Genomic DNA, 57,671 nt, shown 5'->3' on the forward strand with positions numbered 1-57,671 from the left:
TAACTTTATATATTTTTTGAAAGCTACTCAATATTTTGTACTTGTTCACGAATTTTTTCAAGGTTATTTTTCATTTCTACAACATATTTTGAAATTGTTAAGTCATTTGCCTTAGAACCAATCGTATTAATTTCTCTATGCATCTCTTGCACGATGAAATCCATTTTCCTTCCAACAGGCTCTTCAATCTGCAATGTTTCACGAAATTGCTCTAAATGACTTTGCAAACGAACTAACTCTTCATGAATATCACAACGCTCTGCAAAGATTGCGACTTCTGTTAGCAATCTTTGTTCATCTAGATCTTGATTATGTAATTCTTTTAAGCGATTTTCTAATCGTTCACGATATTTTTGTGTAACAATTGGTGCATGTGGAATAATCGCATTTACACAATTGCTAATCTCTTGTAAACGATACGCTATATCTTTATGTAATCGTTCTCCTTCGCCATCTCTCATCGTTTTCAACATATGAGCAGCTTGACGAACAGCCTCATATAAACTGTTCTCAAAATGTTCATTTACATTTTCTATTTCTTCAATTGCTGTTACTTCTGGCATTGCCATTAATTGCTGAAGTGTAATAGAATCTTGTAATTGAAATTTCCCTTTTATATCTTCCATCATCGATTGGTACTGCTCAAGAAGTGACCAATTCACACTTAATTTTCTTTCAACAAGTCCTTCACCTGCTATACTAATAGACACTTCGATGCGCCCACGTCGAACTTGCTGTGCAATTATTTTACGAATTTTGTCCTCAAATACCATCATTTGCTTAGGAAGTCGAATACTCATCTCTAAAAAACGGTGGTTCACCGATTTCATTTCTACTGTAATTTGAAAAGTATCACTTTCTACTTTCGATCTTCCAAACCCTGTCATACTAGAAATCATTTTTATCACATCCAAGCCATAAAATAACTCAATGAAAAAGGTAATAGAGACAAGGCTCTACTACCTTCTGTAAATTATATCACATTTTCATAACATTGACTATTTCAAGTTTAATCCCTTCTTATATAACATCGGCTTTTTCTTCTTAGCCTTTTTCCCTGTTAATAAAGAACCTACTAGTAAGAAAGTCGGAATTGATGACAAACCTCCAATTAATAACCAATCTCTTGCTTGTATCGGCATTGTGCTAAAGATCGGTTGTAACGGTGGATAATATATAACCACTAGCATAAGTAGTAACGAAATAATAACCGCCCCTACTAAATACACGTTCCCAAATGGATTACGGTGAAAGACAGAATGCTCACTACGACAATCAAATACATGAATAAGCTGTGCAAGTACCAACGTCGCGAACGCTACAGTTTGTGCATATTTCAGTTCATTTGGATGTTGGTTATACGCAATAATAAACGCCACTAACGTCACTGCTCCAATTAAAAACCCTCGACTTATTATTTTCCACGCAAGCCCTCTAGCGAATACCCCTTCTTTCGGGTGACGCGGTGTTCTCTTCATCACATCTCCTTCAGCCTTATCCAAACCTAATGCCATCGCTGGTAAACCATCAGTAACTAAGTTCACCCATAAAATTTGAATAGGAACCATCGGCAGTGGTAATGCAAGTAACATCGCAAATAACATAACTAAAATTTCTCCAACATTTGACGCCAATAAGTAGCGAATGAACTTACGTATGTTCTCGTATATATTTCTTCCTTCTTTAATCGCTGACTTAATTGTAGCAAAATTATCATCTAGTAAAACAAGTGAAGAGGCTTCTTTTGCAACATCTGTCCCTGTAATCCCCATCGCTATCCCAATATCCGCTGTTTTTATAGCTGGAGCATCGTTCACTCCATCACCTGTCATCGCTACTATATGTCCTTGATTTTGCAATGCTTTAACAATTTTCAATTTATGCTCAGGTGATACACGAGCGAATACATACGTATCTTCTACAACATTTTCTAATTCCTCCACATCCATATTCGCGAGTTCTACTCCTTCAACAACGCGTCCATCTGGTGGTAAAACTCCTAATTGTTCAGCAATCGCCATTGCTGTCACTTTATGATCACCTGTAATCATTACTGTTCGAATACCAGCTTCTTTACACTCTTTTACCGCCTGCGCGACTTCTGGCCTTGGCGGGTCAATCATACCTTGTATCCCAACCAACATAAAATCTTTTTCAACGTCTCTTTCATGTTCAATAGAATCCGTGACTTTTAAAGGTTTAAACGCAACTGCAATTGTTCGAAGCGCTTGACTACCTAAGCTATGAATAGCCGCTTGTACTTCTTTTCTATATAGCTCACTTAACGGCTGCTGCTTATCCCCCCATAAGATTGTTTGACTCATTTGCAAAAGAACATCCGGTGCTCCTTTCGTAACAATAAACTTTTTCCCCTCTCGATCTCGTACAATAACACTCATCATTTTTCGAGTTGAATCAAATGGAAATTCACGAATAATTTCAAATTTCCCTTTCAATGCCTCACGTGTTATCCCAGCTTTCATTGCTGCAGCTACAAGCGCTCCCTCTGTTGGATCCCCATCTAATACGTACGCCTTTTTCTTTTGAATAATATTTGCATTGTTACATAGTGAACCAAATGTAAGTAGCTGATAAAGTGATTTTGTCTTAGCTGGATTCACTTCTTTTTCACCTTTCATAAAAGAGCCATTAGGTTCATATCCTTGCCCTGTCACTTTCCACAATTCTCCGCCTGACCACATATGTGTTACCATCATTTTGTTTTGTGTCATTGTTCCCGTTTTATCAGAGCATATAACAGAAGCGCAGCCTAACGTTTCTACGGCCGGTAACTTCCTTACAATTGCTCTCTTTTTTATCATACGCTGTACACCAAGTGATAAAGCTACTGTAACAATTGCTGGCAATCCTTCTGGAATAGCCGCAACAGCTAGCGATACGCCAGCTAAAAACATATGATATACTTCATTCCCTTGATACACACCAGCCAATACAACGAGCGCTGTCAAAATAAGAGCTACAATAATTAATATTTTTCCGAGCTGTTCTAACCTTCTTTGCAGTGGCGTTTCCATTTGCTCTGCATTTTGCAACATATTTGCAATTTGCCCCATCGCTGTATTCATACCAGTTGCTACAACGACTCCTGTACCAGATCCTCGCGTAATCATTGTCCCCATAAAAGCCATATTTTTTTGATCCCCAATTGCAACATCTTGCCCTTGCAGTGCTTCTACCTTCTTTTGTACAGGTACGGACTCCCCTGTCAAAGCTGACTCTTCAATATATAAACTTGATGCCTCAACAAGACGCACATCAGCCCCAATACGATCACCACTGGAAAACTTAATAATATCACCTAAAACAAGTGCTTTAGATGGTGCTTTTACCCACTTTCCATTCCGCATTACAGTAACTTGCGGGGCAGCTAGTTCCTTTAAAGCTTCCAATGATTTTTCAGCTTTTCTTTCTTGAAAAAAGCCGAGAATACCATTGATAATAACAATGGCAACAATAGCAATAGAATCAATGTATTCACCTAAAAACGCAGAAACAATTGTTGCTCCAAACAAAACGAGTACCATGAAATCTTTAAACTGTGCTAAAAATACCATTAGTGCAGAAGGCCTTTTTGCTTCTTCTAATTCATTAGTACCAAATTTCTTTACTCGCCCTTCTGCTTCTTTCTCTGTAAGTCCAACCTTTACATTCGTATTCGTTCTTTCTTCCACTTCATGTGCTCGCATTCCATACCAGTTCATCCTGCTATCGACCTCCTGATTCCAGACATACTCTATTGAAAGCTTATTCAGCCTCGTCCAAAAAAATGCTATAATTAACATTTAGTTAGAAAGGAGTGTTCATTTATGGCATTCGATGGATTATTTACAAGAGCGATTACACATGAAATTGAAAATTCTCTTTACACAGGAAGAATTTCCAAAATATATCAACCTTCAAAATACGAGATTTTATTACATATTCGAGCGAATGGAAAGAACCAAAAACTAATTCTTTCATCTCATCCTACATATGCGCGTATGCACTTAACGAATCAAAACTACGATTCGCCAGCAATACCGCCGATGTTCTGTATGCTTCTTCGCAAACATTTAGAAGGTGGATTTATTGAAAAAATTGAACAAATCGACTTAGAACGCATTATTCAAATTACAGTTCGCAGTCGTAATGAAATCGGAGACGAATCATTAAAAACATTAGTAATTGAAATAATGGGACGACATAGTAACATTATCTTATTAGATACGAAAACAAACGTGATTTTAGATAGCTTAAAACACGTTTCATTAGCCGTAAACCGTCACCGAACTGTATATGCTGGTGCTGAGTACGTCGCGCCACCAGCCCAACATAAAATCAATCCTCTGCAAATTGAAACCGCAGATGATTTTATTAGACCGCTAGACTTTCTATCTGGAAATATGGATAAACAACTCGTCGGTGCTTTCATGGGAATATCCCCATTATTTGCAAAAGAAGTAGTAAAGAAAGCCGGTATGGTAAACGAGAAAGCATTATCAGAAGCATTTTTCTCTATACAAACACCATTACTATCTCATGCATATACACCTACAATGATTACTGCAAATGGAAAAGAATTCTTTTATCTTTTCCCTCTTACACACTTGCAAGGAGAAGAAAAAACATTCTCATCAGTGAGCGAATTGTTAGATCGTTTCTTCTTTGGCAAAGCAGAACGTGATCGTGTAAAACAACAAGCTCATGATTTAGAACGCTTTATGCAAAACGAAAAAAATAAAAACGAGAAAAAACTCATTAAACTCGAAAAAACACTGCAAGATGCTGGAAAAGCAGATAAATATCAACTATTTGGAGAGCTACTTACAGCCAATATGTACGCTTTAAAAAAGGGCGATAAAGATATTGAGGTCGTTAATTATTACGATGAGGATGGTGGAACTGTAAAAATCACATTAGATCCTTTAAAAACACCATCTGAAAATGCACAACGCTATTTCCAAAAGTATCAAAAAGCAAAAAATTCGGTTGCTGTTGTAGAAGAACAAATCGAAAAAACAAATGAAGAAATTCTTTATTTTGATAGCTTACTTCAACAAATGGAAGCTGCTTCTTCAAAAGACATTGAAGAAATTCGTGAGGAATTAGCTGAAGAAGGTTATGTGCGCAATCGCAAAACGAAAAACGCAAAGAAAAAGCATACTAAACCAGTATTAGATAAATATGTAGCAAGTGATGGCACAGAGATTTTCGTTGGTAAAAACAATAAACAAAATGATTATTTAACAACGAAGTTTGCCCGCCGTGATGAAATTTGGTTACATACGAAAGATATACCTGGCTCTCACGTTGTCATTCGTTCTTTAGAGCCTGCTGAAGAAACTTTACTAGAAGCCGCCAAAATTGCTGCCTATTACAGTAAAGCGAAAGAGTCTAGCTCTGTACCTGTTGATTTCACCAAAATACGCCATGTCAAAAAACCGAGTGGTGCAAAACTTGGTTTTGTTACGTACGATAATCAGCAAACCGTATATGTAACACCAGATGCTGATATTGTAATGAAATTAAAAGCATAAATAAAAAAATGCGTTGCTTGTATGCAGCGCATTTTTTATATGTTTTCAATTTCGTTGCTATATCCATTCAATATTGTCAAAAAAATTGACAGTATCATTTCACATTTGTATAAAATTTTTTACAGCATGTAAATAAAGTACAAGTGTAACTCCAATCATTTTTCCCCATCCCCCTGCTATTCATTGAAGCAATCTAGATTTTATGAACAAACCGTCTCCCACAAATTACGGGCTATTTTTTTATCTCCCCTAAAATATATGTTGTCCCTACTATCCTTTCTTCAAATATACATTTTGGCACGCTATTTGCTTTATTCAATACTATGAATAGGAGGAATTAACATGACTTTAAAAATTAATAAAATCCAAAATCAACTACAAAACTATGAAATTGAGGGGTTACTTATTACAAAAAAAGAAAACCGCCAATATGCAACAGGCTTTACAGGTAGTGCTGGCGTCGTCTTACTCTCTGCCGATCAAGCTGTTTTCATCACTGATTTCCGCTATGTAGATCAAGCGAAATCACAAATAAAAGATGCTGAAATTATTATGCATAAAGGAAATTTAGAAAAAGAAATTGCACATCAAGTATCGAAATTAAACATTCAAAAACTCGGAATTGAAGAAAACAACATGACATTGCAACAATATAAAAACTTGCAAAAATACGTACAGGCGGAAATGATTCAAGTGTGCGAAATTATCGAAAATATTCGTATCATTAAAGACACGCCTGAAATAGAAACAATGAAAATTGCAGCTAATATCGCGGACGAAGCATTTCATCACATTCTTACGTTTCTAAAACCAGGAATAAGTGAAAATGCTGTACGAGATGAATTAGAATTTTTCATGCGAAAAAAAGGTGCTACATCTTCATCATTTCAAATTATTGTAGCTTCTGGTGTTCGTTCTTCTCTTCCACATGGAGTTGCATCAAATAAAATAATTGAACGAGGCGACATCGTTACATTAGACTTTGGTGCACTTTACGACGGATATTGTTCCGATATAACACGTACCGTAGCAATAGGGGAACCATCGGAAGAATTCAAAAAAATATACAATGTTGTACGAGAAGCGTTAAAACGTGGGACTGAAGCGATTAAGCCTGGAGAAACTGCGAAAAGTATCGATGATGTAACAAGAAACTACATTACAGATTGTGGATATGGTCAATATTTTGGTCATTCTACTGGTCATGGTCTTGGCTTAGAAATACATGAACCTCTTCGCTTATCCCAAGAAAGTAAAGCTACATTAAAAGAAGGTATGGTTGTTACAGTTGAACCGGGCATTTACATACCGAACTGGGGCGGTTGTAGAATTGAAGATGATATCGTCATTACAAAAGACGGATATGAAGTTATTACAAAATCAAATAGAGAACTAATTGTAATCCCTTGTTAAAATCATGGCCTTTTTAAAAGGAGTTTTTTTCTACACATAGAATTCCTTCTCTGGAGTGTCCATTTAAAGAGGGGGAATTTAAATTGAATTTTGTAATTGATAAAATAGATGGTTTACAAGTTGAGTTTTCAAAACTTGTTTCCATGATGAATTACGCTCGTTATACAACAATGCAAGCAGTGGAAAGTTTAACAATTGAAGAACTTGATTATTTATATGATAAAGAAGCCAATTCAATTGGCATGCTGTTATATCACATGGCTGCTATTGAATTTTACTACCAAATCCATACCTTTGAGGATCGTGAACCGACGGAAGCTGAATTAGAACATTGGTTGCCAGCTATTGAGTTAGGGAATCTTGGACGAGAAAAAATAAAAGGAAACTCTTTAGAATTTTACATTAATACATTACAAGAAGTACGCTCTAAAACAATTGAAACATTTCAATCTTTATCTGATGAATGGCTATTTAAAACGACAGACTTTTGGTATGACAAACCAGCTAACAACTACTTTAAATGGTTTCACGTATTTGAAGATGAAATCAATCATCGCGGACAAATTCGCTTAATTAGGAAGATGCAAAAAGCTCATGCAGTAAAATAAGAAAGTGCCACCAGATAAGGTGGCACTTTCTTTTATTCATTTTTTAGGATTAACTGTATTGTAACATCCATTTATCGTTCTCATCATTACAGTACATGAAATTTTACTTTTTTCTTTTTCCTATACTCACATACTTTCACTGCTTTCATACAATAAACTACACGAATGCCTAAAGGATGTGAATGTTATGGGAGTTGAATTAACGCTATTACACGCTCTCTACATTATTTGTTTACTCACTATTATTACCTTTTTTATTCTCCGGAAAGATACGACTATCATTTGTATCGTTTTTATCTTTTTATTAGCATTAACTGCAACAAGTTCTATCCCTCTTGCCATTAGCGGGATTTTTCAAAGTTTCATTTACGCCATTACTGAGCTATTACCAACTATATTAATCATCTCCATTATCGTATCAATGAGCAATTTACTCGTTCATACTGGCATAAATGATACGATGATTTCACCATTTACAAAAATGATTCGTACACCTACACTCGCCTACTGGATTATCGGCCTTTTAATGATGACCATTTCTTTCTTCTTTTGGCCTTCTCCAGCTGTCGCCTTAATGGGAGCTATTTTATTACCGGTTGCTGTACGTGTCGGCCTTCCTCCAATTGGGGTTGCAATTGCTATGAACTTATTCGGTCATGGGATTGCTTTATCCGGCGACTTCGTTATACAAGGCGCACCAAAATTAACCGCAGACGCTGCTGGTCTCCCTGTTTCCAGCGTCGTATCTGCAAGTGTTCCACTCGTTATCGTTATGGGCGTTGTGACAACTTCCGTCGCTTTTTTCTTCTTACGAAAAGAGTTTCATACAGGCTTAGCTATACAAGAATCTATTCTATCAACTGAGTCTTCTAAAACGCTCACTTCATTATCTCCTCGCACAAAGAAATGGCTCGCTATTTGTATCCCTATCGTATATATCATTAATATCCTTTGCATGATTCAATTTAAACTACAAGGAAGCGACGCAACTGCACTTATCGGCGGAACAACTGTTATTATGATTATCATCATTTCTCTCATCGCCTACAAAGGTAATGGACTGAATAAAACAACCGATTATTTCATAGAAGGGCTCCAATTTGGCTTTAAAATTTTCGGACCAGTTATTCCTATCGCTGCACTCTTTTATTTAGGAGATAGTGGCTTTGTGAAAATTATCGGAGACTATTTACCGAAAGGTTCACACGGAATCATTAACGACTTAGGCATCGCTTTATCTCAAACTGTTCCTTTAAATCAATATGTATCGGCAGGGACATTAACCATCGTGGGTGTCATTACCGGCTTAGATGGATCAGGTTTTTCAGGTATATCACTTGCTGGTTCCATTGCCAATCTTTTTGGAACAGCACTTGGCCATGGAACAGCTACATTAACAGCACTCGGGCAAATTGCAGCTATATGGACCGGGGGCGGGACGTTAATTCCTTGGGCACTTATTCCTGCTGCTGCGATTTGTAAAGTCGATCCATTTGAACTTGCACGCCGAAACTTTTTACCGGTTGTTATCGGTTTAATTGTCACCACGATCGTTGCGATGTTTATCCTATAACGTAAGCAAGTGTTCTCTTGCTTACGTTTTTTGCTTGTAAAATTCATCATGAATTATCAGTTTTCAAGAGGGATTCGTTATTACTCAGCGAAATTATATTAGGAGAGTAATTATTTCAAAACGTTTACGAGAAACAGATTACTGCAATTAGAAAAGGGGACATACCTATGAATGAATTGATTTTCGTCTTATTAATTTGTCCATTATTTATCTTTATCGTATCTGTTATTGGAACACGCAAAACGAAAACGTATTACGTAATGCCGATTGTAACGTTTGCTAGTTTTTTAATAATAGGTGTTATCGCCTTTACTCCAAAATTTTTCTTTTGGGTCGGCATGTATAGCATTTTCTCATTTATTGTTTCTTATCTGACTCTATTGTTTGTAAAAGGATATAAGCTTGCAGAAAGCACTAAGTAGTTAAGGAGATTGTAATATGATTTTCTTTGATATTGATGGAACTTTACTTGAATTTTTAACAATAATATAAAAAAACGACCGCGTTCCCCCGCAGTCGTTTTTTTCGTGTTACGCTGTGATCCAAGCTTCGTTTGCTGGATTTTTACGCCACTCTTGTAATTTTTTCGTTTCAGCTTGTCCAATCATACCTTTTTCTGCTGCAACTTCAGTTAATGCACTGTAATCACTTAAAGAATATGATGCTACGTTAGCTGCTTCTAGTTTTTCTTTTCCTGCTTCTAACTCATATGTGAAGATTGATACGATTCCTAATACTTCACATCCAGCTTCGCGAAGTGCTTCTACACATGTAATTGCACTACCGCCAGTTGAAATTAAGTCTTCTACTACTACGACTTTTTGACCTTTTTCAGCTTTTCCTTCGATTTGGTTCCCTTTACCGTGACCTTTTGCTTTACTACGTACGTAGCACATTGGTAAATCCATACGATCGCTTACCCATGCAGCGTGCGCAATACCAGCAGTTGCTGTTCCTGCAATAATTTCTACAGTTGGGAAGTGCTCTTTAATTAACTCTTCTAATCCAGCTGCAATCGCTTGACGTACTTTTGGATAAGATAAAGTTAAACGGTTATCACAATAAATTGGTGATTTCATACCTGAAGACCAAGTGAATGGATCATTCGGTTGTAAAAATACTGCTCCAATTTCTAATAAATGCGATGCGATTTCTTTTTTCATACTGTTACACCTTCCCACTGTTGTTTTACTGTTTTATACGCTTCAAGCGGATTTTCTGCTTTTGTAATACTACGTCCAACTACGATGTAGCTTGAGCCAAGTTCCCTCGCACGTTTCGGTGTTGCTACGCGCACTTGGTCATTTACATCATCGCTTGCAAGACGAATCCCCGGTGTTACTGTTACAAATTCATTTCCGCATACTTCACGTAATTTTGGAACTTCAAGTGTTGAACAAACAACGCCATCAAGTCCACTTTCTTTCGTTAATTTTGCATAATGAGCAACCGCTTCTTCTAACGTTTTCTCAATGCCGATCTCTTTTTTCATCATAGCTTCCGAAGTGCTTGTTAGTTGTGTAACTGCAATACAAATCGGTCTCTCTTTTCCTTCTTGCTTACCTTCCTCTAATCCCTCAATCGCAGCTTTCATCATGCTGCTTCCCCCAGCAGCATGAACATTTACCATATCAACATCTAGACTAGCTAGGCTACGCATAGTGCTTTTTACTGTATTCGGAATATCATGAAGTTTTAAATCTAAGAAGATCTTATGTCCCTTTTCTTTTAAGTACGTAATAATCGCAGGGCCTTCTTTGTAAAATAACTCCATACCTACTTTGACAAATAACTCTTCCCCTTCAAAGTGGTGTAAGAATTGTTCTACTTCTTGTTTCCCTGGAAAATCTAGTGCAACGATTAACGACTGTGACATGTTTGCTTCCAGCTCCTTCCTTGACATTCCGAAATGTGATCAAATCCTAATTCATCTAATAATGCTGGTAACTCTTCAATAATTGTCGGACATACGAACGGATCGATAAAGTTCGCTGTACCTACTGCAACTGCGCTTGCGCCAGCATAGAAGAATTCAATTACATCTTCAGCTGTTTCAATACCACCCATTCCGATAATTGGAATGTTAACCGCTTGGCTTACTTCATGTACCATGCGAATTGCTACTGGCTTAATCGCAGGACCTGATAATCCGCCTGTACGGTTTGCTAAAATTGGTTTAGCTGTTTTTAAATCTAGACGCATACCAAGCAATGTATTAATCATCGTTAAACCATCTGCACCTGCATTTTCAATCGCTTTTGCAATTTCTACTATGTTTGCCACGTTCGGTGACAATTTCACGTATACAGGTACTTCAGAAACCTCTTTTACTCGCTTCGTTAAATCAGCAGCAATTTCAGGATTTGTACCAAAGGCGATACCACCTGTTTTTACGTTCGGACAAGAAATGTTTAATTCTAGTGCATGGACATTAGGCGCTTTAGAAATTTCCTTCGCAACCGCTACGTAATCCTCAGCTTGTGAGCCTGCAACGTTTGCAATAATTGGAAGGTCAAATTGTTCTAACCATGGTAATTCCGAATTCATTACTTTGTCTAATCCCGGGTTTTGAAGTCCGATTGCATTTAGCATGCCCCCTGGTGTTTCAGCAACACGAGGCGTTGGATTTCCATAACGTGGTTGTTCTGTCGTCGCTTTAATCATGATTGATCCTAGTACACTTAAATCGTAAAACTGTGCATATTCACGACCAAACCCAAAGCATCCAGATGCCGGTATAATTGGATTTTTTAATGATAATCCTGGTAATTCAACTTGCAATCTGTTCATAGTACAACCTCCCCGATTGGAAATACTGGTCCGTCGCTACACACCTTCTTGTAAGAATGTCCACTTGGATCTTCTTGTAAGTGGCATACACATGCGAAACAAGCTCCAATACCACAGCCCATACGTTCTTCTAATGAAATATAGGCTTTTTTCTCTTTGTAACGTCCTTCTAGTGCACGAAGCATCGCTAGCGGACCACATGAATAAAGAATATCAAAGTCAATTCCGTAATTATCAATTACATCTGTGACAAATCCTTTTGTACCGTGTGTACCGTCTACTGTCGCAACGTACGTATCACCAAGTTCTGCAAATTTTTCTTCATAGAAAACTACATCTTTCGTTTGAAAGCCTAAGATGTGAATAACACGTACACCTTTTGCAACGAGGCGCTGTGATAATTCATAAAGTGGTGGTACACCAATTCCCCCACCTACTAGTAAAGCTGTTTGACCAGCTTCTGCTTCTTCTACAGGAAAACCGTGTCCTAATGGTCCTAGTACATCTACCATTTCACCTTGTTTTCTAGTTGCTAATGTTTTTGTCCCTTGTCCTTCGGCACGATATAGCATTGTAAATTCGTTCTTCTCTTGATCTACATTACAAATACTAATTGGGCGGCGCAGAAGGGGCGCAATGCCCTCTGCTACCTTAATGTGTACAAACTGCCCTGGTTCGTTCATTTGCTGTACTAACGTTCCTTGAAGCACTAATTCGTAAATATTTTTTGCGATTTCTTTTTGGTTAACGACGATCATATTTTGCTTTTGCATCATGCATGTACCACCTCGTGACGCTTTGTTTGCGTAATTTCTTTCATTGAATGAGCTGAGAATGTCATAGATTCTAATACTCGTAAGATTGCTCTTGTTGTATCAAGTGATGTTAAGCAAGCCACACCATTTTCTACTGATTCACGGCGAATGCGGAAACCATCACGCGCTGGTTGTTTACCTTTTGTTAATGTGTTAATTACAAACTGTGCTTTTCCTTGACGGATAATATCTAGTAAGTTGTAGTCTTCAGAATCAATTTTGTTTACAACTTGTACTGGGATATTTTGCTCTTCTAATGATTGTGCTGTTCCAGCTGTTGCTAATAAGTTATAGCCGATTTCGTGGAAACGTTTTGCAATTTCCATCGCCTCTTCTTTATCTTTATCCGCTACAGTAATGATTACTGAGCCGTGCGTTGGGATGTTAATTCCAGAAGCAACTAATCCTTTATATAATGCTTTTTCAAGCGTTAAGTCTTTACCCATTACTTCCCCTGTTGATTTCATTTCAGGTCCTAATGTTGTATCAACTGAGCGTAGTTTCGCGAATGAGAATACCGGAGCTTTTACATATACTTCTTTCTCTTCTGGGTGATAGCCAGTTCCGTATCCTTGCTCTACTAGGTCTTGCCCTAAAATAACTTTCGTTGCAACATTCGCCATCGGTACGCCTGTAATTTTACTTAAGAACGGTACTGTACGGCTTGCACGTGGATTTACTTCAATTACGTACACTTGATCTTTGAATACTACAAACTGGATATTTAGTAATCCAACAATGTTTAATCCTTTTCCAAGTGCAATTGTATGTTCAATGATTTGTTCTTTTAGTTTTTCAGATAAACTTTGTGGTGGATATACTCCAATTGAGTCACCAGAGTGAACTCCAGCGCGTTCAATATGTTCCATAATACCTGGAATGAATACATTCTCACCATCAGAAATTGCATCTACTTCAATTTCTTTACCAACCATGTAACGGTCGATTAATACTGGGTGATCTGCATGAACTTTAACTGCATTTTTCATGTAGTGCAGTAGTTCTTCTTGACGATATACGATTTCCATCGCACGTCCACCTAGTACGTAAGATGGTCTTACTAATACTGGGTAACCAATTTCTTCTGCGATTGCTACCGCTTGTTCTACAGTCGTTGCTGTTTTACCAACTGGTTGCGGGATGCCAAGTTTTGTTAAAGCAGCTTCGAATTTATCACGATCTTCTGCACGGTCTAAGTCTTCAAGTGATGTTCCTAAAATTTTCACACCGTGTTCTTCTAGTTTCGCTGCTAAGTTAATTGCCGTTTGTCCACCGAACTGAACGATAACACCTTCTGGTTTTTCTAAATCGATAATATGCATTACATCTTCAATCGTTAATGGTTCAAAGTATAATTTGTCAGAAATACTGAAGTCTGTTGAAACTGTTTCTGGGTTGTTGTTAATGATAATTGCTTCATATCCAGCTTCTTTAATTGCCCATACTGAGTGAACTGTTGCGTAATCAAACTCAACACCTTGACCAATACGGATCGGACCAGATCCTAGAACTACTACACTCTTACGATCTGTTACAATCGATTCATTTTCGTCCGCATATGTGCTGTAGTAATATGGCGTTGCAGATTCAAACTCTGCCGCACAAGTATCTACCATTTTGAATACTGGCATCATATTATTTTCTTTACGCATATCGTAAATTTCGCGCTCCGTTTTGTTCCAAGCTGCTGCAATGTAGTGATCGCTGAAGCCCATTTCTTTTGCAGTTTGTAGTACTTCCATATTTCCTACATTCGCTTTTACTTCACGTTCCATATTTACGATGTTTTCAACTTTTTGTAAGAAGAAGAAGTCCATTTCACACCATTCATTGATTTCTTCTTTCGTTACACCTTGGCGAATTGCTTCTGCTACAATAAACAGTCGTTCATCATCCGCTTTAATGATACGTTTTTTCATCGTTTCTTTATCAAGTTCTTTTAAGTGGTCTAATTCTAAGTGATAAATGCCAAGCTCTAAAGAACGAACTGCTTTTAGTAATGATTCTTCTAAGTTACGTCCGATTGACATAACTTCACCAGTTGCTTTCATTTGTGTTCCAAGCGTTCTGTTCGCTGATTCAAACTTATCAAACGGCCAACGTGGAATTTTTGAAACAACATAGTCTAACGCTGGCTCGAAGCAAGCGTAAGTTTTTTGTGTTACTGGGTTTACGATTTCATCTAACGTTAAGCCGACTGCAATTTTTGCTGCTAATTTCGCAATTGGATATCCAGTTGCTTTAGATGCTAGTGCAGATGAACGACTTACACGTGGATTTACTTCGATTACATAGTATTGGAAGCTATATGGATCTAGTGCAAGCTGAACGTTACATCCACCTTCAATTCCTAGTGCACGAATAATTCGTAATGACGTGTTACGTAACATTTGGTATTCACGGTCGCTTAGCGTTTGGCTCGGTGCTACAACGATTGAATCACCTGTATGAACACCAACTGGATCGATATTTTCCATGTTACACACTACAATCGCGTTATCATTTGAATCACGCATTACTTCGTATTCAATTTCTTTACAGCCAGCAATACTTTTCTCTAATAAACATTGTGTTACTGGGCTATGTTTTAAACCACTTGTTACGATTTCAATTAGCTCTTCTTCGTTATGACAAATTCCGCCGCCCGTTCCTCCTAATGTGAACGCTGGTCGAACGATTACTGGGTAACCAATTTCGTTTACAAATCCATATGCTTCATCAAGGTTATGAATAATTTCACTTGGTGGTGTTGGTTCATTTAAATCTTGCATTAATGTACGGAATAAATCACGATCTTCCGCTTGCTCGATTGCTGATAATTTTGTTCCTAAAATTTCAACTCCGCACTCGTCAAGTACGCCTGATTTTGCAAGTTCAACAGCCATGTTTAAACCTGTTTGACCACCTAATGTTGGTAGGATTGCATCAGGACGTTCTTTACGAATAATACGGCTTACGAATTCTAATGTTAATGGCTCGATGTATACTTTATCTGCTGTTGCAGTATCCGTCATAATTGTTGCTGGGTTAGAGTTAACAAGGATTACTTTGTAACCTTCCTCTTTAAGAGATTGACAAGCTTGTGTACCAGAGTAGTCAAACTCCGCTGCTTGCCCAATTACAATTGGTCCTGATCCGATTACTAAAATTGTGTTAATGTCTAGGCGTTTTGGCATAACTCTTCCCCTTCTTTCTTGAAGTTTTCAATCATTGTTAAGAAATCTTCGAATAAATCATTTGCATCTTCTGGTCCCGCTGAAGCTTCTGGATGGTATTGTACTGTAAATGCCGGGAACTTCTTATGACGAAGACCTTCTACCGTTCCATCGTTTAAAGCAACATGTGTAATTTCAAGATCTGTATTTTCAACTGATTCTTCTTCTACTGCGTATCCGTGGTTTTGAGATGTAATTGCTACTTTTCCAGTTGCAAGATTTTTTACTGGATGGTTTAAACCACGGTGACCAAATTTCAACTTACTTGTATTTGCACCTGATGCTAGAGCGAACAATTGATGTCCTAGGCAAATTCCGAATAAAGGAACTTTACCGATAATGTCTTTTAACATTTCAATTGCTTCTGGTACATCTTTCGGATCTCCAGGTCCATTACTTAACATAATTCCATCTGGGCTAAGGCGTAAAATTTCTTCCGCTGTTGTGTTGTAAGGAACTACAATTACATCACAGTCACGCTTATTTAATTCTCGTAAAATACCATGTTTCATACCGAAGTCTACTAGTACAACTCGGTGACCACGACCTGGGCTTGGGTATGGATCTTTCGTTGATACGCGTTTTACATGATCTGTAAATACTGTCGCTTTTAATTGGCTTACAATGTACTCTACATCTGCATCCATGTTACAAAGGCGTCCACGTAATGTACCGTATTGACGAATTTTTCTCGTTAATTTTCTCGTATCAATCCCTGCTAATCCTGGGATATTTCTTTCTTTCAAGTAATCATTTAACGAAATTTCATTACGGAAGTTTGATGGGTGATCACAAATTTCGTTTACGATTAAACCATTTACAGATGGGTGAATGGATTCAAAATCGTCACGGTTAATGCCGTAGTTTCCGATTAATGGGTACGTGAATGTTACGATTTGACCGCAATATGATGGATCAGATAATGTTTCTTGATATCCAGTCATTCCTGTTGTAAATACAACCTCACCTGACTTTTCGATTTCGCCTCCGAAACCTGTTCCAATTAATACTGTTCCATCTTCTAAGATAAGTTGTCTTTTCATACTAATGCACTCTCCTTTTGCCATGCGATCTTACCACCAACGATTGTCATTACCGGCCATCCTTGGCATTTCCAACCTGCGAATGGTGTATTTTTTCCTTTTGATAAGAATGTTGTTGGGTCAATCTCTTCTTCTTGTTCTAAATCAATGATTGTAATATCAGCTTCTCTACCTTCTTTTAGGCGACCTGCTTCTAAGCCGAATGTATCAGCTGGCTTTTCTGTTAAGAATTGAATTAACTGTTCTAGCGTAATAACTCCCTTTTTCACAAGGTTTGTGTATAGAAGCGGGAATGCTGTTTCAAAACCAGTAATTCCAAACGGTGCTCTTTCAATTCCTTGTGCTTTCTCTTCCGCTGTATGCGGTGCATGGTCAGTTGCGATCATATCGATCGTTCCATCTAATAAACCTTCAATTAATGCTGCATGGTCTTCTTTTCCACGAAGCGGTGGGTTCATTTTAAAGTTAGGATCAGCTGATGGGATATCATCTTCACATAACACTAGGTGATGCGGTGTTACTTCTGCTGTTACTTTAATTCCAGCGCGTTTCGCATCACGGATTACACGTACAGAACCTTTCGTACTTACATGACATACGTGATAGTGGCAATCTGCTGCTTCAGCAAGCAGTATATCCCTTGCAATATGTACAGATTCACATACTGATGGGATACCGTTTAATCCGTGTTTCTCAGAAAACTTCCCTTCATGTACACAACCTTTATTAATAAGCGTATTCTCTTCACAGTGCGCAACTACTGCCATATCTAATTTTGCTGCACGTTTCATAGCCGCTAACATCATGCTCGCATCTTGTACGCCTACGCCGTCATCTGTGAAAGCAAATGCTCCAAGTTCTTTTAATGTTTCGAAATCTGTCATTTCAGAACCAGCTTGACGTACTGTAATTGCTCCGTATGGTAGTACGTTAACATGAGCTTTTTCTTCAATACGTTTTTGCAAGTCTTCCATATGTTCTCTGCAATCTGGTACCGGGCGTGTATTTGGCATTGCGCAAATTGTAGTGAATCCACCTTTTGCCGCTGCTAGTGTACCTGTTTCAATTGTTTCTTTATGTTCACCACCTGGTTCACGAAGATGTACGTGTACATCTACTAATCCAGGTGCGATTAACTTTCCGTTCACATCGATTACTTCAGCATTATCTGCCGTAATATTTTCTGCTACCTTAGCGATTTTACCGTCTTGTACGAGAAGATCCGTTGCTACGATTTTTCCTTCTTCATTCATATAACGACCATTTTTAAACAAATAATTCATGTTTCATTCCTCCTAATACATTTGGTAAGGCGCGTTTTAGTACAGCCATTCTTACGTAAACTCCATTTTCCATTTGTTTAAATATACGTGAACGCTCACACTCAACAAGTTCACTTGCAATTTCAACATCACGGTTTACAGGAGCTGGATGCATAATAATGCTTCCTTCTTTCATACGCTTTTCTCTTTCTACTGTTAATCCGTGTTTCTCATGATATTCTTTCATAATGTCTGTTTCATAATGATCATGACGCTCATGTTGTACACGGAGTAACATCATTACATCAACTTCTGGAACAAGTTCATCTAATGGTTTGTATGTTCCAAATGTGTTGTCTTCATCTTTCCACTCTTCTGGACTTGCAAAATAAATTGTTGCACCAAGCTTCGTTAATGCTTCTGCATTAGAACGTGCTACTCGGCTATGACGAACATCTCCTACTATTGCAATCTTCAAACCTTCAAATCTTCCAAACTCTTGTTTAATTGTAAGAAGGTCCAGTAGGCACTGTGTTGGGTGGTTTCCGCATCCATCTCCAGCATTTAAGATTGGAATATTCACCTGATCTTTTAGTTCATCGAAGTAGCGATCTTGCTCGTGGCGGATGACCACTGCTTTTGTTCCGATTGATTCTAGTGTTCTTATCGTATCGTATAGAGTTTCTCCTTTTTGTACGCTAGATGCATCAGCTGAAAAGTTTAAAACATCAAGTCCTAATCTCTTCTCAGCAACTTCAAAGCTAAATCTCGTTCTCGTACTATTCTCAAAGAACAAGTTCGCAACAAAAGTTTGCTCTGTCGTTTTGCTCTCTTTTCCATTCGCAAAATCTTCTGCATCTTTTAGGATTTCTGAAATTTCTACTTCCGATAATTCACTCATCGTTAACAAATGGCTCATCGTCATCCCTCATCTTTCTGATTTTTATGTTACCACTTTTGAATTTTTATAACAACCTTTGCATAAAAATACCCTAATCGTGTGAGACTAGGGTGCAAGAAAGAAGCCACCCTTTCCGGTCTCACAGGACTGAATTAAAAGGTTATTATTATGAAGCAATCTGCTTAGATTGTTTTATTTGTTTCGTTTCCGGTAGTAGTAGATTTAACAGTACACCTACAATTGCTGCTAGTGCCATTCCTTCTACTTGGAATGATTCTCCTACGTGAAGTACCGCTCCACCAATACCGATTACTAATATTACTGATGCAATCATTAAGTTTCGTTTGTCACTTAAATCTGTTTTATCATCTACCATCATGCGTAATCCGCTTGATGCGATTACACCGAATAGTAAGATTGATACACCACCCATAACTGGTGTTGGGATCGAATGAATCAGTGCAGAAATCTTACCGATAAATCCGAACATGATTGCGAATACTGCTGAACCGATGAATAAGTATACACTGTATGCTCTCGTAATTGCTAGCACACCGATGTTTTCACCATACGTTGTATTCGGTGGCCCACCGATTAGTGACGCGATTAATGTTGCTACTCCGTCACCGAAGATTGAACGGTGTAAACCTGGTTTTTCAATTAAATCTCTTTTAATAACATTTCCAAGAACAATTTGATGTCCGATATGTTCTGATATTGTTACTAGTGCAACTGGTACCATCAAGAGTACAATCTTCCATGAAAACTCTGGTGTGTATGTTACAAATGGTACTGTGAAATCTGGTACAACAAACCATTTTGCCTCAGCTACCGGCTTTAAGTCTACTAGCCCTTGGAAGTAAGCGAAGATATATCCGCCGATAATGCCAAGTAACACTGGTATGATACTGAAAAATCCTCTTCCAAATATCGAGCATATAATTGTAATTGCTAATGTTACTAACGCTACTGAAAAGTGTGTAAAGCTATATTTGCCATCCGCACCGTTCATCGCCATGTTAACTGCTGTATGTGCTAAAGCTAGACCGATTACCATTACTACTGGACCAACTACGATTGGTGGTAGTAATTTCATAATCCACTCTGATCCTGATTTCTTAATTCCGAGTGAGATTAAGATGTACACAAGTCCTGCTAGCAAACCACCAAGCATTGCCGCTCCCGGTCCACCTGCCGTTTTCGCTGTTATAATCGGTGCGATAAAGGCGAATGATGATCCTAGATAAGCAGGTACTTGACCTTTCGTTATAAGAAGGAATGCTAACGTTCCTAATCCACTTGATATTAATGCTACTGATGGATTCAATCCTGTTAAAAAAGGAACAAGCACTGTTGATCCAAACATCGCGAACAAATGTTGTATACTTAAAAATAACCATTTTCCCGGTTTCGGTACTTCATTAACGTCTAACACTGGCTTTTGTTCCATTGTTACATCCTCCTTCAGTTTAAATCTTTGCAATAAAAAAACTCTTTGTGCCTGTGCACAAAGAGTCCTACACTTTCGTATGCCAAATTTGACATATGAAAGCCAAGACCCTTTGGCAGCCTCACAGGACTACATTTAAAAGGGCTTTACTTATCGTATATGCTTACTCGATCTTGTTGATCTGTCTCTTGCAAATCAACTTCGATACGCTCTTCACTTGATGTTGGAATATTCTTCCCTACATAATCAGCGCGAATTGGTAATTCGCGATGACCTCTATCAACAAGAACCGCCAATTGGATTTGAGATGGTCTACCTAAATCCATAAGAGCATCCATTGCTGCTCGAACTGTTCTTCCTGTATATAATACGTCATCCACAAGGATAACTTTTTTCTTCGTAATATCTACAGGGATATCAGAACCTTTTACAAGTGGTTCTTTATTTTTCGATTGTAGTGTTAAATCATCACGATATAACGTAATGTCTAACTCTCCAACTTCCATTTCTTTTCCTTCAATTTGACCAATTCGTTCTGCCAAACGTTGTGCAATAAAAATTCCACGAGTTTTAATTCCGACAAGAACACAATTATCGACACCTTTATTTCGTTCCACGATTTCATGACTAATTCGTGTTAAAGCGCGGCGAATCATTTGGTCATCTAAAACGACAGCTTTCTCTTGCATGCTCTACACCTCCAAGCTTTTTTCTTGCGTGAGAGTAATGGTATAAAAAAAGTCCTCTCAGCGTGTGCGAGAGGACTTTTGAAAAAAGGGTACAACATACCCTAAGTATTTCAAACCGTTACCTTCTCAACCTCACGGGGCTGTGTTAAAGGATCATTATTTAACTGTTGTCAGTATCTCAGTTTTCTTATGATTTGTCAATACTATTTTCGTAAAATATTTAATGCGTCTTCAAACACTTCTGGAATCGGTGCCTCAAACTGAATATATTCACCCGTACGAGGATGATCAAAGCCTAAAATACCCGCATGAAGTGCTTGTCCATTCATATCTAACGTTTTCTTCGGACCATACTTCGGATCTCCTGCAAGTGGATAGCCAATATATTTCATATGAACACGAATTTGGTGCGTACGTCCCGTTTCTAAGCGACATTCTACAAGTGTAAAGTCTTTAAAGCGTTCTAACACTTGGAAGTGCGTAACAGCGTTCTTACCATTTTCATCAACTGTCATACTTTGACGCTCTTTCTTATCACGAGCAATCGGAGCATCAATCGTTCCCTTATCATGCGGAATCACACCGTGTACAATCGCTTTGTAACGTCTCGTTACTGTTTTTGCTACAAGCTGATTCACAAGCGATTCATGTGCCATATCATTTTTAGCAACCATTAATAGTCCAGATGTATCTTTATCAATACGATGCACGATACCTGGACGCATTACACCGTTAATGCCTGATAAGTCTGTACAATGATGCATAAGGCCATTTACAAGTGTACCACTTGTATGCCCTGGTGCTGGATGTACAACCATACCACGTGGCTTATTTACAACAAGCACATCTGCATCTTCATAATAAATTTCTAAATTTAAATCCTCTGGTTGAATATCTAACTCTTCTGGTTCAGGAATTGTTACTGTAATTTCATCATCTTCTTTTACTTTATAATTCCCTTTTACCGCTTTCCCGTTTACTGTCACAACGTCATCTTTAATCCATTGCTGCACTTGCGTACGTGACCATTCGTTATTTATCCCTGCAACGAATTTATCAATTCGCTCGTTTTTTTGCTCTGCTGCAACTGTTACTTGTACTACTTCACTCATTCAATTACTCCTTCGCTTTCTTGCCTTCTAATAATGTTTGAATAATAATTAATACAACACCAATACATAATGCTGAATCAGCTATATTGAATACTGGATAGTTGTACGAGAAAATATACACGTGAATGAAATCCACTACTTCTTGTCTAAATACACGATCAATAAAGTTACCAATTGCCCCGCCCAAAATTAGGCCTAACGAAATACCTAGAAGCCTGTCTGTTTTCGCATACTTTTTCATATAAAATACAATAAACACTACAAAAACAACTGTAATAATGTAGAAGAACCACATTTTATTTTCTAAAATACCCCAAGCAGCGCCTCTATTTCGATGTGATGTTATGTATAATACATTGTCGATAATCGGAATACTCGTACCCAATTCCATGTTCTTTACAATTAACCACTTCGATATTTGATCGATAGCAATGACGAATAACGCTATTACATAATATATCATTTTCATTTCCCCCACAAAGACAGTGTACCTCAAAATTTTAGCATAGCTGCTACCTTTTCACAATGAACCTTTATAGAAGAATAAAATAAATTAAAAAAAGGTAATATAATATCGTTGTGCGTATTCATACATTTACCTTTTCATAAAAGAATTCATGAATCGTACGGGCAGTCGGCATTGTCTTCATTTGCTTTGTCGAAATTAATCTCCCCGTCTCTTCACAAATACCATACATGTCTATTTCCATTTTAAATAATGCGCGTTCTACATCCTTTAAATCCTCTTTTATATCATGTAATAGCAATTTTTTCTTTATCTCTTCCTTAATTTCATATCCAAGCTCTTGGCTGAACTCGACATCATATTTGTGCATTACTTCTTTAGCTAGTCTCTCTTGCAACTCTTTTCTCATCAATTGCAATTCTTCTTTTATTTCCATGTAAATTTCATTCACGTGTACATTCCTCCTAGCTGTAATGTACAGTTAGTGTGTCCGAAATTTATTTGCTTACCTCACACACATTTTTCCTTCACAGGAAAGAGTCTGAAAGTGATTTTGATATGCCATAAACAAAAAAACTGACTGCATCAATAGCAGTCAGCTTTTTTTATTATTTTACATAGTTTTCTTTAACAACTGTTGCACAACGCTCACATAATGTTTCATGTTCAGCATCTTTACCAATTGTTTCTGAAACTACCCAACAACGTTCACATGTTTCACCAGTTGCTTGAGCAACAACAACCGCTGTATGTTCATACTTCGGTGCATCTGCTGGCGCTTCATCCATCATACCACCAAGTTTATACTCAGAAACGATGAATAATTGCTTTAAGTCTTCGCTAATAGACTCTAACATAGCTTTCATTTCTGCAGTTGGATATAGCGTAATGCTTGCATTTAATGACTTACCGATTACTTTTTCATTACGAGCTACTTCTAGTGCTTTTAACACGTCATCACGTAATGTCATAAATGCATCCCATTTTGTTTTTAACGCTTCCGCGTCATCTAATTGTACAGCTTCTGGCATATCAGTTAATTGTACACTTTCTTCTGTTACGCCTGGAATGTATGGCCATACTTCATCAGCTGTATGCGGTAAGATTGGTGTTACAAGTTTCGTTAACGCAACAAGAACATCATATAATACAGTTTGAATCGCACGACGATCTTCGTGGTTTGCACCTTCAATATATAAAATGTCTTTTGCAAAGTCTAAATAGAATGAACTTAAATCAATTGTACAGAAGTTATGAATTGCATGATACACAGCAGCGAAGTCGTATGTCTCATATGCTTCTTTAACTTTTGTAATTAAGTCATTTAATTTCACTAACATGTAACGATCTACTTCACGAAGTTCAGCTACAGCTACTGCATTTTCACTTGGCTTAAAGTCGTCTAAGTTTCCTAATAAGAAACGGAATGTGTTACGGATTTTACGATACACTTCTGCTACTTGTTTTAAAATATCATCTGAAATACGTACGTCAGATTGATAGTCAACAGAAGATACCCATAAGCGTAAAATGTCTCCGCCTAATTGATCCATAATTTTCTTCGGTACGACAATGTTTCCAATCGACTTACTCATCTTACGTCCTTCACCATCTAGTACGAAACCGTGACTTAGTACGCCTTTATATGGAGCTTTACCTGTTACAGCAACTGCTGTTGATAATGAAGAGTTAAACCAACCACGATACTGGTCAGATCCTTCTAAATATAAATCAGCTGGACGCTGTAAATCTTCGCGCTCTTCTAATACCGCTTGGTGAGAAGAACCTGAATCGAACCATACATCCATGATGTCTGTTTCTTTACGGAATTCGCCATTTGGGCTACCTGGATGTGTAAATCCTTCTGGTAATAGATCTTTCGCTTCACGCTCGAACCATACGTTAGAACCGTGTTCACGGAATAAATCTGCTACATGGTTAATTGTTTCATCCGTAATAATTGGATCACCATTCTCAGCATAGAATACCGGAATTGGCACACCCCATGCACGCTGACGAGAAATACACCAGTCACCACGGTCACGAACCATATTATGAAGACGAGTTTCTCCCCATGCTGGTACCCATTTTGTTTCTGCTACAGCTTCTATTAATTCTTTACGGAATGCTTCAATAGATGCAAACCACTGTGCTGTCGCACGGAAAATAATTGGTTTTTTCGTTCTCCAATCATGTGGGTATGAATGTGTAATGAATGTTAGTTTCAGTAACGCGCCTACTTCTTCTAATTTTTCTGTAATTGGTTTATTAGCTTTATCATAGAATAAGCCTTCAAATCCAGGTGCCTCATTTGTTAATACACCTTTATCATCGACTGGGCAAAGTACTTCTAATCCATACTTTTTACCAACAACGAAGTCATCTTCCCCGTGTCCTGGTGCTGTATGAACACAACCTGTACCTGCATCTGTTGTTACGTGGTCTCCTAGCATAACTAATGAATCACGATCGTAGAATGGATGTTTTGCAACTGTGTACTCAAGTTCGCTACCTTTTACTGTTTTCACAACTTCAGCATTTTCCCACTCTAACGTTTTTGCAACTGTCTCAAACAGCTCAGAAGCAATGATATATTTCTCATCGTTTACTTTTACAATGCTATATTCAAGCTCTGGGTGAACAGAAATACCTAAGTTTGCAGGTAATGTCCAAGGTGTCGTTGTCCAAATGATGTACTTTTCATCACCTTCTAATACGTTCTTTCCATCTTTTACAGGGAATGCTACGTAAATAGATGCTGATTTTTTATCTTGATATTCAATTTCAGCTTCCGCTAAAGCAGATTCACTCGTTGGAGACCAGTAAACTGGTTTTTGACCTTTATAGATATAACCTTTTTTCGCCATGTCACCAAACACTTTGATTTGTTGTGCTTCATAAGCTGGCTCTAAAGTAATATATGGATTATCCCAATCTGCACGTACACCTAGACGCTTAAATTGTTCACGTTGACGTTCTACTTGTTCATATGCATACTCTGCACATAACTTACGGAACTCAGCAACTGTCATTTCTTTACGTTTTACACCTTTATTTGTTAAAGCTTGTTCAATTGGTAAACCGTGCGTATCCCATCCTGGAACATATGGCGCACTAAAACCAGTCATTGATTTATAACGAACAATAAAGTCTTTTAATACTTTATTTAATGCATGTCCCATATGAATGTCACCATTCGCATATGGAGGTCCATCATGCAATACAAATAAAGGACGTCCTTTTGTATGTTCTTGTACTTTTTCGTAAATATTCATTTCAGCCCATTTTTCTTGCATTGCAGGCTCACGTTTTGGTAAATTCCCACGCATTGGGAACTCTGTTTTTGGCATCAGTAATGTATTTTTGTACTCCATGCTCAATTCCTCCTTACATGTATAAAAGAAACACTTAAAAAACGGAATAAAAAAGAGACCTTCTCATCCCAAAAAGGGACGAGAAAGTCTCCCGCGGTACCACCCTAGTAGATCATATACATATGTATAGAATCCTCTTTATATTCTTAACGCGAATACACGCCTACGCTTACTCTATTTGTTCAGCGCGGAACTCCAGGGTGATATTCCCACTATCTCCTTATCCTGAGCTTACACCATCCTCAGTTCGCTATATAAGGTTTGAAAAGGTACTTATCCCTATCTTCGTTTTTCTTAATAAATATGTTGTTTAAAATTATATGTAATAATGAGAAAAACGTCAAGCTTACACTGTTTCTTCTTTTTTCAACAGTTCATCTACTTCGTCTTCTAATTCAATTAGTTTATCCCAATCATCGTTGTTTAACATCTCAAGCTGTGTTTCTAATAACATACGGAAACGAGTTCGGAATACTTTCGCTTGTTTCTTTAGCTCTTCAATATCAAAAGCAACTTTTCTTGATTTTACTAATGCTTCGTTAATAATACGATCAGCATTCTTTTCAGCTTCACGCACAATTAATTTCGCTTCTTTTTGCGCATTACGTTTTACTTCTTCCGCTGCTTCTTGTGCAACGACGATAGATTTGTTTAACGTATCTTCAATATTAGAGAAATGATCTAACTTCCCTTCTAACTGCGCAACTTTTTCTTCTAAAGCTTTTTTCTCACGAATGACCAATTCATAATCTTTGATAATTTGATCAAGAAACTCATTTACTTGATCTTCATCATAGCCACGGAATCCGCGACCAAATTCTTTGTTATGAATATCTAATGGTGTTAACGGCACAACGCCACCTCCAAGTAGTTATCTAAATTTCCTCTTTCAATTATATCTTTTCTTCGACAAAATAGGAGGATTTCCTTCTAAAAAACCAATCATTTTAGTATACCATACAAAATTCTCCATTTGTCGCGTTTTGTTCTACCTTCTACAGAAAATAATTTACTTCGGCCATATCCTCTAACAGAAAAAACATCTCCTGGATAGCATTCATAAGAAGTTTGCTCCACTGTTTTCCAATTGACTTTTACTAAACCATTTTTTATGAAAGGTTGTACTTTCTGTCTAGATAAATGTAACATTTCAGCTAACATAACATCTAAACGAAGTGAAGAAACCGTTCCAGATTTCTCTCCCCACGTTTCATCTATCTGTAGAATTTGTTCTCCTTGCACTGACGCTAAAGAGACTTTCACTTTCCCTATTGATTGTAAGTTCATCTCAATATACGATACAATTTCTTTCGCAACTACAATTTGGGCACGATTTTCTTGCAGCAAAATATCACCACATTTTTCTCTTGTTAAACCAAGAGACATAAATGTACCTAATATTTGCCTATGTTCTAGCGTATAAAACTTGGAAGGATAGTCAATTTCTAATACTTCTACTTGAAATTCTTCTTCATTTAATTCTAGATAGTCTGGATAAATAAGTGCTCTTTTACGCTCTGCATTAGGCGTTGCACCACCAAATTGTACAGCAACATCACCTTGTCCTATTACCATAGAAACAATTTGTTGTTGCCTAGGATCAAGAAAATCCGTTAACTTCACTTGATGGTACTCCGCCGCTCGCTTCCACTCTAGCACTTTATCCACAAAGACCTCCTCATCAGGCCTAAAATGTTCGTAGATGCTCATGTATTTACCTTCTTACTATAAGAAATAGCTTAATAAACTGAACAAACCAGTTTTAGCAAGTTTCAACGCAAAGATCGCAACGATTGGAGAAATATCAATCATTCCAAGCGGCGGAATAAAGCGGCGGAATGGTTCTAAATACGGTTCACAAATACGTGCCAGGAACTCTCCAAAAGATGATTCCTTTGCACCAGGAAACCATGATAGGAGAATGTAAATAATAAGTGCCCACGAGTAAATCTCGATAGCATAACTTAACACTATAAAAACTGTTGTCATGGCGTATTACCACCTCTTTATATTTGTTTCTTCTTCTTCACCGAATAACTCTGAAATCGCACCAACAATATCTACATTTTCAGGTGTACACATAAATGTTTTCGGCCCTATTTTTTGAATGTCCCCGCCTATAGCGTATACAGTACCACTTAAAAAGTCAACGATACGTACCGCTTGATCAGTAGACATTCTCTGCAAATTAATTACAACAGCTCGTCTACCTTTTAAGTGGTCCGCAATCCCTTGTGCTTCCGAATATGTGCGTGGTTCTAATAAAACAACTTTTGAAGATTGTTTTGCTGTTTCAATACTCACAACATTTTGCTTCGGTTGCGCTTTCGGAAACGTAACGTCTTGTTGTTCTGGTGGATCTTGCTGCTTTTTCATGTCTGTTTGCTCCTTTTCATAACCATATTGAGCTGCTTCTTTTTCTTCCGGTGTATCAAAAAAGAAGTATTTTACTTTTGACCAACTCATAATAAGATTCTCCTTCCTTTTACGCTTTTCCTACTAAAATCGTTCCCAAACGAATATATGTAGCCCCTTCTTCAATTGCAATTGTGTAATCGTTGGACATTCCCATTGATAATTCTTTACATGGCGCATGTAATAACTCTAGCTCCTGCACCTCTGTTTGCAGCATACGTAATTCCTTAAAACAGCGTCTGATTTCTTCCTCTTCTTCTGTAAATGGAGCCATCGTCATTAGTCCAACCACTTCAATTTTATCGAATTCTTGCAAACTTTGAATAAAAGAAACAACCTCTTCTATTGCCAATCCTTGCTTCGATTCTTCAGATGAGGTTTTCACTTGAATAAAGCATTTCACTTTCTTATCAGCACGTTTCTGAATTTCTTTCGCCAGCGAAAGACGATCTAACGAATGTAAATAATCAATTTCATTAATGATTTCTTTTACTTTTCTCGTTTGTAATGAGCCAATAAAGTGCCAATTAACTTTTGAACCGAAATGCTCGTATTTCTGTAAGAAACCTTCATTTCTATTTTCACCTAAATCGATAATTCCAGCTTCAATTACTTCGTTTGTTTTTTCAATCCCTACAGTTTTTGTAACTGCAACAAGTTTAATATCTTGCAACGAACGTCCAGCTCGAGCGCAAGATTCTTTAATAGCTTCATTTACAATTACTAAATTTTCTTGTACTGTCACTTGCTTCCTTCCTCCTTAAAACCTATGAAACTCAACATTCTTCCTGTCTTACCTTGATCACGACGATGAGAGAAAAATAGTTGCTCTTCACAGCTTGTACAAAGAGATGACATTACAATATGCTCTTCTTTTATGCCTGCTTGTACACATAATATACGATTAATTTCTTTTAAATTAATTGCGTACTGCCCGTCAGAAATTTTTTGATGAGGAACAGCACCGCTAACTACTTCCTGTGCTGCTGTTAATACACGATCATCCACAACATAACAACAAGATCCGATCGACGGCCCAATTGCAACATGAATTTCATCACTTGAAATACCTTCTGCATTCCACTTTTGAATCATTTCCTTTGCAATCTCTTGTACAGTGCCTTTCCATCCAGCATGCGCAAGTCCTATCATACCATGTGATGGTGCATAAAAATAGAGCGGAACACAATCCGCGTAACAAGACGTTAACAGAACATCTTCATTACTCGTATAAATGCCATCTGTTTTTGAAATGCCGTCCTCATATGAATAGACACCACTTCCCTTTTCCTGTTGCCCTACTTTTTCAACATGATGAGCATGAACTTGTTCAGAGCAAATCCAGTTTTCTAATGGTTTTTGTAACTTATTTGCTAAAATGCGTCTGTTTTCATGAACGTTCTCCACGATATCATTCACATGTAATCCTAAATTCATCGCATGAAAGGAGCCCGTACTTATCCCACCATCTTTTGTCGTAAATCCAGCAGTAATGTTTCCAAGTTCTTTCCACGCTTGTAAATACAGTATACCGTCCACATATTTAAATGGTTCTCTCATAATAAAGCGGCTCCTTTTAATTAAAATAACAGAAAAAAGCATGGTACTTCCTGTCTATTTTACCATACTTTTATTTTTTCATAATCCTAACAGAAAAAAAAGAGGAATTTGTAATATTCTTTATGAAATTGTCGGTGTTTGTATTGATTCTGTTACAGAATTAACAGGATTTACTCTTACAAGTATGACATCTTCCCCAATTTTCACAATTTCCTTCCAAGGAATTACAATCTCAACATCTTTTCCAAAAATACCTAGCATACGTGTCTGTTTGGAAATAATAACAGAACAAATTTTCCCTGTGTTCATATCAATTTCAATATCTCCAATATTCCCAATCCTTTTTCCATCTGAAATATTTATAACATCCTTCATCTGTAACTCTGAAATTCGTATCACCATTTTTATCCTCTCCCTTATATGACAAATTGGAAACTGTTTCTCATATTTACAGGAAGCCACCTATACGAAACACCATGCTAGTTTCATTATATGAACACTAATCCCCTACTATGAGCACAAACCATATTACATATAAAAAGGTCTCACCATAATTGGTGAGACCTTATCCTTGAATCGTTTTATTCATTTGTTTAATGGCTGACTTCTCTAAACGTGATACTTGCGCTTGGGAAATCCCAATTTCTTCTGCAACTTCCATCTGTGTCTTTCCTTGGAAGAAACGTTTTCTAATAATCATTTTCTCTCTATCATTTAAACGCTTCATTCCTTCTTTCAATGCTAATTCTTCAACCCACTGCTCGTCCTTTTGTTTTTCATCACTTAACTGATCCATAACAAAGATAGGATCTCCCCCATCATTATAAATCGGTTCAAATAATGAAACTGGATCTTGAATCGCATCTAAAGCAAATACTATCTCTTCATGAGTTACTTCTAGCACTTTTGCAATATCCATTGCTGTTGGTTCTTTTGAATTTTCTGCAATCAATTTTTCTCTTACTTGCAAAGCTTTATACGCAATATCTCGCAATGAGCGCGATACGCGAATCGGATTATTATCACGCAAATATCTGCGTATTTCCCCAATAATCATCGGCACAGCATACGTTGAAAATTTTACATTTTGGCCTAAATCAAAATTATCAATTGATTTCATAAGTCCGATGCAACCAACTTGAAATAAATCGTCAACATATTCTCCTCTGTTATTAAATCTTTGGATGACGCTCAGTACAAGACGTAAGTTTCCATTCACTAATTTTTCTCTTGCGCTTATCTCTCCACTTTGCATTTCACGAAATAATTTACGCATCTCTTCATTTTTTAATACTGGAAGTTTAGCTGTATCAACACCGCAAATTTCTACTTTGTTTCTCGTCAAAGTGTTCCCTCCTATCGGGAGTTGCTGTACAGTGTAAAGTATTTCCTTTGAAGGGGATTTTATGCATGTGGTTTTTTCACGATTTATTATTTAAATTATCTTTCCTAATACAACTAAATAGAATAAGACCAGCCTACATAACGGCTGGTCTTATTCTTTACACCATTTTATTAAATTCTTTTCGTAATCTTTTTATAATTCTTTTTTCTAAACGCGAAATGTATGACTGTGAAATCCCAAGCATATCAGCCACATCTTTTTGCGTCTTTTCCTCTCCTCCAGCAAGCCCAAACCGAAGTTCCATAATTTGTTTTTCACGATCATTTAATTGGTGTAATGCTTTCATTAAAAGGTGACGATCTACAGTAGCTTCTAAATCTTTTGTAATAATATCATCATCTGTACCTAACACGTCAGACAATAACAGTTCATTCCCATCCCAATCAATGTTTAGTGGTTCATCAAAAGAAACTTCCGAACGATTTTTGTTATTTCGACGTAAATGCATTAAAATTTCATTTTCTATACAACGCGATGCATATGTTGCTAATTTTATTTTCTTTTCTGGATTAAATGTATTTACCGCTTTAATAAGGCCGATTGTTCCTATACTAATCAAATCTTCAATATTTATCCCTGTATTTTCAAACTTTCTTGCTATATATACAACGAGCCTTAAGTTACGTTCAATAAGTAATGCCCTTGCTGCCTGATCTCCTTTTGGCAATTTATTCAAAAGAACTTCCTCTTCTTCTTTTGTTAACGGTGGTGGCAACGCTTCACTTCCACCAATATAATAAATTTCATCGGTCTTAATTCCTAATTTCAGCAATACTTTATACCAAAGGTATACTAAATAAAATTTTAATTTCATCATATTATCCCGCCTCTCATTTATTAAGCGATCACCATTTTTTGCGAAATCAACATTTTTGGATGCACAATACATTGATACTCCCCATTAGTAGACAGCTGTTGTGTATTTAATCCAATTAACACTTTGTTTACAACAATAGAACTACCTTCATGGTCAACTTGCACACTGTCAGGCTTAATTGCCCACAAAAATTGACTCTCTACTCCTACTGCACGGAAAGGAATTAAGCGTAATTTGGTCGCCCAACCAGAATCATTTTCTGGTATTTGAGGAATTTCTGTTTTGGAATAAATTTGTTCTGTTAACCAAGATGGTAAGCAATGTTCTAATGATGAAACATGCATAATCATAACAGGTGTTTTTGTTAATGGGTCATAAAGTTGGTTCCCACTGTCAATAAGACCTGCGAGTTCTAGTTCTTCTTCGGCTAATTGAATTTTTACTTTCACAATTTGATCATAGTGTATTTTCGTGACCTCTACGCTTTCAATACGCTTTTTAGAAAAATAATAAATTACTGGAAAACCAAAAATAACAAATAACCAACTAATTGGATCACCGTAAGAAATTGACTGAGATTGAACCAATCCATTTACCATTTCATTCGTTTGCAAAAAGAAATGAGTTCCAATTAATCCTCCGCCAACCATAAAGGTTACAAAGTAAAAAGTAAAAACAGTTTGTGCATAATTTCTAAATGTCGTAAACCCAAATGCTGTATACACAATAAGTAACGAGTACAGTAGTTTCATAATTGGATGTGTCATCATAGAAGCAAAAGGAGTAAAGGCAAAAATAACAATAGTTGAACCTATAAATGCCCCTAACACAAGCCTCCATCTTTTGATTTTCTTTTTTAACACGGTAGCTGTTAATAAAAGCAAAAGAAAATCAATGCAGGCGTTTAACAACCAAACAACGTCGGCGTAAACAACCAAACAATTCACCTCTTTTTTCAAGTTGAGACTAGTATAATGCATATCCAATAGGAAAGTGTGTCAATTTGCGGAGGTGTTTTTTTGTTATTTTGTGATTTCTAGACATAATCTGTCGGTAAAAAATAAAAGTACAAATTCATAGAATGATATACTCTTATTTTCACAAACAAAATATATTGAAATATACGAAATAAAAAAAGACCTGCTTAGCAGGTCTTTTCCATAAAAAATAAAAAGGAGCATGAAAGCTCCTTTTTTTATCGTCTACGACGGTTACGTAAAAATGCTGGAATATCGATATCATCTGAATCTGAATGACGCTCATGTACAACTGGCTCTTCACGCTTCATTTCACGTTTTACTTCACGCTGTTTTGAAGGTTGAGCTACTGGTTGTTGCTGTTGTTGCGTGTGGTTCGCATTCGGACGAATAATTGGTTTTGGTGGTTGAGTTGCAATGCTATCATCAAAACCAGTTGCAATTACAGTTACAACGATATCATCTTTTAATCCTTCGTTAATAACAGAACCGAAGATCATATTTACTTCTGGATCTGAAGCTGAAGCTACGATGTCTGCCGCTTCTTGTACTTCATATAAGCTTAAGTTAGCGCCACCCGTAATGTTCATGATAACACCTTGAGCTCCATCAATAGATGTTTCTAGTAATGGGCTAGAAATCGCTTTTTTCGCAGCTTCTGCAGCACGATTTTCCCCATTACCAGAACCAATACCCATTAAAGCAGAACCTCTATTAGACATAATTGTCTTTACGTCTGCAAAGTCTAAGTTAATTAAACCTGGCGTTGCAATTAAATCCGAAATACCTTGAACACCTTGACGTAATACGTTATCAGCTTCACGGAATGCTTCTAACATTGGCGTATTTTTATCAACAATCTCTAATAAGCGATCGTTTGGAATTACAATAAGAGTATCTACATTTTCTTTAAATGCTGCAATACCAGATGCTGCTTGCGTCGCACGCTTACGTCCTTCAAAAGTAAATGGACGTGTTACAACACCTACTGTTAAAGCACCTAATTCTTTTGCAACTTGAGCAACAACTGGAGCTGCACCAGTTCCAGTTCCACCGCCCATACCGGCAGTTACGAAGACCATATCCGCACCACGAAGTGCTTCTTGGATCTGTTCTTTACTTTCTTCTGCAGCTTTTTTCCCTACTTCAGGGTTTGCGCCTGCACCAAGTCCACGCGTTAATTTTCCACCAATTTGCATTTTTGTTTCAGCTTTTGATAGATTTAATGCTTGTGCATCAGTGTTCACAGCGATAAAGTCTACACCTTGTACACCGTGTTCAATCATACGGTTTACAGCATTGTTTCCGCCACCGCCGACACCGATAACTTTTATATTCGCTAATTGATCTTGAGTAGTATCAAACTCTAACATGTCGAAATCCCCCTAGAACCTCATTTTTCGTGTCCAATTTTAATCCCATAAATAACGGAATACACGTTTTACTTTTGACATCATGCGGTCATCATTTTGATTATTATTGTTTTGATTACGAGTTTTTTGTTTCGTGGGTTGCTGTTGTACCGGCGTTGGTGCTGGTGCTGGTACTGGTTCAAAATGCTCTTGCTTTTCCTGCACATTTTTCCCACGTAATTTAGCTTTTTGATAAGAATGTTTAATTAATCCAACTCCACTTGTATATTGGGGCTCACGCACACCAATATAATCAGGAGTTGCTACACGAACATTTTCATGTAAAATATCATATGCAAGATCAAGAACACCTGGCATAGAAGCAATTCCGCCAGTTAGTACATAACCAGAAGCCACTTGCTTTACTCCTAACTTACGCACTTCATCTTGAACAAACATTAAAATTTCCTCTACACGAGCCTCTATTATATCCGATAATTCCAACTGAGAATATTGTTCTGTTTGATCACTTCCCATAATAGGAACCGTAAACATCTCTTCTTCAGATGCTGTATCATAAAAAGCATGTCCATATTTCAACTTAATTTGATCTGCATTTTCTGTTGAAGTTTTCAACCCAATCGCAATATCTTTCGTTATATGGTCTCCACCTAATGGTAATACGCTTGTCGCTTGTAACTCTCCATCTTTAAAAATAGATAAAGTTGTAGATCCTCCCCCCATATCAACAAGGGCTACTCCTCTATTTTTTTCATCTGAAGATATTGCAACTGTTGCAGCCGCTAAAGGTTGAAGACAAATATCAACAATTTCAAGACCTGCTTTTTCTACACAACGAAGTAGGTTATGTAGTAAAGTTCTCGAGCCTGTAATAAGTGTACCTTCCATTTCTAATCTTACACCGATCATCCCGCGTGGATCGTTAATCTCGTCAAGACCGTCTACGATGAACTGTCGAGGTACCACATCAATAAACTCACGTTCTGGAGCAATTGACACAACTTGTGCTGCATCTAGAACGCGTAAGACATCTTCATTCCCGATTTCACGATCTTCATTTGAAACAGCGACTACTCCGTGACAAGGAAGTAGCTGTACCTGGTTTGCATTGACACCTACTACAACTTGCTCAATGTGGATCCCCACCATGCGCTCAGCTTGTTCAATTGCTTTTTTAATTGATCGAACAGTCTCGTCTATATCAACTATCGATCCCTTCTTTAAACCATTTGATTTTACATTTCCAACACCAATAATGTTTAAGCTGTCATTAACCATTTCACCAATGATGACTTTAACATTGGATGTACCGATGTCAAGACTAACATATATTTCATTGCTGTTCATTCTTTGGCACCTCCTTCTTTATTTATACCATACAACTCAATATATGGAACAACAATCGCAACTTTACTATTTATAAGAAAAATATTCAACGTCTTTATACGTTTCCCTTTTTTAACCCTATATTTTTCTTATTTTTATTTAGCATTCAATTAAGAATATCGCAGTAAACTATGAATAACTGCTTATCTTGAAATAATTCTATTTCGAGTGTAAAGTTTACCGCCAAGTATAAGTCTACACTAAGATGTACTCATAGAAAAGTGAAACTTGTACCAATACTAGTATGAATCTAAGAATTTTTACATATTTTTCATCAAATGAACCATTCTTCTAAATTCGTATACACATAATAGAACATTCGTTTCGTTTTTTCTGCTATAAGTAACGAAAACTACCATTCTATTCTTTTTTTTCTTCCGCACCTAATTCTTTCGTATATGCACCTACTTCTAAGTCAATTAATACCTTCTTACCTGGCTCAATTGTTTTTAAAATAAGCGGATAGGCTTCCATACGTTTTGCGAAATTTTGAATTGTAGTGCTCACTTCATAACCTTCATTCATATATAAAGTAAGATGATCTTCATTCGCATTCGTTGGTGAATAGCGAATCTCCGAAATAGATTTTAAAATAGCTGGTGTTAATTTTTCTAGTTCAGCGATTAACTCCTTCATTTTCTCTTCTTTAAAAGGTTCGAAAATCGGTGCTGCAACAGGAAGTTTTCCGTTAGGTAGTACATCAAGCGTTTTTCCATTCTCTAATAACGGTTGTAATTTTCCCTCTTTATTTATATAACCAATCGTTAAATATTCTTCGATATGAATATCAATATTGTTTGGAAAACGTTTTTTTACATTTACTGCTTTAATTTCTTTTCGCTTCGTTAAGTTTTCTTCAGCTTTATGTGCTGTCACTCGGAAATAACTTGTATCATATGTCACGCCTGAATCCTTCATTACTTGTTCATCCGTCATATAGTGATTTCCAAACACACTAATCTTTTTTATATTACTAAGCGGAGACCGAAAATAAATTAAAAAGAGCACTAATAAAAATAAAATTGATATGTATAAAATCAATCGATGATTAACATTTTTTTTGTTTTTTTTCTTTTGATTTTTCAATTTTGGTACACGATCTTGTAGTTTAATCACTTTACTATTATTCATGTACGATCCCCCTATGTAACATAAAGAACGGCATGTTCCTCATGCCGTTCTTATCTTCTTATTATAACATAAATGATAATGAGCGGAACGAATAACCGTTATCTTCCAATGATTTCTACTTCTGTGTGCATATCTACATCAAATTTATCCTTAATTGTATGTTTTATTAATTCAATTAAAGACAATACATCTTGCGCTGAAGCTCCCCCAGTATTAACAATAAAATTGCCATGCATTTCAGAAATTTGAGCTCCACCAATCCTATAGCCACGAAGCCCTGCTTTTTCTACTAAATCTCCTGCAAAATGCGGGATTGGATTCCGAAATACACTTCCTGCACACGGGTGATTCCATGGTTGCGTTTCACGGCGGTAATCTTTATTATTTTGCATGCTACGTACAATTTCTTCACGTTTCCCCGCCTGTAATTGAAACACCGCCTCTAAAACAATACCAGGACGTTTCGTTTGCAATACAGATGCCCGATAAGAAAACTCCAGTTCTTTATTCGTTAACCAGTCAATTGCACCGTCTTCAAACAGAATGAGAGCCTTCGATAATACACTCGATATATCCGATTTATGTGCACCTGCATTCATATATACTGCACCACCGACACTTCCTGGAATACCGCTTGCAAACTCCAATCCAGCTAACCCTTGACGACTAAGTAAAGTTGACAATTTAATAAGAGGATACCCACTACCAACTCTTACCTTATGTTTTTCGACCTCTAAGTGATCTAATCCTTCTCCTAAACGAATAACAACACCTTCTATGCCTTGATCAGATACAAGAAGGTTTGAACCGCGACCAATTACAGTCCACTTCGTTTTGTATTGCTTTACTAACTGTAATGTTTTTTCAATACCGGCTACATGCTTTGGCACAATTAAAATATCCGCTGGGCCACCTATTTTCATAGTTGTATAACGTGCTAACGGCTCGTTAACCAAAACACGACCAACGTCTGCTTCTATAAGCTCATTTACTAATTGTTCCATAGACAATCTCCCCCATATTAAGTCTCCTTATGACAATAATATGCAGGGCGTTCACCTAACGTTATCCCTCTATTTACGGGCAGTACAGCTCCTAAATCAAAATTAGGTGATAACAAAGAAATTAGGCGGAATGAGGATACCAGTAAACATCCGATTAGTGAAAGGTAATAATCAAAGAGAGAGAATCACTCCCCACTGATTAAAGCCTCACTTTATTTTTTTACAAGTTTATTCATTACTTCATACAGCTTATTTGCTGCATCTGGAATACCTAGTTGCTTAGCAGCTAGCTTCATATTTTGTAATGTTTGTGCATCTAATAAAATCTCATCAATATCACGAATAAGCGTTTCAGCTGTTAAATCTTTTTCAAGTAACATTTTTGCCGCTCCTTTATCAACAACTGAACGTGCATTCTTTTCCTGATGATTATTTGTTACATACGGACTCGGTATTAACACACTTGGTTTTCCTAACGCTGTTAATTCTGCAAGTGTTGTTGCCCCAGCCCTTGAAACAACAAGGTCTACACCAGTTAGTACCTCTGGCATATTATGAATGAACGGCTTAATAATAACATTGCTTGGGTTCCCTTTTTGCTTCACGGCTTCCATCACTTTGTCATAATGTACTTCACCTGTTACATATAGTATTTCGTAGCTTTTGTTCCCAAACTGTTCAATTGCTTCAACGAAGGCATCGTTAATCGGTCTAGCCCCACGACTTCCACCAAATATAAGTACAGACTTTTTAGGAAGAGAAAGCCCAACTGAACGTTTCCCCTTCATTCCATTTTGTTCCATTACCTCTGATGCTCGTGGATTACCTGTCATTACCACTTTTGACTCCGGAAAATGCTCTATAGCTGCTTCAAAACAAACAGCAACTTTATCAACATAACGGCTTAAAAACTTGTTCGTTACACCTGGTACACTATTTTGTTCATGTACAATAGTTGGAATACCTAATTTGGCTGCAGCGTATACAACTGGTCCACATACATATCCACCCGTTCCAATTACGATATCCGGATTAAAACGACGAATATATCGTTTACTATCCTGTACACCTTTTAGAAAACGCATTACTGTTTTCACATTATCTAATGATATTTTTCGTTTAAATCCACTTATAACAATAGATTGAAATGGTATACCTGCTTTTGGAACGATTGTACTCTCTAGTCCATTTTCCGTACCAATATATAAAAATCTTGCTTCTGGATTTAACTTTTTTATTTCTCTAATTAAAGCAAGAGCTGGATAAATATGACCACCAGTACCCCCACCACTCACTAATACACGCACTACTAACTCCTCCGCTTCTCTTTTCTTATTTCCATTATATTTATTTCTATATACATATTGCATTTTTACACACATACGAAAAACCCTGTCTTATAAACAGGGTTTAGTAGCGAGAATGGCGACTTATATTTAATAATACACCTACTGCCATTAACATTAATGTCAAACTTGATCCACCATAACTTAAAAACGGCAAGGTAATACCCGTAACAGGCATTAGTCCTGTTACAACACCAACATTAATCATTACTTGAATCGCAATCATCGCCACAATACCTACTGCTAAAAACGTACCATATAAATCTGGCGCTCCTAATGCGATACGAATCCCGCGCCATAATAATAGACTAAATAATAATAACACAAATGAACCACCAATAAAACCTAATTCCTCGGATAAGATCGCAAATATAAAGTCAGTTTGTGGTTCAGGTAAATAAAGAAATTTTTGTCTACTTTGTCCAAGTCCAAGCCCAAATAATCCACCAGGTCCAATTGCAAGTAATGATTGGATAATTTGAAATCCACTCCCGAGCGGATCTGACCACGGATCTAAATATGATGTAATGCGTTTCATTCGATACGGTGCTGATGCAATTAACCCTACAAATCCTGCTACACCAATCAAACCAAACATTGCAAAGTGAAAAACTCTCGCTCCCGAAATGAATATCATAATGATACATGTCCCAACCATTACCGTTCCTGTCCCAAGGTCTGGCTGTAACATAATCATCCCAAAAGCAAGAAACACAAAACTAAGAGCCGGTAATAAACCACGTTTAAAAGATGTAATCAATTTTTGCCGTTCTGCTAAAAACTTTGCCAAGAAAATAATCATCGCAAACTTCATAAATTCTGACGGCTGAATCGAAAATGCCCCGATTCCAATCCAACTTCGTGCTCCTCCTCGAACAAGACCTACTCCAGGAATAAGAACGAGAATAAGAAGAATGAAGCAAACTAGCAAAATCACTTTTGAATACGTACGCCACACCCAATAATCAATTTTCATAATAAAAAACATAGCTACTACACCAAGACCCGCAAACAGTAATTGTCTTTTTGCAAAAAAGAATGAGTCCCCCATTTTATAAGAGGCCCAAACTGCACTCGCACTATAAACCATAATCATTCCGATTGTCAACAATGAAAGTGTTACGATGATGAGAATAAAATCAGGCGTTTTCTTCATTACCCACAAACACCACCTCTTTAGGCAGAACCTTTTGCCCTATGTAACAAAACATCAGTAGGTGTTAGCCTACTGATGTTTTGATTTACTTTATATAAGTTTATGCACAGCTTGTATAAAAATGTCTCCTCTTTCTTCAAATGTTTTAAATTGATCCCAGCTTGCACACGCTGGAGAAAGAAGAACGACATCACCATCTTTAGAATGAGCATAAGCTTTCACCACTGCTTCATCTAAAGTATCGACACTTTCAATTATATCTAATCCCGCTTTTTCTGCCGCTCTTACTAGTTTAGGAGCTGTTTGTCCAAATGTTACAATCGCTTTTACATTTTTGAAATACGGAATTAAATCATCGAATTCATTTCCGCGATCAAGCCCACCTGCTAGTAACACAATCGGTTGTGTAAACGCAGATAGTGCTTTCTCAGTCGCTAACATATTCGTTGCTTTTGAATCATTATAAAACTTACGGTTGTTAATCGTTGTTACATATTCTAAACGATGTTTTACACCCGTAAAACGTTTTAACACGACCGTAATTGCTTCATTAGAAGTACCTAATAATTTCGCAATACTCATCGCAGCTAAAATATTTTCTAGATTATGTTGACCAGGTAAAACGATATCGCTTACTTCAATAACTTTTTCACCTTTGAAATAAAGAGCGTTATCTTTTATACACGCACCATCTTCAATTTCTTTCGTTGTCGAAAACAGGATTTTTTGACCTTTAGAATACGCAGACAAAGCCATCACATCTGCATCATCCGCATTTATTACACTATAATCATTTTCTGTTTGGTTTTTAAAAATATTTGCTTTTGCTAAACCATATTCTTTCTTCGTCCCATGATAATCTAAGTGGGCCTCAAATAAATTTAAAAACGCAGCAATTTTAGGTTGGAACAATTCTACTCCCATCAATTGAAACGATGAAAGTTCTGTAACTACAACTTCATTTTCTTTTGCATCCTGTGCTACTTCACACGCTACAGTTCCAATGTTCCCTGCAATTACAGGATGCTTTTGTCCTTCTTTTAGCATTTCAAATGTCAGCATTGTCGTCGTCGTTTTACCGTTAGACCCCGTAATCCCAACAAATGGTGCTTCTGAAATACGATATGCTAATTCAACTTCCGTAACAATCGGAATTTGCTTTTCTTTCGCAGCAACTAATATTGGATTAGAATACGGGATTCCTGGATTTTTTACTACAAGAGAAATATTTCTCTCTAATAATTCTAAAGGATGACCACCGCATACAACGTCCATTCCTTTTGCTTGTAATTCTGCAGCAAGTACATTCTCTGCTAAAGGCTTTCCGTCATTTACAATAACATTTGCCCCTAACTTTTGTAACAATGTAGCTGCTGCATAACCACTTTTTGCAATGCCCAATACAAGAATATTCTTATTTTGAAATTCAGTTACAGTTTTCAATTACATCCACACCCCGATATAAATTCCTAACACAGCTAATAAAAATCCTGCAGACCAAAACGTCACAACAACACGCCACTCTGACCAACCACATAATTCATAGTGATGGTGTAATGGACTCATTTTAAAGACACGTTTTCCTGTTGTTTTAAATGAAATGACCTGAATGATAACCGATAAAGTTTCCATTACGAATACTCCGCCAATAATTACAAGTAGCAATTCTTGTTTTAATAAAATCGCTACAGCTGCAATGGCTCCACCTAAAGCTAATGAACCTGTATCTCCCATAAACACTTTTGCTGGATTCGCATTGAATACTAAAAATCCAAGTACAGCTCCTACAACTGCCATACAGAATATCGCTACTCCAAATTGCTCTTGTGCCACAGCAATAATACTAAATGCTCCAAATGCAATAGCAGCTGTTCCTGATAATAAACCATCTAAACCATCAGTTAAGTTAACTGCATTTGATCCACCAATAAGCATAAATAGTACAAGTACGAAATACGCCCAACCTAATTCAAACTTAACATCCGTTCCCGGAATCATGATGTATGTGTGGAACGCTTGCCCTTTTCCAATTAAAAAGAATGCAATAGCAATAACAAGCTGACCTACTAATTTTTGCTTTGATGTTAAACCAAGATTTCTCTTCTTAACTACCTTTATGTAGTCATCTAAAAATCCAATCAATCCGTAACCAAACGTCACTAATAGTAATAACGAAACCTCTGCACCTAAATAATTAAACTTAATCGCCATAATAAGTGAAGTTACCATCATAGATACGTATATGACGATACCACCCATTGTCGGTGTCCCTGATTTTTTTTGATGTGACTTTGGTCCCTCATCACGAATACTCTGTCCGAACTTTAATTTTCTTAAAAATGGAATAAACAATGGCGAAAGGGCAACAGAAATTAAGAATGCTACCCCAGCCGTTACTAATAAACCTTGCTCAAGCACATGTAGTCCTCCTCTCACGTTGTTACTCTTCGTTGTTTAAACGCCCTGTAATTGCTTCTTTAGCAACTTCACGATCATCGAAATGATGAACTTCTTTACCAATAATTTGATACGTTTCATGCCCCTTACCAGCAATAATAATGATATCATCTGCTTTCGCTTTAGCGATTGCATGATGTATTGCTTCTTTTCTATCAATGATCATTTCATAATTTTTCCCGCTTGCACCATGTACCATATCATCTAAAATAGCCGCTGGATCTTCACTTCTTGGATTATCTGATGTATAAATTGCATGAGTTGCATATTTTGTTGCAACACTTGCCATTATCGGTCTCTTCGTTCGGTCCCTATCGCCACCACAACCAACGATACAATACACATCACCTTTTGCAAATTGTTTTGCAGTTTTTAATACATTTTCTAAACTATCTGGCGTATGTGCGTAATCAACAATAACTGTATAATTTTGCCCTCCATCAACAACTTCAAAACGTCCTGGAACCCCAGCTAAATCCTTTATAACAGCAATGATTGTTTCTAATTTCACACCCGAAACAAGTCCTGCTGCTGTTGCTGCAAGTACGTTATATACATTAAATTTACCTATTAATTTCATCGTAACATTTACACTTTCATATGGTGTGACAAGCGTAAATGTAGTCCCGCCACTCGTCATAACGATATTTTTTGCCATAATATCACTTGTTGTATCAATACCATATGTTACAACTGTTGCTGCAGTACTTCTCATATACTCTTCTGTTACATTATCATCGCTATTCAGCACAGCGTACTTTTCACGATTATGATTATAACTATTGCCAAGCTGTGCAAATAGTAACCCTTTTGCATGTTTATATTCTTCCATCGTTTTATGATAGTCTAAATGATCTTGTGTTAAATTCGTAAACACCGCTACATCGTAATCACATCCGTGTACACGACCAAGATCTAACGCATGTGACGAAACTTCCATTACCGTGCTGTCCACACCTTGTTCAACCATTTTTGAAAACGTCTGTTGAAGTGTTAGTGCATCTGGTGTTGTATTTTTCACCTCAAATGTTTCATCACCGATTTTCATATTAATCGTTCCAATTAGCCCTGTTTTATGACCATGTGCTCGCATAATCTCATCCATAATATGCGATGTTGTTGTCTTTCCATTTGTACCTGTAATTCCGATTAAATGTAACTTGTGTGTCGGTTGACCATAAAAATAATCAGCTAAAACCGCTAACGAACGAAAAGTATTTTTCACAAGTACAACTGGAACGTCAACATCAATTGGTCTTTCCGCAACAATAGCAGCCGCTCCTTGTGCCGCTGCTTGCTTAGCAAAATCATGGCTATCAACCGTATATCCTTTCATACATACAAATAAGCTTCCCTCTTTCACTTTACGTGAATCAGCTTCTATAGATGTGATTTCTGGATTTTCTTTTGGAACAACTGGAAAATCATGCAAACATGATACAAGTGTATGCAACTTCATTTCACTAAACCCTCTCTACATTGTTTATTTATCTTTTTTCAGTAAGCAACACATTACCTCCTATATAAGGAGGTAAGTGCTACTGACCTATTTATGAATGAGACACTTACTGTCTCAAATTAAGTAACTGTTCTATAAAGAACTCACTTCCACCAATTGTACCATAAAACGTACTATGTTACCTTTAATTCCCGAAGTAAATTCTAATTTTTGAGCCTTCTTTTACTTTAGCTCCCGCTTCTGGTGATTGTTTAATTACTTTCTCTCCATCTCCACTTATATCAAGCTTCAAATCGACGAGTTGTGTTTGTAAGTCTTTCTTTTTCATTCCAATTAAATTCGGAACTTCCACAGTTGGTGTATCGCCCCATTTATATTCTTTCTCAACTTGTTCTTTTCTCGGTTTCACTCCCATAACAGGAAGCGCATCTCGAAGGATATTCCCGACAATCGGAGCTGCTACCACTCCACCAAACTGTGTAACCCCTTTTGGATTATCAACAGCAACATACACAACAATCTCTGGATCATCCGCTGGAGCAAATCCGATAAAAGATACTATATAATTATTCTCTAAATATTTACCATCTTTCACCTTTTGAGCAGTACCCGTTTTTCCACCTACACGATATCCATCAATATAAGCACCTTTACCAGAACCTTTCGCTACAACATTCTCTAATGCATAACGAACTTTTTCTGAAGTTTCCTTGGAAATAACTTTTCTTTTCTCAACAGGTGTCTTTTTACTAACAACTTGATTATTTTTCGGATCAATAAACTCCTTAGCTATATACGGCTGATACAATGTTCCACCATTTACAGCCGCCGCTACAGCTGCTACTTGTTGAATCGGTGTAACAGAAACCCCTTGGCCGAATGAAGTTGTTGCTTGCTCTACTGGACCAACTTTATCTAAATTAAATAAAATCCCACTGCCTTCACCTTGCAAGTCAATTCCAGTCTTCTGCCCAAAACCAAAATTACGAATGTATTTAAATAATCGGTCTTTACCAAGGCGATCACCAAGTTCAATAAATCCCGGGTTACATGAGTTTTGAACGACTTCTAAAAACGTTTGACTGCCATGACCTCCTGCTTTCCAGCATTTCAATCTAGCTCCACCTACTTCAGCTGCTCCATCATCATAAAACGTATCCTTCTCTAAGTCTACTAAATTTTCATTCAATGCTGCAGCTAATGTAATGATCTTAAATGTTGAACCAGGCTCATACGTACTCCATACAGGTAGATTTCTGTTATACACTTCTGGAGAGACACTTTGAAAATCCGCTGGGTCAAAACTCGGTCGACTAGACATACCTAAAATTTCACCATTTTTAGGATTCATTGCAATCGCAATCATACCGTCAGGATTATAAGTTGACTCCGCAATATTCATTTCTCTTTCCATAATCCTTGTAATACGCGCATCGATTGTTAATCCTAAATTTAAACCAGCTTCTGGCTTTTTGAAATCATCACCAACATTAGGCATCCTTTGTCCTTTCGCATCTGCAAAAAAACGCACATGACCTTTGTCCCCATTTAGCTCTTTATCATAATATTTTTCTAGTCCCATAAGACCTTGGTTATCGCTACCTGCAAAACCTAATACATGTGATAAAAAGTTTCCAAATGGATAGTACCGGATAGAATCCTCTGCGATATACACGCCCTTCAAACTTAATCCTCGTACTTCTTTCGCTTTGTCATGTGATATTTTCCTTCCGCCTTTATCTAACCTTACAATCGATTCTTTTTTTGTAATCCTTTTATAAATCTCATCTTTTTCCACACCTAATACTGCAGCTAACTTCTCTGCAGTCTCTGCTGGTTTTTCAATTTGCCTCGGTACAACAAAGACAGTTGGAGCACTTTTATTCGTGGCAAGTTCCACACCATTTCGGTCTAAAATTTTCCCACGTTCGGGTTCAAAAGTAATATTACGACTCCATGAATCTTTCGCACGATCCGTTAACATATTCCCAAGAAAAAATTGCACATATCCAAGACGAATATCGATAATAGTGAAAATAAGTATACCTGATATAAGTATAAAAATAAGTCGTTTTCTAACTGTTACATTTGATACACGCATATCGGAACAAGCCTCCCTTACGCCTAGCTTGTTCCAATATATGCTTGTACTTATTTAATTAGAACTTATTCTCTTTTACCATTACGGCTTTTCTGCTTCTTGCTGTGGTTCGAGTGGCGGTACGAGTGTTACACCTAATTCTGTACCAGGTTGTAATAATGTTCCTTCCGCCACACTTTGTTCTGTTACGTATCCTGTACCAGAAGGTTTCAAGTTAAGCTGTAATGTCTTCGCTAAATTCATAACATCACGCAGTGCCCATCCTTGTATATTTGGCATTGTAGGCTTATCTCCTACCAAGAAGACTCGGTCGCCTTTTAATGTTTGTTCAGTCGCTTTTGGTACTTGTTGCTGTACTTTCCCTTCACCTAGTACGATTGGACGAAGTTTTGCTTTATCAATCGCTTTCCCCGCTTCAGCCATCGTTTTACCAGTTACATCTGGAACAGTAGTTTGTTGTTCTTTCAGATGTTTTTTCGGATCTTTCACTTCATTTGGCTTAATCTTTAAATACTCTAAACTATTTTTTGTTACATATTTAAAAATATCAGCTAAAGGTTGTGCGCCGTTCTCATCATCTTTTAATTTCGGCTGTTTAACAGCTACATACACGACAAGTTGTGGATCGTCCATTGGTGCCATACCTAAGAATGAGAATATATAATTCTGTCTTCCTGTCATATAGCCGCCTTTTCCATCCGGAATTTGCGCTGTACCTGTTTTACCACCAACTGAATATCCATCAATTTTATAAGCTGTCCCTGTACCTTTCGGAGATGTAACAACACGTTCTAATAACTGTCTTACTTGCGCTGCTGTTTCCTTTGTAACAGGTTTTCCTACTTCTTCTGGCTTATGTTCTAATTTTACTTTGTCTGTTATCGGATCTACAATTTTATCAATTGCATAAGGTTTCATCATTTTCCCATCATTTGCAATGGCCGTTGCAGCTTGTACAAGCTGAATTGGTGTTACAGTGGAACCTTGTCCAAAAGCTGTTGTCACTTGTTGTATTTGCTGATCAAATAAAATTGTATTCGATCCTTCACCTGATAAATCAATGTTCGTTTTTTCATCTAATCCAAAACTATGAATATATTTTCGGAAACGTTCTGGACCAAGTTTTTGATCTCCTAAAATTGCAAACGCTACGTTTGAAGAACGCTCTACCCCTTCATCAAACGTGATAGAGCCCCAACCAGCACCGCCATTATGATCTTTTATTTTCCTATTTCCGACTTGATATGTCCCGGATTGATAATAATCTTGTCCTTTGTACACACCTTCATTAATAGCTGCCGCTAACGTAAAAATTTTCATTGTTGATCCAGGTTCAAATGCATTGGCAATCGCGTCATTGAAGAAATATTTAATTTGGCGATCATTAGGATCATAACTAGGTTTAGTAGACATCGCTAATATTTTCCCAGTTTTCGGATCTGCAACAATCCCTATTAAACTTTCTGGCTCATATTGCTTACTTGCTGCTTTCATCGCGTCTTCTAAATAACTTTGGACACGTTGATCAATTGTTAAATAAGCATTATCTCCATTTTTAGGTGCCTTTACATTAACTTTCCCCCCATCAAGGGACACACCTTTACGATCACCTGTATATGCTACTTCTCCGTTCGAAGCACTTAAGTATTTATCCAAGCTTTTCTCTATGCCAAATTGACCTACCGAGGTTCCATTCTCATTTGGTTTTGCATGACCTATAACGTAAGATGCAAAATCACCGTTTGGATACACCCTTGCATTTTCTGTAATAAAAGATATTCCCGGCAACTTCAACGCTTCTATTTGTTCCTTCTTTTCTTTCGTCAAATCCTTGCCTAACGTTCCAAATTCGACTTGACTTCTACCTTCCTTGTTTAAAGAAGCTAAAATATCCTCTTCGCCTTTTCCAAGTACTCCTGCAATTTTCTTTGCAGTATCTTCTTTATTCTCAACTGAGTTAGCACCTTTTAGTGCAGCTACCATTTTGTAAGAGTTTGCGTCTTGCGCTAACACATGACCGTTTTGATCATAAATGGTTCCTCGGTTCGCTTCAAGAACTCCTTTTTTACTATGCTTTTGTTTAGCAAGTGCATCTAAATCCTGATTATGAACGGTTCCTGTTGATTGTATGTAAAAAAATCGGGCTAATAACAGCAAAAAGAGCAGGAGGAAAAATATCATAAAATAACCTGCTCCCTTATTGGTATGAAATTTAGTCATATTCTTCTTCATCGTTCCTTCACACCTATTGCCTTATTTGAGGCCTTTCACATTATTCGCATTAATTTCTAGCCCATGTTTTTTTGCAACTTCAGCGATTCGTTCATAGCGACTTAACTTCTCTACTTCAGCTTGTAATTCTTGATTTTCTTTTTGCTGCTGTACAATTTTTTCTTCTATCGTCGCTGCTTCTACATTAACTTGATAAAGGCCTGCTTTATTTCCAATAAACGCGACACAGGCATACAATAAAAAGCCAATAAACGCTACATACAACAGTTTTTCGATTCTTGTAATTTTCGCTTTAACCTTCGGCTTAGCCATCTGCTGTGGGGGCGTTTGAATTTGCACCTCTTCTTGCGCTTGTTGTTTGTACTTTACAGCTAAATTAGTCATACCTCTCTCTCCCTTTTATCGTTTTTCAGCGATTCTCAACTTCGCAGAACGCGCACGATTATTTTCTTCTAGCTCTATATCAGAAGGTAAAATCGGTTTTCTTGTAATAAGCTTTAATTTCGGCTTAAATTCATCAGGAATAATCGGTAATCCTGGCGGCAATTGTGGCGTTGTACTATTTCGCTTAAACGTTGTTTTACAAATACGATCTTCTAATGAATGGAATGTTATAACACTAACCCTTCCACCTGGCTTAACCATCTCAATAGCAGATTCCAATGCTTCTTCAAATACTTTTAATTCATCGTTTACAGCTATACGAATTGCCTGAAACACTCGCTTAGCAGGATGCCCACCCGTTCTACGAGCAGGAGCCGGAATACCTTCTTTAATTAGCTCTACTAATTCTCCTGTCGTTTCAATAGCTTTATTCTCACGATAAGCTTCAATTTTTCTTGCAATTTGTTTTGAAAATTTCTCTTCACCGTATTGGAAGAAAATCCTTACAAGTTGTTCATATGACCAGCTATTTACAACATCGTACGCTGTTAATGGGGCATCTTGATCCATCCGCATATCTAGCGGTGCATCATGATGATAACTAAAGCCTCGTTCTGGTGTATCTAATTGTGGGGATGAAACACCTAAATCAAATAAAATACCGTCTACTTCTGTTATACCTATTTCCTGCAGTTTTTCAGCTAAATAACGGAAGTTACTCTTTACTGTTATAAACTGTTCACCGTATGAAGAGAACTTTTCTTTCGCGTTTTGAATCGCTATCTCATCTTGATCAAACGCTATTAATTTTCCACCTTCAGTTAATTGGGATAATAAATAAGAACTATGTCCTCCTCCCCCCAGTGTACAATCTACATATGTACCATCTGGCTTTATATCTAAGCCGTCTACTGTTTCCTTTAAAAGCACTGTTACGTGTTTAAACATTGTTGCACCTACTCTTTTTCCAATTAATTATGTTGAATGTATCCCTTCCTCTAAACACATATTTCACGCTTAGAGAATGAAATAATACGAAAGAACGACTCATTTAACTTACCAACAAAGGCAACATACTATACAAATCGCTATTTTCTTTTATTATATACTAAATTTTATCATCTTTTGCGGGAATTTAAATAAAAAACTGTCGAAAAAGCGAATAATACGTTTACATTTTGTGCTATTTTGTCATATATTTAAGTATCCAACACAATTGCCATATTTAACACTTTTTGATTGATAATTCAGAAAAAAATCACTTCACAGTAAATTCAACGGAATAAAAATAAAATCCTGCTCCAAAGAGCAAGATTTTATAGTTTTATAACATGATGTTTTCCGTCCCAAGAAAAAGGGTTTTCCATTACACGATCAACGAAATCCAAACCAAACTGATTTAAATAATAACATACATTCCACACACGTTCTTGCGGTGCACCTAATGGACGAAGTGCGAATTGTATACGGCGGAATTTATTTAGCTGAACCTCATACTTTTTCTCAACATTTCTTTTCAACATTCTTTCCAGCAGTTCAATTTGTTCATTAATTTTCAATTCGTTTTTCCCTGCAAACGCACCTAACCCTGGCTCTATTTTCTTTACAAATTGCTGTAAAGATGTATGAATATCGGCAATTTCTTTTTTCGCCTTTTCAAAATGATCATCAATCGGTTCCTCTATTTGATTAGACAACCAGTTTTCACGCAATTTATCGACATCATTTAAAAACGGATCACTTTCTCTCAATTGCAAATCAAATAAATCCGTCGCTATATCTCTCTCCACATAAGTAATTGTAAGACGAGGAACGACAGGTGGCATTTGAAAACCGACAGTATGGAATACTTGTTGTAATTCACTCCAATAAGCTAATTCTCCTGGACCTCCAATAAATGCGAGCGTAGGAAATACATACTCTTGCATAAGAGGACGTGTTACAACATTATTACTAAAACGTGCCGGATTTCTCTCCATCTCTTCAATCAACTCTTCGTATGAAAAGGAATGCGCCCCATCCTTTCCAACAAACTTACCTTGTTGATCTTCAAGCAATACTCGTTCATCATCTATTTCCATGAATATATGCACTGCATGAGACTTCGTTTCAATAATCGGTTTGTATCCTAGTTCTTTAATTACTTCTTGCTGATTACGAAGCCCCTCTTGTACCTCTTTATACTTACTTATAATTCGCTTGAAAAATGGAATTTCTAACTTTCTTAATTCAGAATGATGTGAATCAACAAGGATTAAACCAGAATTAGCAAAGATTTTCGTAATAAGATGAGCAAAGAAATCTACATACGTATTCGATTTTTTCAAAGCATCATCAACAAATTTTAATACATCCTTTGTAAAATTTGTTTCTGGGTATGTTTTAAAAATCTCTTCAATCCAATTTCTACAATCTTCAACAGAAAGTTCAGACTCAGAAGCACTCGCCTTTTTCGGATTACGGTCATAAAAAATAGTTTTTTTCATCTTTTTATTTTTCGCTACAAAAGTATGGTTAATCTCATCCATATCATGGTCTTCACCCGCAATCCAGAAGACAGGGACAACTTTAACTCCTAAACTTTCTTCCTTTTCCTTTGCAAGCTGTAAAATTGAAATAACTTTATGAATTGTATAAAGCGGTCCAGTTAATAACCCTGCTTGTTGTCCAGCTATAACAACATATGTATTTTCATCTCCAAGCGCTTTTACATTTTGAAGTGTAGATTCTCCCGCTTGTAATTTTGTATTATATTCTAATAAATGCGCTACTAAATCTTGGCGGAAAAACTCCCTTTCACGCAAATCATGTAAACGTTGTTTAAAAGCATCTTCTGTTAACATATAATCAAAACATGACTGTATCTCTTTTTTACCGTTCATATAGTCCGCTACAACACCTTGTTGCGGAACAGAGATTTCTTTTATCTCCATATAATTCTTCCTTTCGTATCCAGTTCTCTCACCAATCCACATTGTAGTCAATGTTTCACGTAAAAGCAAAGAATAACACTTATACTCTTGTTTCTAACCCTTTTATTGCATCGAACAAAAATTGAAGTGTCGGAACTGGTAGTTGCTGTTTCTTAGCTTCTTCTAATACATATCCAACAATCGCATTAATTTCCGTCTGTCTATTCGCTCTTACATCCGCTAACATAGAGGATGTATTACGAGACGTTCCTTCACACACATTTCGTACCATTTGCCATACCATTTCTTTTTCTCCTCTAATAAGAAATGCGACCTCCTGAAACACTTGCTCCATCATTTGATAAAAAAAACGATTCGTGATTAATTCACCATTCTTAACTCCCAATAGTGCTGTCAATGGATTGATACATACATTTACTACTAATTTTTTGTGCATAATCTCTTCCCAATCCGTTTCTATTTGAACTGGAAAATAAGTAACAGGAAAATAACGGAATATTTTCTTGAAATGTATAGATTGACCACAAACCACTCCAAATTTTGTTACCCCTATCCCAGTATGATGAACGATATGCCCTCCCTCTTTTTTCGCACCATGTTCTACAATACCAACAGCTATATTTTCACTCCCTATTTTCAGCATCTTTTGAAGATGCGACATTCCGTTTTGCAAAAAGATTAATGATGATGCCCCTTCCACAAACGGTAGTACGTCATCTATATGATATTGCTTCACAGAAATAAATATATAATCTAAATTTTGTGCTACCATACTTTCTATCGGTAAAACAGATGGATATACTGTTTCACATCTTCCATCTCTAATACAAGTTACACCTGTTTCATTCAACTCTTCAGCCTGCTTAGCCGTTCTTGTAAACAACGTAACATCTTGGTTACTTTTTTGTAAATAAAATGTATACAATAGACCAATAGCACCTGGTCCGACAATTCCAATTTTCATTTTCACACAAGGGATTCACATTAAGCGCCCTTGCCTCCCCTCCTTTTTATATCTTTTTAAAGTACATGAGCACGCCCTATAATTTCGTTGTCCTCTGTCAAACAAATACACTCTCTTTTTTCGCTATGTATAATACTGCCTATTAATACACTTATACTCTTAGTTTAGCAAATCCTCAAAAAAATAATAAAAGAAATATACTATCTTCTTCATAAAAATAAAAAAATGAGTTATAATATTATTGTAAATATTTTTACTTTTCTGCATTCAACAAGATAACAAAAGGATGTGATGTAATGGGATTCCCAAAAGTTGAGCGCTTGCTCATCAATTATAAAACGTTAGATGAATTCAAAAAATTTAAAGGGTGCGGAGCCCAAGAACTATCTATGCTGGAAGAATTACAAGCAAACATTATTGAAAACGACAGTGAATCTCCATTTTATGGCATTTATTATGGTGGATCACTAATCGCACGTATGAGTCTATATATGAAAAGAAACGGCGGAGAACCATTCGAAATTACAGGTCCTTACCTAGAACTTTATAAACTTGAAGTATTACCAACTTTTCAAAAACAAGGATTCGGGCAAATGCTTGTAAATCATGCGAAACAAATGCAATTTCCTATTAAAACAATAGCACGTATTCATTCAGCTGGTTTTTGGGATAAATTAAATTTCAACCCCGTATCAGTAACTGATGGTGATTTTTATATTTGGCATCCAGAAACAAATTTGAATGCGGTTACAAACGAAGAATCGGCTTAAAAAATAAAAAAACAGCTGTATAACAGCTGTTTTTTATTTCTTAAGCTTCTCTAACTTCTCATTCGAGCGAGCATTGTTTCTTTCCGCTACCATTACACTTCTTTTTTGATCGATATAATCAAGTAATGTTCTATACTCTTCTTCATATACTGATAATCGCTCCAGAAGGCGCTCTCTTTCTGTTTGTAATGATTCAACTTGTTGTTGCAACACCGTTAAAGAGTTTTCATCTTTATAATTTTGCAAGAAATCAATAACATCATTCAACGTAATTGACGTAGGTTCTAACACCTTTGTCTCTTTCACTTCATAATGTTCTACTTTACGAAGTTGCTTTGCTTCCTCAATACGTTCTTTATATTGCTTTCTTACGTAAGAATTCCATCTAAACCCACATGCTGCTGGTGTACGAGATAAATTTTTTCCCACTTCCTTAAAGGCAGAAAGTTGTGTTCCACCTTCTCGAATATGCCGGAGTACTACTTCTGCCAGAAGCAAATCTTCATCATCAGTCCAAGCATCTTGTCTTGTTGTCGCCATCTCACTAGTCCTCCCTATGCATTTTTTATTAAGCATATGCAGTTACTAGAAAAGATAGAATACAACAACTAAAGATTAAGACAAAAAAAATAAACGCAGAAGATATCTTCTGCGTTTATTTTCCCGCAATTACTTGCTGATTACTTCTTTACCTTTGTAAGTACCGCATGCTTTACATACACGGTGAGCTAATTTCGCTTCACCACAGCTTGGGCACTCTACCATACCAGGTACTGATAATTTGAAATGCGTACGACGCTTTCTTTTTACTGTTTTAGAAGTTCTTCTAAAAGGTACAGCCATTCTTCCCACCTCCTTAAAAGAAATAGTTATTTTCATATGAAGGCCTGAACCAGTCTTCCGATTATTTGTCAAAAAACTTTGCAAGTCCTGCCAATCTTGGATCAACAGTCTTTTCTTTGTCTTCTTCCGAAATCACTTGCCAGTCTTGACCTTGCGTCGGTGCTCCACCAGAAACATCATCACTGAAAATTTGCATTGGAATCTCCAAAAGTATATTTTCCTTGATTACGGGCAGTAAGTCAAGTACTTCTCCTTCTAAAGAATGAATTTCAGCTTCAGTTTCAAATTCTTCTTGTGAAGTTTGGAACACCTCAGTTGTTTTAATGTCAAATGGTAATGTCACATCTACTAAAGAGCGAGAACATGGTAAAACCATGCTTCCAGTTATATGTAGATGAAACGTAAACTTACCGGAGCCAAAATCAACTCTTCCCGTTACATGAACAGGATTAATTTCACGAATATCTTTCTCGACCTCTTTTAGCTCACTTACATCTACCATCTCATCCAATGTCAATCCTTTATTTCTCAATTTATTCAATTGATGGATGGACCATTTCATATCATATCACCTCAAGGCAACAAACAAAATTATAGCTAGCCATTTTATATTTGTCAATGTTTTTTCTTTACACTATAATGAAGTCATCATAGTAAATAATATATAGAGTATCACGTTTTTCAAAAAGATGCTACATCGAAAGGAGAGATTACCATAAAAGCTGGTGGTATTGTTGTTGAATATAACCCTTTTCATAACGGTCATCTTTATCATGTGCAACAGACAAAAAAGTTAACACAATCCGATATAATAATTGCCGTTATGAGTGGTCCTTTTTTACAGCGTGGTGAGCCCGCACTCATTTCCAAATGGTATCGCACTAAAATGGCCTTAGCAAACGGCGTAGACCTTGTTGTAGAGCTTCCATACGTCTTTGCAACACAAAAGGCTGAAACCTTCGCAAATGGTGCTATTTCCATTTTAAATGCCCTACGTGTTTCCGAAATTTGTTTCGGTAGTGAGGATGGACAAATCGAAAATTTTTATAATACCATCTCCATACAAAAAAACGAAGAAGAGACTTTTAACTGCCTTGTAAAACAATTCATGGACGCTGGTAATAGTTATGCAAAAGCAACATCGGATGCTTTCTCACACATTTTAACATCTGAAAAAAACATAGATATGTCACAACCAAATAATATTTTAGGCTTCCAATATATGAAAGCAATTCTGTCACAAAATAGCTCTATACAAGCTCAAACTATAAAAAGATTTGCCTCTCATTATCATGATGAAACATTTAATGACCAACATATTGCAAGCGCGACAAGCATCCGAAAACAACTCTTTAGCGAAGAAGGATTATTTACAACAATTGAACCTTTTCTCCCACAGGCAACCACTTCGCTTTTAGCAAATTACAAACAAAACTACGGGATATTACATAATTGGGAACAATACTTTTCATTTTTTAAATATAGACTCATGACGATGTCTCCAGGGGACTTACGACATATATATGAAATAGAAGAAGGTTTAGAGCATCGTATTTTATCAAAAATACAAAACAGTTCCTCCTTCTATTCATTCATGGAAGCATTAAAAACAAAACGTTATACATGGACTAGATTACAAAGAGCTTGTACACACATTTTAACAAACACAACAAAAGAGGATATACGTAGCGCAAATATAGAACAACACGCACCATATATTCGCCTGCTAGGCATGTCACAAAAAGGACAAACTTACCTTTCAAAAAATAAGAAAAAAATCGAACTTCCAATCCTTACTCATACAAAAACATTCGACCATGCCGCTTTAGATATAGAGAAAAAAGCAAACTCTGTATATTTCTCCATCATGCACGAACCGTTACGCACACAACTATTAAAACAGGATATAACACACCATCCTATTCGCTATGATGAAACAACTACAAAATTCCTATAAAAAACCTCTCTATTTCAGAGAGGTTTTTTCCTTATCCATCTTTTCTAAATATGTTAACGCATCATCCAGCGTATCCACTGGTACAATTTTCATTTTTGTTTTAATATCCTTTGCAGTCTCAAGTGCATCTTTATAGTTCGATTTCTCCGCACCTTTTTCATTTGGCGCAAAGAACACTTCAGCCCCAGCATCGCTAGCAGCCACCACTTTTTGATTTATACCACCAATCGGGCCCACTTCTCCTTTTTCATTAATTGTACCTGTTCCAGCTATTTCATGTCCTTTCGTTAAGTCTTCTTCCACAAGTTGATTATATATTTCTAATGTGAACATTAAACCTGCGGATGGTCCACCAATTTCATTAGAATTAATTTTCACTTTCGGATCGACCACTAGTTCTCTTTCCGTAACGATAGAAACACCTATACCGACACGTCCATTCCCATTAGGAATCGTCTTTACATTTAAATTCTCTTTCAATTGTTTTCCATTTCTCATGTACTCAATACTTACAGCATCATTTTCTTTTTTCCCTGTCATATATTCAATAAATTGCTCCGTCTTTTCAAATGTTTTTCCGTCAACAGCTATAATAACATCACCAAGCTTAAGCTTTCCTTCTGACGGCATTCCTTTTGCCACACCAGCAACTAATACACCTTTATTTTCAAAAGATACTGAGCGATTTGCACGTTTATATGCATTATAAATCGCTGCATTTTGTGAATCTTTCATCGCATAATTTTGGCGAAA

Annotated in this window: 52 protein-coding genes and 1 other annotated feature (1 of these 53 only partly in view); of the genes, 7 read left to right on the top strand and 45 right to left on the bottom strand. The window is 36.8% G+C overall.

All coding sequences use genetic code 11. The features are described from left to right. Nucleotides 1-23: 23 nt before the first annotated feature. Together M1D73_RS19975 and M1D73_RS19980 are read right to left on the bottom strand one after the other, a co-directional pair. Nucleotides 24-899 carry a YicC/YloC family endoribonuclease gene (locus tag M1D73_RS19975; RefSeq protein WP_000625869.1) on the bottom strand — a complete coding sequence of 292 codons (876 nt, stop codon included), beginning with the start codon at nt 897-899 and terminating at the stop codon, nt 24-26. A gap of 99 nt (nt 900-998) precedes the next feature. After that, complete coding sequence (locus M1D73_RS19980) at nt 999-3,722, bottom strand: calcium-translocating P-type ATPase, SERCA-type (RefSeq protein ID WP_001104778.1); 2,724 nt, start codon at nt 3,720-3,722, stop codon at nt 999-1,001. 105 nt (nt 3,723-3,827) lie between these two features. On the opposite strand from M1D73_RS19980, the gene M1D73_RS19985 reads away from it, so the two are divergent. From M1D73_RS19985 to M1D73_RS20005, 5 genes are all read left to right on the top strand, one after another. After that, on the top strand, nt 3,828-5,537 hold the full coding sequence (locus M1D73_RS19985; protein WP_071741400.1) for an Rqc2 family fibronectin-binding protein: 1,710 nt from the start codon (nt 3,828-3,830) through the stop codon (nt 5,535-5,537). A gap of 342 nt (nt 5,538-5,879) precedes the next feature. Then, complete coding sequence (locus M1D73_RS19990; RefSeq protein ID WP_000172817.1) at nt 5,880-6,950, top strand: M24 family metallopeptidase; 1,071 nt, start codon at nt 5,880-5,882, stop codon at nt 6,948-6,950. Nucleotides 6,951-7,033: 83 nt separating this feature from the next. Then, nucleotides 7,034-7,558, top strand: coding sequence for a DinB family protein (locus M1D73_RS19995; RefSeq protein WP_121868060.1), 525 nt, complete (start codon nt 7,034-7,036; stop codon nt 7,556-7,558). Nucleotides 7,559-7,745: 187 nt separating this feature from the next. Continuing rightward, nucleotides 7,746-9,131, top strand: a complete 1,386-nt coding sequence (locus tag M1D73_RS20000) for a hypothetical protein (RefSeq protein ID WP_121868061.1) — start codon at nt 7,746-7,748, stop codon at nt 9,129-9,131. A gap of 167 nt (nt 9,132-9,298) precedes the next feature. Further along, complete coding sequence (locus M1D73_RS20005) at nt 9,299-9,553, top strand: YbeF family protein (RefSeq protein ID WP_001003914.1); 255 nt, start codon at nt 9,299-9,301, stop codon at nt 9,551-9,553. 108 nt (nt 9,554-9,661) lie between these two features. Here the strand turns inward: M1D73_RS20005 and pyrE are convergent, their stop codons facing one another. The 39 genes from pyrE to panE all read right to left on the bottom strand — a co-directional run bounded on the left by pyrE (nt 9,662) and on the right by panE (nt 53,348). Next, nucleotides 9,662-10,294, bottom strand: coding sequence for an orotate phosphoribosyltransferase (gene pyrE / locus M1D73_RS20010; protein WP_000711440.1), 633 nt, complete (start codon nt 10,292-10,294; stop codon nt 9,662-9,664). Beyond that, nucleotides 10,291-11,007 carry an orotidine-5'-phosphate decarboxylase gene (pyrF, locus tag M1D73_RS20015; protein WP_481157960.1) on the bottom strand — a complete coding sequence of 239 codons (717 nt, stop codon included), beginning with the start codon at nt 11,005-11,007 and terminating at the stop codon, nt 10,291-10,293. Before pyrF ends, pyrE begins: the two co-directional genes overlap by 4 nt. Further along, complete coding sequence (gene pyrD, locus M1D73_RS20020; protein WP_001081049.1) at nt 10,992-11,921, bottom strand: dihydroorotate oxidase B catalytic subunit; 930 nt, start codon at nt 11,919-11,921, stop codon at nt 10,992-10,994. The genes pyrF and pyrD overlap by 16 nt, the downstream gene beginning before the upstream one ends. Continuing rightward, nucleotides 11,918-12,697 (bottom strand): dihydroorotate oxidase B electron transfer subunit, encoded by a 780-nt coding sequence (gene pyrK, locus M1D73_RS20025; RefSeq protein ID WP_000983359.1) that lies wholly within the window; start codon nt 12,695-12,697, stop codon nt 11,918-11,920. The genes pyrD and pyrK overlap by 4 nt, the downstream gene beginning before the upstream one ends. After that, a complete protein-coding gene (carB, locus tag M1D73_RS20030; RefSeq protein WP_001126101.1) occupies nt 12,694-15,912 on the bottom strand; it encodes a carbamoyl-phosphate synthase large subunit in 3,219 nt (1,072 codons plus the stop codon). Before carB ends, pyrK begins: the two co-directional genes overlap by 4 nt. Continuing rightward, complete coding sequence (locus tag M1D73_RS20035; RefSeq protein WP_000828680.1) at nt 15,897-16,994, bottom strand: carbamoyl phosphate synthase small subunit; 1,098 nt, start codon at nt 16,992-16,994, stop codon at nt 15,897-15,899. The genes carB and M1D73_RS20035 overlap by 16 nt, the downstream gene beginning before the upstream one ends. Beyond that, nucleotides 16,991-18,277, bottom strand: a complete 1,287-nt coding sequence (pyrC, locus tag M1D73_RS20040; protein WP_001108368.1) for a dihydroorotase — start codon at nt 18,275-18,277, stop codon at nt 16,991-16,993. Before pyrC ends, M1D73_RS20035 begins: the two co-directional genes overlap by 4 nt. Continuing rightward, complete coding sequence (gene pyrB, locus M1D73_RS20045; protein WP_000018849.1) at nt 18,261-19,175, bottom strand: aspartate carbamoyltransferase; 915 nt, start codon at nt 19,173-19,175, stop codon at nt 18,261-18,263. The genes pyrC and pyrB overlap by 17 nt, the downstream gene beginning before the upstream one ends. Nucleotides 19,176-19,323: 148 nt before the next feature. Next, a complete protein-coding gene (gene uraA, locus M1D73_RS20050) occupies nt 19,324-20,607 on the bottom strand; it encodes a uracil permease (protein WP_000435928.1) in 1,284 nt (427 codons plus the stop codon). Nucleotides 20,608-20,753: 146 nt separating this feature from the next. Beyond that, the gene (pyrR, locus tag M1D73_RS20055; RefSeq protein WP_001156491.1) at nt 20,754-21,296 is read right to left on the bottom strand and encodes a bifunctional pyrimidine operon transcriptional regulator/uracil phosphoribosyltransferase; all 543 of its coding nucleotides are present in this window, start codon (nt 21,294-21,296) and stop codon (nt 20,754-20,756) included. A gap of 203 nt (nt 21,297-21,499) precedes the next feature. Further along, on the bottom strand, nt 21,500-22,408 hold the full coding sequence (locus M1D73_RS20060; RefSeq protein ID WP_481157961.1) for an RluA family pseudouridine synthase: 909 nt from the start codon (nt 22,406-22,408) through the stop codon (nt 21,500-21,502). A 4-nt stretch (nt 22,409-22,412) separates the two neighbouring features. Then, a complete protein-coding gene (lspA, locus tag M1D73_RS20065; RefSeq protein WP_000642185.1) occupies nt 22,413-22,871 on the bottom strand; it encodes a lipoprotein signal peptidase LspA in 459 nt (152 codons plus the stop codon). A 124-nt stretch (nt 22,872-22,995) separates the two neighbouring features. Continuing rightward, nucleotides 22,996-23,325 (bottom strand): TraR/DksA C4-type zinc finger protein, encoded by a 330-nt coding sequence (locus M1D73_RS20070; RefSeq protein WP_001002956.1) that lies wholly within the window; start codon nt 23,323-23,325, stop codon nt 22,996-22,998. Between the two features lie 157 nt (nt 23,326-23,482). Further along, nucleotides 23,483-26,248 carry an isoleucine--tRNA ligase gene (ileS2, locus tag M1D73_RS20075; protein ID WP_000455951.1) on the bottom strand — a complete coding sequence of 922 codons (2,766 nt, stop codon included), beginning with the start codon at nt 26,246-26,248 and terminating at the stop codon, nt 23,483-23,485. Between the two features lie 71 nt (nt 26,249-26,319). After that, nucleotides 26,320-26,543, bottom strand: a binding site (T-box leader). Nucleotides 26,544-26,594: 51 nt separating this feature from the next. Further along, nucleotides 26,595-27,101, bottom strand: a complete 507-nt coding sequence (divIVA, locus tag M1D73_RS20080; protein WP_001131611.1) for a septum site-determining protein DivIVA — start codon at nt 27,099-27,101, stop codon at nt 26,595-26,597. Between the two features lie 89 nt (nt 27,102-27,190). Next, on the bottom strand, nt 27,191-27,958 hold the full coding sequence (locus M1D73_RS20085) for a YlmH family RNA-binding protein (protein ID WP_002164454.1): 768 nt from the start codon (nt 27,956-27,958) through the stop codon (nt 27,191-27,193). 15 nt (nt 27,959-27,973) lie between these two features. Then, the gene (locus M1D73_RS20090; protein ID WP_000214233.1) at nt 27,974-28,237 is read right to left on the bottom strand and encodes a YggT family protein; all 264 of its coding nucleotides are present in this window, start codon (nt 28,235-28,237) and stop codon (nt 27,974-27,976) included. 6 nt (nt 28,238-28,243) lie between these two features. After that, entirely contained in the window at nt 28,244-28,714 is a 471-nt protein-coding gene (locus M1D73_RS20095) for a cell division protein SepF (protein ID WP_000119129.1), read from the bottom strand. A gap of 19 nt (nt 28,715-28,733) precedes the next feature. Next, nucleotides 28,734-29,408 (bottom strand): YggS family pyridoxal phosphate-dependent enzyme, encoded by a 675-nt coding sequence (locus M1D73_RS20100; protein WP_000218005.1) that lies wholly within the window; start codon nt 29,406-29,408, stop codon nt 28,734-28,736. Further along, nucleotides 29,405-30,223 carry a peptidoglycan editing factor PgeF gene (gene pgeF / locus M1D73_RS20105; RefSeq protein WP_001209008.1) on the bottom strand — a complete coding sequence of 273 codons (819 nt, stop codon included), beginning with the start codon at nt 30,221-30,223 and terminating at the stop codon, nt 29,405-29,407. The genes M1D73_RS20100 and pgeF overlap by 4 nt, the downstream gene beginning before the upstream one ends. A 120-nt stretch (nt 30,224-30,343) precedes the next feature. Further along, the gene (locus M1D73_RS20110; RefSeq protein ID WP_000236745.1) at nt 30,344-30,625 is read right to left on the bottom strand and encodes a YlmC/YmxH family sporulation protein; all 282 of its coding nucleotides are present in this window, start codon (nt 30,623-30,625) and stop codon (nt 30,344-30,346) included. 163 nt (nt 30,626-30,788) lie between these two features. Further along, nucleotides 30,789-31,568, bottom strand: a complete 780-nt coding sequence (gene sigG / locus M1D73_RS20115) for an RNA polymerase sporulation sigma factor SigG (RefSeq protein ID WP_000197755.1) — start codon at nt 31,566-31,568, stop codon at nt 30,789-30,791. Between the two features lie 157 nt (nt 31,569-31,725). Continuing rightward, the gene (sigE, locus tag M1D73_RS20120; protein WP_121868111.1) at nt 31,726-32,445 is read right to left on the bottom strand and encodes an RNA polymerase sporulation sigma factor SigE; all 720 of its coding nucleotides are present in this window, start codon (nt 32,443-32,445) and stop codon (nt 31,726-31,728) included. Between the two features lie 20 nt (nt 32,446-32,465). After that, nucleotides 32,466-33,383 (bottom strand): sigma-E processing peptidase SpoIIGA, encoded by a 918-nt coding sequence (gene spoIIGA / locus M1D73_RS20125; protein ID WP_000261975.1) that lies wholly within the window; start codon nt 33,381-33,383, stop codon nt 32,466-32,468. A gap of 257 nt (nt 33,384-33,640) precedes the next feature. Continuing rightward, complete coding sequence (gene ftsZ, locus M1D73_RS20130) at nt 33,641-34,795, bottom strand: cell division protein FtsZ (protein WP_000888984.1); 1,155 nt, start codon at nt 34,793-34,795, stop codon at nt 33,641-33,643. A 39-nt stretch (nt 34,796-34,834) separates the two neighbouring features. Beyond that, the gene (gene ftsA, locus M1D73_RS20135; protein WP_001087558.1) at nt 34,835-36,142 is read right to left on the bottom strand and encodes a cell division protein FtsA; all 1,308 of its coding nucleotides are present in this window, start codon (nt 36,140-36,142) and stop codon (nt 34,835-34,837) included. A 399-nt stretch (nt 36,143-36,541) separates the two neighbouring features. Beyond that, a complete protein-coding gene (gene divIB / locus M1D73_RS20140) occupies nt 36,542-37,312 on the bottom strand; it encodes a cell division protein DivIB (RefSeq protein ID WP_001065793.1) in 771 nt (256 codons plus the stop codon). Between the two features lie 98 nt (nt 37,313-37,410). After that, nucleotides 37,411-38,316, bottom strand: a complete 906-nt coding sequence (gene murB, locus M1D73_RS20145) for a UDP-N-acetylmuramate dehydrogenase (RefSeq protein ID WP_000437020.1) — start codon at nt 38,314-38,316, stop codon at nt 37,411-37,413. A gap of 212 nt (nt 38,317-38,528) precedes the next feature. Next, complete coding sequence (murG, locus tag M1D73_RS20150) at nt 38,529-39,623, bottom strand: undecaprenyldiphospho-muramoylpentapeptide beta-N-acetylglucosaminyltransferase (RefSeq protein ID WP_025689214.1); 1,095 nt, start codon at nt 39,621-39,623, stop codon at nt 38,529-38,531. Between the two features lie 103 nt (nt 39,624-39,726). Beyond that, entirely contained in the window at nt 39,727-40,818 is a 1,092-nt protein-coding gene (gene spoVE / locus M1D73_RS20155) for a stage V sporulation protein E (protein ID WP_000753520.1), read from the bottom strand. Nucleotides 40,819-40,908: 90 nt separating this feature from the next. Then, nucleotides 40,909-42,261, bottom strand: a complete 1,353-nt coding sequence (murD, locus tag M1D73_RS20160; RefSeq protein ID WP_000860115.1) for a UDP-N-acetylmuramoyl-L-alanine--D-glutamate ligase — start codon at nt 42,259-42,261, stop codon at nt 40,909-40,911. Then, nucleotides 42,262-43,236 carry a phospho-N-acetylmuramoyl-pentapeptide-transferase gene (gene mraY / locus M1D73_RS20165; RefSeq protein ID WP_000893060.1) on the bottom strand — a complete coding sequence of 325 codons (975 nt, stop codon included), beginning with the start codon at nt 43,234-43,236 and terminating at the stop codon, nt 42,262-42,264. A gap of 22 nt (nt 43,237-43,258) precedes the next feature. Continuing rightward, nucleotides 43,259-44,734, bottom strand: a complete 1,476-nt coding sequence (gene murE / locus M1D73_RS20170; protein ID WP_000766313.1) for a UDP-N-acetylmuramoyl-L-alanyl-D-glutamate--2,6-diaminopimelate ligase — start codon at nt 44,732-44,734, stop codon at nt 43,259-43,261. Nucleotides 44,735-44,918: 184 nt separating this feature from the next. Then, a complete protein-coding gene (locus tag M1D73_RS20175) occupies nt 44,919-46,835 on the bottom strand; it encodes a stage V sporulation protein D (protein WP_001266234.1) in 1,917 nt (638 codons plus the stop codon). An 81-nt stretch (nt 46,836-46,916) separates the two neighbouring features. Further along, nucleotides 46,917-49,067, bottom strand: a complete 2,151-nt coding sequence (locus M1D73_RS20180; protein ID WP_000739960.1) for a penicillin-binding protein — start codon at nt 49,065-49,067, stop codon at nt 46,917-46,919. 21 nt (nt 49,068-49,088) lie between these two features. Next, complete coding sequence (ftsL, locus tag M1D73_RS20185) at nt 49,089-49,451, bottom strand: cell division protein FtsL (protein WP_000182804.1); 363 nt, start codon at nt 49,449-49,451, stop codon at nt 49,089-49,091. Between the two features lie 15 nt (nt 49,452-49,466). Beyond that, the gene (rsmH, locus tag M1D73_RS20190) at nt 49,467-50,399 is read right to left on the bottom strand and encodes a 16S rRNA (cytosine(1402)-N(4))-methyltransferase RsmH (protein WP_000472508.1); all 933 of its coding nucleotides are present in this window, start codon (nt 50,397-50,399) and stop codon (nt 49,467-49,469) included. 368 nt (nt 50,400-50,767) lie between these two features. Continuing rightward, nucleotides 50,768-52,384 carry a bacillithiol biosynthesis cysteine-adding enzyme BshC gene (gene bshC / locus M1D73_RS20195; RefSeq protein WP_000403040.1) on the bottom strand — a complete coding sequence of 539 codons (1,617 nt, stop codon included), beginning with the start codon at nt 52,382-52,384 and terminating at the stop codon, nt 50,768-50,770. Nucleotides 52,385-52,463: 79 nt separating this feature from the next. Beyond that, nucleotides 52,464-53,348, bottom strand: coding sequence for a 2-dehydropantoate 2-reductase (gene panE, locus M1D73_RS20200; RefSeq protein ID WP_002182931.1), 885 nt, complete (start codon nt 53,346-53,348; stop codon nt 52,464-52,466). 296 nt (nt 53,349-53,644) lie between these two features. Between panE and M1D73_RS20205 the strand changes: the two genes are divergently transcribed. Beyond that, nucleotides 53,645-54,118, top strand: coding sequence for an N-acetyltransferase (locus M1D73_RS20205; protein WP_000506694.1), 474 nt, complete (start codon nt 53,645-53,647; stop codon nt 54,116-54,118). A 33-nt stretch (nt 54,119-54,151) separates the two neighbouring features. Here the strand turns inward: M1D73_RS20205 and M1D73_RS20210 are convergent, their stop codons facing one another. The 3 genes from M1D73_RS20210 to M1D73_RS20220 all read right to left on the bottom strand — a co-directional run bounded on the left by M1D73_RS20210 (nt 54,152) and on the right by M1D73_RS20220 (nt 55,523). Next, the gene (locus M1D73_RS20210) at nt 54,152-54,658 is read right to left on the bottom strand and encodes an RsfA family transcriptional regulator (RefSeq protein ID WP_000246467.1); all 507 of its coding nucleotides are present in this window, start codon (nt 54,656-54,658) and stop codon (nt 54,152-54,154) included. A gap of 129 nt (nt 54,659-54,787) precedes the next feature. Continuing rightward, complete coding sequence (rpmF, locus tag M1D73_RS20215; protein ID WP_001984764.1) at nt 54,788-54,961, bottom strand: 50S ribosomal protein L32; 174 nt, start codon at nt 54,959-54,961, stop codon at nt 54,788-54,790. Between the two features lie 61 nt (nt 54,962-55,022). After that, nucleotides 55,023-55,523, bottom strand: a complete 501-nt coding sequence (locus M1D73_RS20220; RefSeq protein WP_000872149.1) for a YceD family protein — start codon at nt 55,521-55,523, stop codon at nt 55,023-55,025. Nucleotides 55,524-55,736: 213 nt separating this feature from the next. Here M1D73_RS20220 and M1D73_RS20225 point away from each other — a divergent pair, with 213 nt between their 5' ends. Beyond that, complete coding sequence (locus M1D73_RS20225; RefSeq protein WP_002164444.1) at nt 55,737-56,918, top strand: nucleotidyltransferase; 1,182 nt, start codon at nt 55,737-55,739, stop codon at nt 56,916-56,918. A 9-nt stretch (nt 56,919-56,927) separates the two neighbouring features. Here the strand turns inward: M1D73_RS20225 and M1D73_RS20230 are convergent, their stop codons facing one another. Further along, a protein-coding gene (locus tag M1D73_RS20230; RefSeq protein ID WP_000476281.1) for a SepM family pheromone-processing serine protease crosses the window boundary here: on the bottom strand, nt 56,928-57,671 show its 3' portion. The gene runs 294 nt beyond the window's last position; 744 of the gene's 1,038 nt are visible here — the last part of the coding sequence; its start codon lies beyond the right edge, outside the window; it ends in the stop codon at nt 56,928-56,930.

This window comes from Bacillus sp. PK3-067 (genome assembly GCF_056738645.1).

What these genes read in the sequence shown, in the direction of transcription:
- ftsZ (WP_000888984.1), bottom strand. Translation starts at nt 34,795, where the DNA reads ATGTTAGAGTTTGATACTACTCAAGATCAATTAGCGAATATAAAAGTT.
- M1D73_RS20005 (WP_001003914.1), top strand. Translation starts at nt 9,299, where the DNA reads ATGAATGAATTGATTTTCGTCTTATTAATTTGTCCATTATTTATCTTT.
- divIB (WP_001065793.1), bottom strand. Translation starts at nt 37,312, where the DNA reads ATGAATAATAGTAAAGTGATTAAACTACAAGATCGTGTACCAAAATTG.
- M1D73_RS20035 (WP_000828680.1), bottom strand. Translation starts at nt 16,994, where the DNA reads ATGAAAAGACAACTTATCTTAGAAGATGGAACAGTATTAATTGGAACA.
- M1D73_RS20060 (WP_481157961.1), bottom strand. Translation starts at nt 22,408, where the DNA reads ATGAGTGAAGTAGTACAAGTAACAGTTGCAGCAGAGCAAAAAAACGAG.
- M1D73_RS20090 (WP_000214233.1), bottom strand. Translation starts at nt 28,237, where the DNA reads ATGACAACAGTTTTTATAGTGTTAAGTTATGCTATCGAGATTTACTCG.
- M1D73_RS19990 (WP_000172817.1), top strand. Translation starts at nt 5,880, where the DNA reads ATGACTTTAAAAATTAATAAAATCCAAAATCAACTACAAAACTATGAA.
- lspA (WP_000642185.1), bottom strand. Translation starts at nt 22,871, where the DNA reads ATGATATATTATGTAATAGCGTTATTCGTCATTGCTATCGATCAAATA.
- pyrF (WP_481157960.1), bottom strand. Translation starts at nt 11,007, where the DNA reads ATGTCACAGTCGTTAATCGTTGCACTAGATTTTCCAGGGAAACAAGAA.
- M1D73_RS20220 (WP_000872149.1), bottom strand. Translation starts at nt 55,523, where the DNA reads ATGAAATGGTCCATCCATCAATTGAATAAATTGAGAAATAAAGGATTG.
- M1D73_RS20180 (WP_000739960.1), bottom strand. Translation starts at nt 49,067, where the DNA reads ATGAAGAAGAATATGACTAAATTTCATACCAATAAGGGAGCAGGTTAT.
- pgeF (WP_001209008.1), bottom strand. Translation starts at nt 30,223, where the DNA reads ATGAGAGAACCATTTAAATATGTGGACGGTATACTGTATTTACAAGCG.
- ileS2 (WP_000455951.1), bottom strand. Translation starts at nt 26,248, where the DNA reads ATGGAGTACAAAAATACATTACTGATGCCAAAAACAGAGTTCCCAATG.
- M1D73_RS20085 (WP_002164454.1), bottom strand. Translation starts at nt 27,958, where the DNA reads ATGAGCATCTACGAACATTTTAGGCCTGATGAGGAGGTCTTTGTGGAT.
- uraA (WP_000435928.1), bottom strand. Translation starts at nt 20,607, where the DNA reads ATGGAACAAAAGCCAGTGTTAGACGTTAATGAAGTACCGAAACCGGGA.
- rsmH (WP_000472508.1), bottom strand. Translation starts at nt 50,399, where the DNA reads ATGTTTAAACACGTAACAGTGCTTTTAAAGGAAACAGTAGACGGCTTA.
- bshC (WP_000403040.1), bottom strand. Translation starts at nt 52,384, where the DNA reads ATGGAGATAAAAGAAATCTCTGTTCCGCAACAAGGTGTTGTAGCGGAC.
- spoVE (WP_000753520.1), bottom strand. Translation starts at nt 40,818, where the DNA reads ATGAAGAAAACGCCTGATTTTATTCTCATCATCGTAACACTTTCATTG.
- carB (WP_001126101.1), bottom strand. Translation starts at nt 15,912, where the DNA reads ATGCCAAAACGCCTAGACATTAACACAATTTTAGTAATCGGATCAGGA.
- M1D73_RS20205 (WP_000506694.1), top strand. Translation starts at nt 53,645, where the DNA reads ATGGGATTCCCAAAAGTTGAGCGCTTGCTCATCAATTATAAAACGTTA.
- M1D73_RS19975 (WP_000625869.1), bottom strand. Translation starts at nt 899, where the DNA reads ATGATTTCTAGTATGACAGGGTTTGGAAGATCGAAAGTAGAAAGTGAT.
- panE (WP_002182931.1), bottom strand. Translation starts at nt 53,348, where the DNA reads ATGAAAATTGGAATTGTCGGACCAGGTGCTATTGGTCTATTGTATACA.
- M1D73_RS20175 (WP_001266234.1), bottom strand. Translation starts at nt 46,835, where the DNA reads ATGCGTGTATCAAATGTAACAGTTAGAAAACGACTTATTTTTATACTT.
- M1D73_RS20095 (WP_000119129.1), bottom strand. Translation starts at nt 28,714, where the DNA reads ATGAGTTGGTCAAAAGTAAAATACTTCTTTTTTGATACACCGGAAGAA.
- M1D73_RS20000 (WP_121868061.1), top strand. Translation starts at nt 7,746, where the DNA reads ATGGGAGTTGAATTAACGCTATTACACGCTCTCTACATTATTTGTTTA.
- pyrR (WP_001156491.1), bottom strand. Translation starts at nt 21,296, where the DNA reads ATGCAAGAGAAAGCTGTCGTTTTAGATGACCAAATGATTCGCCGCGCT.
- M1D73_RS19985 (WP_071741400.1), top strand. Translation starts at nt 3,828, where the DNA reads ATGGCATTCGATGGATTATTTACAAGAGCGATTACACATGAAATTGAA.
- pyrE (WP_000711440.1), bottom strand. Translation starts at nt 10,294, where the DNA reads ATGAAAAAAGAAATCGCATCGCATTTATTAGAAATTGGAGCAGTATTT.
- M1D73_RS20110 (WP_000236745.1), bottom strand. Translation starts at nt 30,625, where the DNA reads ATGGTGATACGAATTTCAGAGTTACAGATGAAGGATGTTATAAATATT.
- M1D73_RS20210 (WP_000246467.1), bottom strand. Translation starts at nt 54,658, where the DNA reads ATGGCGACAACAAGACAAGATGCTTGGACTGATGATGAAGATTTGCTT.
- rpmF (WP_001984764.1), bottom strand. Translation starts at nt 54,961, where the DNA reads ATGGCTGTACCTTTTAGAAGAACTTCTAAAACAGTAAAAAGAAAGCGT.
- pyrK (WP_000983359.1), bottom strand. Translation starts at nt 12,697, where the DNA reads ATGATGCAAAAGCAAAATATGATCGTCGTTAACCAAAAAGAAATCGCA.
- pyrB (WP_000018849.1), bottom strand. Translation starts at nt 19,175, where the DNA reads ATGAGCCATTTGTTAACGATGAGTGAATTATCGGAAGTAGAAATTTCA.
- ftsL (WP_000182804.1), bottom strand. Translation starts at nt 49,451, where the DNA reads ATGACTAATTTAGCTGTAAAGTACAAACAACAAGCGCAAGAAGAGGTG.
- sigE (WP_121868111.1), bottom strand. Translation starts at nt 32,445, where the DNA reads ATGATGAAATTAAAATTTTATTTAGTATACCTTTGGTATAAAGTATTG.
- pyrD (WP_001081049.1), bottom strand. Translation starts at nt 11,921, where the DNA reads ATGAACAGATTGCAAGTTGAATTACCAGGATTATCATTAAAAAATCCA.
- murE (WP_000766313.1), bottom strand. Translation starts at nt 44,734, where the DNA reads ATGAAGTTGCATACACTTGTATCATGTTTGCATGATTTTCCAGTTGTT.
- murB (WP_000437020.1), bottom strand. Translation starts at nt 38,316, where the DNA reads ATGGAACAATTAGTAAATGAGCTTATAGAAGCAGACGTTGGTCGTGTT.
- pyrC (WP_001108368.1), bottom strand. Translation starts at nt 18,277, where the DNA reads ATGAATTATTTGTTTAAAAATGGTCGTTATATGAATGAAGAAGGAAAA.
- ftsA (WP_001087558.1), bottom strand. Translation starts at nt 36,142, where the DNA reads ATGAACAGCAATGAAATATATGTTAGTCTTGACATCGGTACATCCAAT.
- M1D73_RS19980 (WP_001104778.1), bottom strand. Translation starts at nt 3,722, where the DNA reads ATGAACTGGTATGGAATGCGAGCACATGAAGTGGAAGAAAGAACGAAT.